The sequence below is a fragment of the Enteractinococcus coprophilus genome (genome assembly GCF_006716305.1).
Lineage (GTDB): Bacteria > Actinomycetota > Actinomycetes > Actinomycetales > Micrococcaceae > Yaniella > Yaniella coprophila.
In genome coordinates, this window is sequence record NZ_VFOU01000003.1 from 230687 (window position 1) to 288357 (window position 57671).

General features: G+C 55.7%; 50 protein-coding genes, 2 tRNA genes and 3 rRNA genes (2 of these 55 running past the window's edge). 18 read left to right on the top strand and 37 right to left on the bottom strand.

Going from position 1 to position 57671, the window contains the following annotated elements; genetic code table 11:
* A protein-coding gene (sucC, locus tag FB556_RS09085) for an ADP-forming succinate--CoA ligase subunit beta (RefSeq protein ID WP_141866963.1) crosses the window boundary here: on the bottom strand, positions 1–128 show its 5' portion. Its footprint begins 1036 nt before the window's first position; 128 of the gene's 1164 nt are visible here — the first part of the coding sequence; the start codon lies at positions 126–128; the stop codon falls past the left edge of the window.
* Between the two features lie 164 nt (positions 129–292).
* Positions 293–2779: a DNA helicase PcrA gene (pcrA, locus tag FB556_RS09090; protein ID WP_141866964.1), complete on the bottom strand. Its 2487-nt coding sequence runs from the start codon at positions 2777–2779 to the stop codon at positions 293–295.
* A 168-nt stretch (positions 2780–2947) separates the two neighbouring features.
* Here pcrA and FB556_RS09095 point away from each other — a divergent pair, with 168 nt between their 5' ends.
* The 3 genes from FB556_RS09095 to FB556_RS09105 all read left to right on the top strand — a co-directional run bounded on the left by FB556_RS09095 (position 2948) and on the right by FB556_RS09105 (position 4520).
* Positions 2948–3637, top strand: a complete 690-nt coding sequence (locus FB556_RS09095; RefSeq protein WP_141866966.1) for a hypothetical protein — start codon at positions 2948–2950, stop codon at positions 3635–3637.
* Between the two features lie 73 nt (positions 3638–3710).
* Positions 3711–3787 (top strand) — tRNA-Arg (locus FB556_RS09100).
* 214 nt (positions 3788–4001) lie between these two features.
* Positions 4002–4520: a Dps family protein gene (locus FB556_RS09105; RefSeq protein ID WP_141866968.1), complete on the top strand. Its 519-nt coding sequence runs from the start codon at positions 4002–4004 to the stop codon at positions 4518–4520.
* Positions 4521–4664: 144 nt separating this feature from the next.
* On the opposite strand, the gene FB556_RS09110 is transcribed toward FB556_RS09105, so the two are convergent.
* From FB556_RS09110 to FB556_RS09130, 5 genes are all read right to left on the bottom strand, one after another.
* Positions 4665–5312 carry a class I SAM-dependent methyltransferase gene (locus tag FB556_RS09110; RefSeq protein WP_141866970.1) on the bottom strand — a complete coding sequence of 216 codons (648 nt, stop codon included), beginning with the start codon at positions 5310–5312 and terminating at the stop codon, positions 4665–4667.
* Positions 5312–7195, bottom strand: coding sequence for an ABC transporter ATP-binding protein (locus tag FB556_RS09115; RefSeq protein WP_379985341.1), 1884 nt, complete (start codon positions 7193–7195; stop codon positions 5312–5314). The genes FB556_RS09110 and FB556_RS09115 overlap by 1 nt, the downstream gene beginning before the upstream one ends.
* A 53-nt stretch (positions 7196–7248) precedes the next feature.
* Positions 7249–7500, bottom strand: coding sequence for a hypothetical protein (locus tag FB556_RS09120; RefSeq protein ID WP_141866972.1), 252 nt, complete (start codon positions 7498–7500; stop codon positions 7249–7251).
* Positions 7501–7581: 81 nt separating this feature from the next.
* Positions 7582–8385 carry a C40 family peptidase gene (locus FB556_RS09125; protein WP_141866974.1) on the bottom strand — a complete coding sequence of 268 codons (804 nt, stop codon included), beginning with the start codon at positions 8383–8385 and terminating at the stop codon, positions 7582–7584.
* A gap of 341 nt (positions 8386–8726) precedes the next feature.
* Complete coding sequence (locus tag FB556_RS09130; protein WP_141866977.1) at positions 8727–9458, bottom strand: metal-dependent transcriptional regulator; 732 nt, start codon at positions 9456–9458, stop codon at positions 8727–8729.
* A gap of 230 nt (positions 9459–9688) precedes the next feature.
* Between FB556_RS09130 and serC the strand changes: the two genes are divergently transcribed.
* Positions 9689–10813 (top strand): phosphoserine transaminase, encoded by a 1125-nt coding sequence (gene serC / locus FB556_RS09135; protein WP_141866980.1) that lies wholly within the window; start codon positions 9689–9691, stop codon positions 10811–10813.
* A gap of 164 nt (positions 10814–10977) precedes the next feature.
* On the opposite strand, the gene FB556_RS09140 is transcribed toward serC, so the two are convergent.
* Positions 10978–11616, bottom strand: coding sequence for a DUF3027 domain-containing protein (locus FB556_RS09140; RefSeq protein ID WP_246057339.1), 639 nt, complete (start codon positions 11614–11616; stop codon positions 10978–10980).
* On the bottom strand, positions 11600–11983 hold the full coding sequence (locus tag FB556_RS09145; RefSeq protein WP_141866982.1) for a cold-shock protein: 384 nt from the start codon (positions 11981–11983) through the stop codon (positions 11600–11602). The genes FB556_RS09140 and FB556_RS09145 overlap by 17 nt, the downstream gene beginning before the upstream one ends.
* A 171-nt stretch (positions 11984–12154) precedes the next feature.
* On the opposite strand from FB556_RS09145, the gene FB556_RS09150 reads away from it, so the two are divergent.
* From FB556_RS09150 to FB556_RS09170, 5 genes are all read left to right on the top strand, one after another.
* Positions 12155–12421: a cytochrome c-type biogenesis protein CcmH gene (locus tag FB556_RS09150; RefSeq protein WP_141866984.1), complete on the top strand. Its 267-nt coding sequence runs from the start codon at positions 12155–12157 to the stop codon at positions 12419–12421.
* Between the two features lie 42 nt (positions 12422–12463).
* Positions 12464–13171: a response regulator transcription factor gene (locus tag FB556_RS09155; RefSeq protein ID WP_141866986.1), complete on the top strand. Its 708-nt coding sequence runs from the start codon at positions 12464–12466 to the stop codon at positions 13169–13171.
* Positions 13172–14710, top strand: a complete 1539-nt coding sequence (locus FB556_RS09160) for a sensor histidine kinase (RefSeq protein WP_141866988.1) — start codon at positions 13172–13174, stop codon at positions 14708–14710.
* A 115-nt stretch (positions 14711–14825) separates the two neighbouring features.
* Entirely contained in the window at positions 14826–15116 is a 291-nt protein-coding gene (locus FB556_RS09165; protein ID WP_141866989.1) for a WXG100 family type VII secretion target, read from the top strand.
* 74 nt (positions 15117–15190) lie between these two features.
* Positions 15191–16123, top strand: coding sequence for a DUF4031 domain-containing protein (locus FB556_RS09170; RefSeq protein WP_141866991.1), 933 nt, complete (start codon positions 15191–15193; stop codon positions 16121–16123).
* Here FB556_RS09170 and FB556_RS09175 read toward each other — a convergent pair.
* From FB556_RS09175 to FB556_RS09190, 4 genes are all read right to left on the bottom strand, one after another.
* The gene (locus tag FB556_RS09175; protein WP_246057340.1) at positions 16114–17037 is read right to left on the bottom strand and encodes an SDR family oxidoreductase; all 924 of its coding nucleotides are present in this window, start codon (positions 17035–17037) and stop codon (positions 16114–16116) included. The two genes, FB556_RS09170 and FB556_RS09175, sit on opposite strands and share 10 nt — an antisense overlap.
* 143 nt (positions 17038–17180) lie before the next feature.
* Positions 17181–18818, bottom strand: coding sequence for a chaperonin GroEL (gene groL, locus FB556_RS09180; protein WP_141866993.1), 1638 nt, complete (start codon positions 18816–18818; stop codon positions 17181–17183).
* Positions 18819–19031: 213 nt separating this feature from the next.
* Entirely contained in the window at positions 19032–19697 is a 666-nt protein-coding gene (locus tag FB556_RS09185) for a LytR C-terminal domain-containing protein (protein WP_141866995.1), read from the bottom strand.
* Positions 19694–19933, bottom strand: a complete 240-nt coding sequence (locus tag FB556_RS09190) for a DUF3263 domain-containing protein (protein ID WP_141866998.1) — start codon at positions 19931–19933, stop codon at positions 19694–19696. Before FB556_RS09190 ends, FB556_RS09185 begins: the two co-directional genes overlap by 4 nt.
* 73 nt (positions 19934–20006) lie before the next feature.
* On the opposite strand from FB556_RS09190, the gene FB556_RS09195 reads away from it, so the two are divergent.
* Positions 20007–20720: a uracil-DNA glycosylase gene (locus tag FB556_RS09195; RefSeq protein WP_141867000.1), complete on the top strand. Its 714-nt coding sequence runs from the start codon at positions 20007–20009 to the stop codon at positions 20718–20720.
* 19 nt (positions 20721–20739) lie between these two features.
* Here the strand turns inward: FB556_RS09195 and FB556_RS09200 are convergent, their stop codons facing one another.
* Both FB556_RS09200 and FB556_RS09205 read right to left on the bottom strand, forming a co-directional pair.
* A complete protein-coding gene (locus FB556_RS09200; RefSeq protein ID WP_141867002.1) occupies positions 20740–22563 on the bottom strand; it encodes a threonine/serine exporter family protein in 1824 nt (607 codons plus the stop codon).
* Positions 22564–22736: 173 nt separating this feature from the next.
* On the bottom strand, positions 22737–23609 hold the full coding sequence (locus FB556_RS09205; protein ID WP_170200431.1) for a RecX family transcriptional regulator: 873 nt from the start codon (positions 23607–23609) through the stop codon (positions 22737–22739).
* 354 nt (positions 23610–23963) lie between these two features.
* Here FB556_RS09205 and FB556_RS09210 point away from each other — a divergent pair, with 354 nt between their 5' ends.
* Positions 23964–25586: an AlbA family DNA-binding domain-containing protein gene (locus FB556_RS09210; RefSeq protein ID WP_141867006.1), complete on the top strand. Its 1623-nt coding sequence runs from the start codon at positions 23964–23966 to the stop codon at positions 25584–25586.
* 68 nt (positions 25587–25654) lie between these two features.
* On the opposite strand, the gene FB556_RS09215 is transcribed toward FB556_RS09210, so the two are convergent.
* The 6 genes from FB556_RS09215 to FB556_RS09240 all read right to left on the bottom strand — a co-directional run bounded on the left by FB556_RS09215 (position 25655) and on the right by FB556_RS09240 (position 31675).
* The gene (locus FB556_RS09215; RefSeq protein ID WP_141867009.1) at positions 25655–26959 is read right to left on the bottom strand and encodes a glycine cleavage T C-terminal barrel domain-containing protein; all 1305 of its coding nucleotides are present in this window, start codon (positions 26957–26959) and stop codon (positions 25655–25657) included.
* A gap of 167 nt (positions 26960–27126) precedes the next feature.
* On the bottom strand, positions 27127–27924 hold the full coding sequence (locus FB556_RS09220) for an IclR family transcriptional regulator (protein WP_141867011.1): 798 nt from the start codon (positions 27922–27924) through the stop codon (positions 27127–27129).
* A gap of 344 nt (positions 27925–28268) precedes the next feature.
* Positions 28269–29789: an alanine/glycine:cation symporter family protein gene (locus FB556_RS09225; protein ID WP_141867013.1), complete on the bottom strand. Its 1521-nt coding sequence runs from the start codon at positions 29787–29789 to the stop codon at positions 28269–28271.
* 346 nt (positions 29790–30135) lie between these two features.
* A tRNA-Thr gene (locus FB556_RS09230) sits at positions 30136–30209 on the bottom strand.
* A 67-nt stretch (positions 30210–30276) separates the two neighbouring features.
* Positions 30277–31113, bottom strand: a complete 837-nt coding sequence (locus tag FB556_RS09235) for a DsbA family protein (RefSeq protein ID WP_141867015.1) — start codon at positions 31111–31113, stop codon at positions 30277–30279.
* Between the two features lie 82 nt (positions 31114–31195).
* Positions 31196–31675 carry a hypothetical protein gene (locus FB556_RS09240; RefSeq protein ID WP_141867017.1) on the bottom strand — a complete coding sequence of 160 codons (480 nt, stop codon included), beginning with the start codon at positions 31673–31675 and terminating at the stop codon, positions 31196–31198.
* A gap of 132 nt (positions 31676–31807) precedes the next feature.
* Between FB556_RS09240 and FB556_RS09245 the strand changes: the two genes are divergently transcribed.
* Together FB556_RS09245 and FB556_RS09250 are read left to right on the top strand one after the other, a co-directional pair.
* Entirely contained in the window at positions 31808–32716 is a 909-nt protein-coding gene (locus tag FB556_RS09245; RefSeq protein ID WP_141867019.1) for a fumarylacetoacetate hydrolase family protein, read from the top strand.
* On the top strand, positions 32703–33329 hold the full coding sequence (locus FB556_RS09250; RefSeq protein WP_141867021.1) for an NADPH-dependent F420 reductase: 627 nt from the start codon (positions 32703–32705) through the stop codon (positions 33327–33329). Before FB556_RS09245 ends, FB556_RS09250 begins: the two co-directional genes overlap by 14 nt.
* A gap of 60 nt (positions 33330–33389) precedes the next feature.
* On the opposite strand, the gene FB556_RS09255 is transcribed toward FB556_RS09250, so the two are convergent.
* The 10 genes from FB556_RS09255 to cysS form a co-directional block, all read right to left on the bottom strand.
* Entirely contained in the window at positions 33390–34523 is a 1134-nt protein-coding gene (locus FB556_RS09255) for a tyramine oxidase subunit B (protein ID WP_246057342.1), read from the bottom strand.
* 247 nt (positions 34524–34770) lie between these two features.
* Positions 34771–35376, bottom strand: a complete 606-nt coding sequence (locus FB556_RS09260; protein WP_170200432.1) for a GNAT family N-acetyltransferase — start codon at positions 35374–35376, stop codon at positions 34771–34773.
* A gap of 167 nt (positions 35377–35543) precedes the next feature.
* Positions 35544–35660 (bottom strand): 5S ribosomal RNA (gene rrf, locus FB556_RS09265).
* Between the two features lie 292 nt (positions 35661–35952).
* Positions 35953–39046, bottom strand: a 23S ribosomal RNA gene (locus FB556_RS09270).
* 552 nt (positions 39047–39598) lie between these two features.
* Positions 39599–41133 (bottom strand): 16S ribosomal RNA (locus tag FB556_RS09275).
* Together the 16S, 23S and 5S rRNA genes form the textbook arrangement of a ribosomal RNA operon.
* Before the next feature lie 921 nt (positions 41134–42054).
* Positions 42055–42846, bottom strand: coding sequence for an ABC transporter ATP-binding protein (locus FB556_RS09280; RefSeq protein ID WP_141867025.1), 792 nt, complete (start codon positions 42844–42846; stop codon positions 42055–42057).
* The gene (locus FB556_RS09285; RefSeq protein WP_141867027.1) at positions 42833–43810 is read right to left on the bottom strand and encodes an ABC transporter permease; all 978 of its coding nucleotides are present in this window, start codon (positions 43808–43810) and stop codon (positions 42833–42835) included. The genes FB556_RS09280 and FB556_RS09285 overlap by 14 nt, the downstream gene beginning before the upstream one ends.
* A gap of 105 nt (positions 43811–43915) precedes the next feature.
* Positions 43916–44983 (bottom strand): ABC transporter substrate-binding protein, encoded by a 1068-nt coding sequence (locus tag FB556_RS09290; RefSeq protein ID WP_141867029.1) that lies wholly within the window; start codon positions 44981–44983, stop codon positions 43916–43918.
* 62 nt (positions 44984–45045) lie between these two features.
* On the bottom strand, positions 45046–45975 hold the full coding sequence (gene rlmB, locus FB556_RS09295; RefSeq protein WP_141867031.1) for a 23S rRNA (guanosine(2251)-2'-O)-methyltransferase RlmB: 930 nt from the start codon (positions 45973–45975) through the stop codon (positions 45046–45048).
* Between the two features lie 26 nt (positions 45976–46001).
* The gene (gene cysS / locus FB556_RS09300) at positions 46002–47450 is read right to left on the bottom strand and encodes a cysteine--tRNA ligase (protein ID WP_141867033.1); all 1449 of its coding nucleotides are present in this window, start codon (positions 47448–47450) and stop codon (positions 46002–46004) included.
* A 243-nt stretch (positions 47451–47693) separates the two neighbouring features.
* Between cysS and FB556_RS09305 the strand changes: the two genes are divergently transcribed.
* Positions 47694–48245 carry a hypothetical protein gene (locus FB556_RS09305; RefSeq protein ID WP_141867035.1) on the top strand — a complete coding sequence of 184 codons (552 nt, stop codon included), beginning with the start codon at positions 47694–47696 and terminating at the stop codon, positions 48243–48245.
* Between the two features lie 70 nt (positions 48246–48315).
* Here FB556_RS09305 and FB556_RS09310 read toward each other — a convergent pair whose 3' ends face one another.
* Both FB556_RS09310 and FB556_RS09315 read right to left on the bottom strand, forming a co-directional pair.
* On the bottom strand, positions 48316–48996 hold the full coding sequence (locus FB556_RS09310; RefSeq protein ID WP_141867037.1) for a response regulator transcription factor: 681 nt from the start codon (positions 48994–48996) through the stop codon (positions 48316–48318).
* Positions 48996–50204: a sensor histidine kinase gene (locus tag FB556_RS09315; protein WP_246057343.1), complete on the bottom strand. Its 1209-nt coding sequence runs from the start codon at positions 50202–50204 to the stop codon at positions 48996–48998. The genes FB556_RS09310 and FB556_RS09315 overlap by 1 nt, the downstream gene beginning before the upstream one ends.
* A 196-nt stretch (positions 50205–50400) precedes the next feature.
* Here FB556_RS09315 and phoU point away from each other — a divergent pair, with 196 nt between their 5' ends.
* A complete protein-coding gene (gene phoU, locus FB556_RS09320; protein ID WP_141867041.1) occupies positions 50401–51057 on the top strand; it encodes a phosphate signaling complex protein PhoU in 657 nt (218 codons plus the stop codon).
* Here phoU and FB556_RS09325 read toward each other — a convergent pair.
* Genes FB556_RS09325 through FB556_RS09340 form a run of 4 tightly spaced genes read right to left on the bottom strand, consistent with a single transcriptional unit; the run spans position 51054 to position 54960 of the window.
* Positions 51054–51884, bottom strand: a complete 831-nt coding sequence (locus FB556_RS09325) for an aminotransferase class IV (RefSeq protein WP_141867043.1) — start codon at positions 51882–51884, stop codon at positions 51054–51056. The genes phoU and FB556_RS09325 overlap by 4 nt on opposite strands.
* On the bottom strand, positions 51881–53854 hold the full coding sequence (locus tag FB556_RS09330; protein WP_141867045.1) for a chorismate-binding protein: 1974 nt from the start codon (positions 53852–53854) through the stop codon (positions 51881–51883). Before FB556_RS09330 ends, FB556_RS09325 begins: the two co-directional genes overlap by 4 nt.
* A 25-nt stretch (positions 53855–53879) precedes the next feature.
* On the bottom strand, positions 53880–54626 hold the full coding sequence (locus tag FB556_RS09335; protein WP_141867047.1) for a phosphoglyceromutase: 747 nt from the start codon (positions 54624–54626) through the stop codon (positions 53880–53882).
* Between the two features lie 19 nt (positions 54627–54645).
* Positions 54646–54960 carry a DUF2516 family protein gene (locus tag FB556_RS09340; RefSeq protein ID WP_141867049.1) on the bottom strand — a complete coding sequence of 105 codons (315 nt, stop codon included), beginning with the start codon at positions 54958–54960 and terminating at the stop codon, positions 54646–54648.
* Positions 54961–55028: 68 nt separating this feature from the next.
* On the opposite strand from FB556_RS09340, the gene tmk reads away from it, so the two are divergent.
* The 3 genes in view from tmk to FB556_RS09355 are tightly spaced (at most 18 nt apart) and all read left to right on the top strand, a layout consistent with a single transcriptional unit that may run on beyond the window.
* Positions 55029–55661 (top strand): dTMP kinase, encoded by a 633-nt coding sequence (gene tmk, locus FB556_RS09345; RefSeq protein ID WP_246057345.1) that lies wholly within the window; start codon positions 55029–55031, stop codon positions 55659–55661.
* The gene (locus FB556_RS09350) at positions 55658–56830 is read left to right on the top strand and encodes a DNA polymerase III subunit delta' (RefSeq protein WP_141867053.1); all 1173 of its coding nucleotides are present in this window, start codon (positions 55658–55660) and stop codon (positions 56828–56830) included. Before tmk ends, FB556_RS09350 begins: the two co-directional genes overlap by 4 nt.
* 18 nt (positions 56831–56848) lie before the next feature.
* Positions 56849–57671, top strand: the 5' portion of a protein-coding gene (locus FB556_RS09355; RefSeq protein WP_141867055.1) for an alpha/beta hydrolase. 710 nt of this gene lie beyond the right edge of the window; 823 of the gene's 1533 nt are visible here — the first part of the coding sequence; the start codon lies at positions 56849–56851; its stop codon lies beyond the right edge, outside the window.

Genomic DNA, 57671 nt, shown 5'->3' on the forward strand with positions numbered 1-57671 from the left:
ACGGTGACGCCACCGAGTTTTTCAGCGGCGGCTTTTGCTTCTTCCGGGGTTTCGGCAACGATCCCAGCCAACACGGGTACCCCGTGTGCTTCGAAGAGATCGCGTGCCTGGTACTCATACAGGTCCACGAGTTTGCAGTCCTTTTTACCTCGACAACGTTTGGATCAGATGCCCACAACAGAATGCAGCACGGCATCTGTGAGTCCGGCTTTGAAAGCCTCAGAACTCCTAAGCCATTACCTTAGTGCACCCGAGACCGTGTTGAGGAACCATGACCTTATATTGGTGATCTTCAGACCTTCTTGAGCGGCGCATAGCGCAACAGGAGCCGCTTTTCGGACTCGGCAAATTGGACGACGGCGACCGCTTTATCCCCCGCCCCTTGCACGGCAGTCACCACGCCGGTCCCAAAGGTTTTATGTTCAACAGTGTCGCCGGTCGAGACCGCGACAACTTCCTTCTGGGGATTGACTTTCGTACGCGGTTGCGGCTTGGTTACCTGGGCGCGCTCTTGTGCCTCGGTGATCCCGTCGGTGCCAGCGCGGCCGTAATTTTTCGACGACGTCGAAGCACCCCAGTGTGACCCACTAAACCGTTGGGCATCCCGGTAGCGGAAGCCTCGCGCTCCTGCATCTTGGCCAAATCCACCAAAGCCTGCCCCGAACTTGGCGGTGGCCGGGGTGCCTTTGCCCTCGCGTTCCCATTCAATGAGCTCGGCTGGGATCTCAGCCAGGAACTGGCTGGCGGGATTGAACTGATGTTGACCCCACATGCTGCGTGCCTCAGCCCGGGACACAAACAGCCGTTCGCGAGCCCGAGTCAGGCCAACATAGGCCAGACGACGTTCTTCGGCGAGTTCTTTCTCATCGGCCATGGACCGGGCATGTGGGAAGACGCCGTGTTCCATCCCGGTCAAGAACACGACCGGAAATTCTAGACCTTTGGCGGTGTGCAGCGTCATGAGCGTGACTTCGCCCATGTGATCGGCGAGCGCTTGGCCCTCAGCATCGGTGACATCAGGGAGTTGGTCCGCATCAGCAACCAGTGCCACCTGCTCTAAGAAGTCTCCAAGCGTGCCCTGTGGGTTGGCTTTATCAAATTCTCGCACCACGCCGACAAGCTCGCCCAGGTTATCGGCACGCGATTCATCTTGGAGGTCTTTAGAGTTCCGTAGCGCTTCGAGCATGCCGGTCTGTTCCAGTACGGCCTCCAGAATGGTTGCCACGGATTCGGTCTGGGCCAACTGCTGTAAGTCGTCTAACAGTTGGACGAATTTGTTAATGGCGTTGAGTGACCTGGTCGCAATCCCACCGGGAGCGTTCTTGGCATCGCGCAGTGCGGTCATAAACGTCGACTGCTGACGCGTTTGATGTGCTGCAACAAAACCTTCGGCACGCTCCCCGATCCCTCGCTTGGGTTCATTGAGAATCCGGCGCAGGTTCACGTCGTCGTCAGGGTTATCCAGCACCCGCAAATATGCCAGGGCGTCTTTGATCTCTTTGCGATCATAAAACCGTGTGCCACCAACCACCCGGTACGGGATCCCGGAGGCGATGAGCCGTTCCTCAATGGATCGGGATTGGGCGTTAGTGCGATAAAAGATGGCCATATCAGCCGGGCGGTAGTCATGGTTATCCATCAGATCATCAATCATGTCGGTGATCCACTGGGCCTCACGCGATTCTGACTCGGCCGCATAGCCGATGATCTTGTCACCGTTACCTTCCGCGGTCCACAGGCGTTTAATTTCCCGGGATGGGTTTTGAGCGATCACCGCATTGGCGGCGTCCAAAATATTCTGGGTGGACCGGTAATTTTGTTCTAGCCGGATGACGGTGGCATCCGGGTAGTCGTGTTCGAAATCGATGATATTTCGGATATCGGCCCCGCGGAAAGCATAAATCGACTGGTCAGAGTCACCCACCACGGTCAGTTGGCCGCCTTCGGTTTCCACGCCGGGCGGCTCGCCCGGGGCGCCGGTCAACTGGCGCACCAGGCGGTATTGTGCGTGGTTGGTGTCCTGGTACTCATCGACCAGCACGAACCGGAACCGGCGGCGGTAGTTATCTAAAATCGCCGGGAAGGCATCAAACATGTGGACGACATTGGCGATGAGATCATCGAAATCCATCGCGTTTGCGGTCAGCAACCGGTTTTCGTATTCCTTATACACCTCAGCGACGGCCTGGTGCCACGGGTCACCAGCGGCGGTGCCAGCAAAGGTATCGGCGTCGATCAGTTCATTTTTTAGCGACGAAATTTTGTTACGGATCGCGCGCGGTGCAAACCGGCGGGGATCCAGGTCGGCGTCTTTAGCAATCTGGGTGACCAATCGTAGTGAGTCGGTGGCATCGTAAATCGAAAAATTCGACTTCAACCCGATATGGGTTGCCTCGCGTCGCAGAATACGCACACACGAAGAGTGGAAAGTGGAGATCCACATGCGTTGTGCTGCCTGGCCGACCAGGTCCCCGATGCGCTCGCGCATCTCGGCTGCTGCCTTATTAGTAAAGGTAATGGCCAGAAATTCGTGGGGCCGGGCGTCACCAGTGGCGAGTAAATGGCCAATGCGGTGGGTCAAGACACGAGTTTTGCCCGAGCCGGCGCCAGCCACAATAAGTAGTGGTCCCCCGCGGTGGACGACAGCCTCAGCTTGTGCATCATTGAGTCCCGCGACCAACTGGTCCGCCGTGGTCTTGGCCGCCACAAGCGGGTTCTCAACGGTTGGTTCAAGGGCAAATGCGGGCGAAAAACTGGGCAAAGAAGTCTGGTGGGCCATGATGCACAAGTCTAACCGCAAGCGCCGATATTACCCCGGCGTGTTCGCGGGCTGTGGAGCGCTGGTCTTAAATTGCTCTTCAGGACTCCACTAAGATGAGGATCAGTGATCGTTCAAGACGTGGGCTACTCGACTGTATGCGGGGGCCTTGGGAATCCCGGAGGATGAGTGGCAAGAAAACGCCGTGCCAAAGACTATGCCAGTGCTGAGCCTGCACCGAAAACAAAGCAGACTCGGGCTAAGCGACCGCATCTGACGATGGCACAAGCTAAGTCAGATATCCAGCACGCCGGCCATCAAGAAGGTAGTCCCGGCATCTTGGTGTTTGCGATCCTCGCTGTCACCGTGTTTATCGGGTTCTATTATCACATCGTGGCACTTCAGGGCATGGAGCAGCTCACCGGTGGCATGGCCATGCTTGATCACCGCATGTCGGGCTTCGAGGTCGCTGATGTCGAGCGGCTGGCCGAACGCATGGACGACGACGCGATGGGACAATACAACGGGGTGCATATCACTGCCGGTCGATTATTTCCTGCCCTCATGGCCTTGGGTCTGATCGCCGTGGCCTTATGGACATTGAAAACCACCTGGGCACGATGGGGTGCAATCATCGTTGCGGTGGGCTATGCCGGACTCGAGATCTGGGCGACCATTGCTCGTGAGCAGGCTTTGCGCGACGTCACCCAAGCAAAAGTCGCGCTTGCGTCTTCCCTAACGATTGCCCAATGGCTCTTGCTGATCTTAATTATCATTTGGATCGTCGTGATGCTGGTATTGAAATTCGTAGCACGCAACAGCACCGGCTTGGCGACCTCTCTGGATGCTGAACGCGAGATCGGTGGCACCTACCGGTAAGAATGATTTCAGTGGCACAATCGTCTGGTAATCTGGCAACTTGTACCACCGCAAATGGCAGGTTAATGCCCACGCCCTCGTAGCTCAGTTGGATAGAGCATCCCTCTCCTAAAGGGAAGGTCGCTGGTTCGAATCCAGTCGAGGGCACCATCTCTATAACCTCTTGAACAGACCACAACCATACGTTTTCTCACGGGTTGCCACAACCTTATAAGTTGCTGAGTATCGACTCAGGTTAGCCTCACATACCTTGCGATGACTACGAAAAACATATTGAGTAGAGATTAGGAATCAGGGCAGACCCCGGCCCTATTCAGTTTTGCACCACATTGCAAAACTTAGGTCTGTAACAGGAAGGTTATTCATGACTGAAAATTATGCAGAATTTACGGCTCCTGGCGTTGAGATGGAAGACGCACATCGTGTAACTGAAACACTTCAGGTTCGTCTTCACGCCCTCAATGATTTGCACCTGACGCTGAAGCACGCTCACTGGAACGTTGTTGGACCAGAGTTCATCTCTGTCCATGAGATGCTGGATCCGCAGGTGGACGAAGTTCGAGGCTGGGCTGACCTTGTTGCAGAGCGCATTGCTACCATGGGGGTCGCTCCAAAAGGCACCCCTGGTGCGATCGTGACCGGTCGCGACTGGGATGACTACCCGTTAAATCGCGCCTCTAGCCTTGCGCATATCTCGGCTCTCGATGTGGTGTACACCGACCTCATCAAAGACTTCCGCACCGCCATCGCTGAAGTCGGAAAAGTCGATCCCATCTCGGAAGATATCTTGGTTGAGGTAACCCGCGGCCTGGAACTCTTCCAGTGGTTCCTGCGCTCGTTCATCACCAAGGCTGACGGTTCGCTGCAGCACGTCACCGACTAAATTACCCGGCCGCTAGAGTACAGCCATAACCGATCGCTCCCCGAGACATAGCATTACGTCTCGGGGAGTTTTTCTGCCTACATTGTTTGGGACGTGATGCGTGCCCCCGAGGCCCTCTGACTGGATCAGCCGTCACCACGTGCATCATGATGGTGTTTTGCGCGCTAACACCACAGTATCTTGGAGGGTCGCAACTTCCCCCGCCGGCCCGGTTGCTTCCCGGGAACGAAACACCGCGATCTCAACATTCCACGACGATGGATCTAACTGTAAAAGCTCAAGTTCAGACTCGGGGGTGGTGGCATCGTGATGGTGCTCTGCTGTCTCAGGATCACGGTGAGCCTGTGACCACGGTGGGAACGTAGCGTGCGAAACAACGAGCAAGTGACCCCCGTCTGCCACGTAGTTTATGGCGGCACGCAGAATACCGGGCCGGTCGAAGTCACCTTGAGAGTGTAGAAACGAACTCACCACGAGGTCATATGTTTGTTCGTTATTCCACTGGGCTAAATCTGCCACGGTAAAGCGTGCCAGCTCGGCTGGGATGTTCATAGAGCGTGCCGCTTGGACGGCCCTGGAGACGGCCACGGACGAGATGTCCACACCGGTAACGTGCCAGCCATGTTCGGCTAACCAGATGACGTCGGCGCCTTCGCCAGAACCCAAATCCAAGGCAGTGCCCGGCGTCAGCCTGGAGCCGACATCTGCAAGGACAGCGTTGACTTTCCCGGACCAGATCTGTTGGGCTTCACGATATCTGTCGTCCCAGCTGGGCTGTGCGGTCTCATGCATTATGCACGTTCACCTCGGGTGTGTGGCGCTTGCTGAAATTGGGTGGTGTATAGCTCAGCATAACGGCCATCGGCTGCCAAGAGTTCAGCGTGCGTACCACGTTCGTAGATGCGGCCATCTTCGATCACCAAAATCTCATCCGCGTTCACCACGGTTGACAACCGGTGCGCGATCACCAGGGCTGTTCGTTCTTCCAATGCCTGGTCAAGAGCTTGTTGAACGGCTGCTTCATTGGTGGAGTCCAGAGAAGCGGTAGCCTCGTCTAAAATCACGGCCTCGGGTGCTGCGATCAGCAAGCGGGCAATCGCCAAGCGTTGGCGTTCACCACCCGAAAGGCGGTATCCACGCTCGCCGACGACGGTATCAAGACCGTCGGGCATCTGCCGGACGACCTCAGCTAGGCGAGCATGTTCTAGGATCTGCCAGATCTGTTCGTCTTCGACGTTTCGGTGTCCCAGCGTCAGGTTATCCCGGATGGAGGTATGGAAGAGGTGGGAGTCTTGGGTTACCATGCCAACGCGATTGTGGATATCTTCGGCCGCAGCGTCGCGAAGATCAACACCGTTGAGGGTGATAGCACCACCCGTGACATCATAGAGACGGGTCACCAGGTTGGCGATGGTCGACTTGCCAGCACCCGAAGAGCCCACCAGAGCAACCGTCTGCCCGGGTTCCACGGTGAAATTCAGGTCGTGTAACACCTGCTCGGTTTCCCGACTATCCAAGACCGCGACCTCTTCCAAACTGGCCAATGACACTTCGGAGGCCGCAGGGTATCGGAAATCGACGTCGTGAAATTGGATGCGCACTCCCCCGGCGGGAATCGTTTTCGGGTTCTGCGGGTCTTTGATCATCGGTTGTAGGTCGAGCACTTCAAAGATCCGTTCAAACGACACCAATGCGCTCATCAGTTCAACGCGTGCGGTGGCCAATCCGGTCAGCGGCGCATACAGCCGAGTCAGGAGCAACGCCAGGGTGACGACGTCGCCTGCGTTCAGGCTACCGGTGATTGCTTGGTAACCACCGATGCCATAGACAGCGGCTAATGCAAGCGAAGATACCAGCGTCAACATGGTCATAAATACCGAGGTCCATACACTAATGCGGACCCCAGATTCACGAACGCCATCCGCACGATCTGCAAACACCTGGGACTCGTGGCGTTGTTCGCCAAAGAGCTTTACCAACGTCGCCCCGGGTGCTGAGAACCGTTCGGTCATCTGATCTCCCATGGCGGCGTTACGTGTGGCGCGTTCACGGGTCTGTACGGCAATGCGGTGACCAATCGAACGGGCAGGTAAAAGAAATACTGGCAGCAGCAGAAGCGCCACCAGGGTGATCTGCCAGGACGTGGTAAACATAACCACCAGCGTCACCCCGAGGGTCACGACATTCATAACCACCGTAGGTAACGTCCTGGCGATCGCGGTTTGGGCACCGATGACGTCGTTATTGAGACGAGAGACCAGCGCCCCGGTCCGAGCGCGGGTAAAGAACGCTACCGGCATTTTCTGCACGTGGTCGAACACGCTGGTACGTAAGTCGAATATGGTCCGCTCTCCCAGCGAGGCGGATTGCCACCGCGAGATGACATTAAGTAGCGCTTCGAGCAGTGCAGCACCGGCAATAAGGAGTGCCAAGTTGATCACGATACGGATGTCGGCTCCATCAACGATCGCGTTGACGACATCACCGGCAAGAATGGGCGACACCACGGTGAGTACCGCGCCCAGTGCCGACACGATGAGATAGAGGGTCAGTCGGGTCCGATATCGCGCAATGAATGACCATGAGCGTCCGATGGTACCGGGTTTAAGCGATTGTTGGTCTTTACTTTGACGCAGTTTCCCCAGGGCTGCCCAGCCCGCATGATTCATGCTCACGTAAGTATTTCCTCCTGCTCTTCTCCCACAGCTTCAGCACGTATCGTGCGATATTATTCCGTGCCTAGGCTCTTGGCCATAAAGCTCACGGAGGCAGCGTGGGCCTTGTCGAACCCAGCCATACCGGTGCCTTGTGCAATGCCAGCCGCGTAACCTGCAATGAATCCAACCACGAGCTTATCGGTTTGCTCATCGTGATCAATTGCATCTGCGATGTGCCGAAGTGTCGCAATATCGACTTGGACCGATTCGATTTCAAGTGCGCTGAGCAAATTGCTAGCCCAATCGGGTAGAGGTTGTGTCATGTGTCGATGCTTTCTGTTAAACACAGCAAGGTCCCTCCTGATTATCAGGAGGGACCTTGTTGTGCAGTTGTAAGGAAAAACCTAACCTACGTAGGTGTAGTAGCCCATCAGTGGGTTGCGGTTGACGCTGTGCAAGATAGTGCCGACCGAAGGGTTCTGAGCGCCGATCATCTGACCGTTTCCAACGTAGATTCCAACGTGGGAACCACCGTTTTGGAAGACGAGGTCACCTGGTTTCGGGCTGGCAGTGCGAACGAACTGGCCGGAACCCAAGATAGCCGAGGTGGAAGATGGAATATTGATGCCTGCTTGAGCGTACGCCCATGCGGTGAATCCGGAGCAGTCCCAGCCGCCTGGGCCTTTACCACCCCATACGTATGGGGTTCCGACGCCGGAGTATGCAGCAGAGACGACCGCACCGAGCGAACCAGATGCGGTGGACTCTGGAGCGCTTGGAGCTTCCTGAGTGCTAGCAGACTGGGTCTGAGCGTCGTTGTCGGTTTCGCTGGTGCTGTTGTTAGCAGCTGTTTCGTTAGTTACTGGAGCGAGGTCTTCTTCGACTTCCTCAACGACAGGCTCTGGAGCACGTGTTGATTGAAGCTCCGCGCGACCAAGATCAAGACGTACCGAGTCAGCGGTAATAACGTCGGCTTTGCCCGACGTGCGTTCCAGTTTGAAGTTTGTGGCTGGCAGAGTCGATGTTTCACGATCGGTCTGCACAGGTGCAGCATTAGCTGCTGGTGCTACGGTCAACACCATTCCCGAGGCTGCCGCAATCACAGCAGCTTGGCGACCCGAGCGGCCAATGGCCTGAGTGACGGCTTCTAGCGTGGCGCCCTTCTCAGGAGTTGCACGGTGACGTGCAGTTGAAATGCGCTTCGACACTTAGTTTACCTCTCTCATGTGCTTAGTGGCTTCCGCCCCACTCCGCCACGAACAATGTTTTACAACTGCTGTGTTTTGCCCACCCAGCCGCGGAGTGTAAAAGCAAGCTGGTGGCCGGTGCTGAATCACATTCTGTTATCAACACCGAGAGCTAGCTTAGTAGAACCATAACGAATTGTCACATTCAGATAACAATTCGTGGATTCAATCTCTGAAATTATTCTTTAGATCCGCACCAGCATGCGGTGAGGACTAAAATAACAAGTTGTTATTTTTCTTTGTCGAATCGTTATTTTCGATCCGAACGGGGGCTGTTTGGAGCCTTAAAGATCACGATTAAGTCACCGGACTCGGACTACGCGCACATGCACAGCGGTATCTTCAGAAATCTCGAGACCTAGTTCCGAAATATCTTCAATTTCTCCGGGAAGCTCAGGACCGCGCTCTACTGTGCGAACGGCGACGTAGCCGTCAGCGGGTTCTGCGACCAGGGTTGCGCCTGGCTGGATGCCAGCGGCAGCAAACTGCGTCAGGAGTTCGGGGTCAGTCTGGATGGCTTCCGTGAGAACTTTTACCTCGAACGTTCCAGCTTGTTCTAAGGCGACGGTGAGAGGCTCGCCTTGATAGGGTTGCGGATCCAGGCCTGTGGCAGGCCCACCCAGTTCTTCAAGCAGCGGAATCTGGTTGCCAAACGGAGAGTTCGACGGTGAATCCAGTAAGACCATCAGCCGCGCCTCAACCTGGTCGCTCATGACGTGTTCCCATCGACAGGCTTCCTCATGAACAAAGGGCCAATCCAACCCAATCACGTCCGACAATAGACGTTCGGCCAAACGATGTTTCCGCATGACGGTGGCGGCTGCTTTCAACCCCTCTTCCGTGAGCTCAAGCCTCCGATCCGGTGCAACATGCAAGAGTCCATCGCGTTCCATACGCGCTACAGTTTGCGAAACGGTTGGGCCGGAATGATCGAGTCGTTCGGCAATCCGCGCTCGCAACGGTGCAATGCCTTCTTCCATCAGTTCATAGATGGTGCGTAAGTACATTTCCGTTGTATCAATCAGATCGGCCACTGCCACATTCCCTTATCCCGATATGCGTCTTCAGTATTCTGTAATCACCAATCATCATACGGTTGCTGCGAATTCTCGGCCAGAATTTATCCACAGGCACTCGTATTCAGTGTTTTGTTAACCACATTTTGGATCAAACCGTAGTCATATGTTGGCTTATTCTGATGTTTCAGGCTTGCCGGAGCCCACAATAGAAACGTATTCTGCCACCTTGCTCTAAGGAGTAGCCCATGTCCACACCGACCATCGAAATCCCCGAGAACCTCAAACCAGCGGATGGTCGCTTTGGTGCTGGACCATCGAAGGTCAGCACTCAACTGTCTCAAGCGGTTGCTGCAGCAGGCGCGAGCCTACTAGGAACCTCGCACCGTCAGCCACCAGTGCGCAACTTGGTTGCATCCGTCCAAGAAGGAATTACCCAGCTGTTTAGCGCACCAGAAGATTATCGGGTGGTCTTAGGCGTGGGCGGTGCTACAGCGTTTTGGGATATCGCTACTTTTGGGCTCATTCGCAATAAGGCCCAACACCTGTCCTTTGGCGAGTTCGGCTCGAAGTTTGCCAAAGCAACAAATAATGCCCCCTTTCTTGAAGACTCTGTGATTTTGCAGGCGGATCCTGGCTCTCGTCCTACGCCGCGCGCTGAGCACAACGTTGACGTCTATGCTTGGCCACATAACGAGACCTCGACGGGTGTCGCAGCACCGGTCCACCGCGTCGATGGTGCTCATGACGACGCGCTCGTCCTTATTGACGCGACGTCCGGCGCTGGTGGACTACCGGTTGATGTCAGCCAATCGGATGTGTACTACTTCTCGCCACAGAAAAACTTCGCATCGGACGGCGGGCTGTGGTTGGGCTTGTTTTCCCCTGCAGCCATTGAGCGTGCAGAAGAAATTGCTGCATCCGATCGCTGGGTTCCCGACTTCTTGAACCTCAAGACCGCAATCGATAACTCGGCAAAGAACCAGACCTACAACACTCCGGCCCTAGCCACGTTGATCATGCTGGACGAACAACTCAAATGGATGAACACCAAGGGTGGCTTAGATTTCGCGACCACCCGGACCAAGGATTCTTCCGACCGGTTGTATAACTGGGCCGACGCTTCCAGCTACGCTACGCCGTTTGTGACTCGCCCGGAGGACCGTTCGCAAGTCATTGTCACCATCGATTTCGATGAGACCGTAGACGCGGCAGCCGTCGCTTCGATACTGCGCGCTAATGGCATTGTGGACACTGAACCGTATCGCAAACTCGGCCGCAACCAGCTACGTATAGCAACCTTTGCAGCCATCGACCCGGAAGACATCTCCGCGCTGACCGCCTGCATCGACTACGTTGTAGATCGCCTCTAAGCACGAATAACAACCAGTTCTGGCCGGTAGCGACAAACAATATTCTCTGTCGCTACCGGCCAAGGTCGTTTAGGTAGAACATTAAAACCACAATGCGATAACCTGAGAAGCATCACAGTCAAGATAAATAAAAAGCACTGCCGCAGCAGTGCTTTTTATCAGGTTTAGCTCTCAGTGTCAGGCTTCGTATTCGAGCCCGCAGACTTTTTCTTCTGCTTCCTGCGAGCCGCTTGCTGCCGCGCCCTGCGACGCTTGGCTTCCCGGCGGGCCTGTTTTGCTTTGTCGGTATGGTCTTTAGTTACCGGTCTCTCAGTCGAGGCGACCGACACTTCTTCAACGGCCTTCGGTCCAAAGCCTGCGGCCTCCAGTGCTTTAGCTGGATCCTCGCCAGCAGCGATCGCATCGAGACGGATGCGCTCTTCTGCTGAGGCACGATCACGCCACGGCACCCATGCTGGAGCAAGTAACGCACCCTCGCCGGGCAACATGCCAGTTTCGCTAATCGTCACCATCTTGGAACGTGGGGCACGTGCTAGCGTGACAAAAAAGTGCCAGCCGCGATAGCCCGGGACATGGGCGGCAAACCGGTGCGTGACGACGCGTTCATCATCGGCGGTCGTCCCCAGGTGTTCGCCAATGTCGCCGTCATAGCCTTCCAACGCCTCTCGGGCGATATCAACAGCGTCTGCCAAGACGGTATCAACCCGTGGCTTACGGCTCATGCTGCGGGGCGGCCCAAACGTCGGATAGACAGGTTCAGTATTGGTAACGGTATCTTCAGCGACATCAGGCATCAAATGCATCAGCCACCCTTCGCATAATGGTGGCCATTTGCTCGGCCTGTTTAGTTGCTGGATAGCGCCCTCTGCGTAGCCCAGTCGAGGCGTTGTCGAGCATGCGGATCAGATCGTCCACGATGCCGGCCATATCTTGTGCTTTGGGCCTGGTGGCCCGGACGACCGAGGGTAATTTTTCAAGAACTTCGACGGACAGTGCTTGTGGGCCGCGTCGTGAGTCGACAATGCCAAATTCCACCCGGGTTCCCGGGCGCAGTTGGGTTACCCCGGATGGCAAGGCTGACGACGGCAGATGGATATCATCGCCGTCATCGGTGGTAATAAAACCAAAGCCCTTTGTATGGTCGTAAAATTTCACTCTGCCGGTTGGCATGGATCTACTATTCCTTCGTCACGTGCATCATTCACAAAGGGTCCCCGTCACACATCCCTTGCAGGTGCGGTTACAGGAACCCTCAAAGCCTATCGGAGGCCAGTATAGTGCCTTTGCTCCCGAATCTTCGCAATGATCGGCCACCTGTGCTGCAAGCGTAGAATAACGCCCATGACCACCCAAAAATCTCGAAACTTAGACGCGACACCCGCCTGGATTGCAGCCGTGTTGTGGATCGGGGTAGCCATTGTTGTTGTCTCATTCCTCGCGCTGATTGGCGTGTTAGTGTACTACTTCGCCGGCGTCACCCCTGCCACTTGGCTGTTTTGGCTGGCCCTGTTGGCCTTTCCAACAGGTTTCATCTTGATGCTCGTGGCTCTGGTGGGGAATGTATTCGTGCGCAGAAAACGGCAGCACGCACCGCACTCCATCCAGTAAACACACAGCAACCTCACAGGTTAGTTTTTTTAGAATAGGCGTATGACGTCGCAATCTTATGAAGCAAAACTCCTAGTCGTCGATGATGAACCGAACATCCGCGAACTACTGTCCACCTCTTTACGGTTCGCCGGATTCGAAGTTGTTGCCGCTGCTAACGGCCGTGAAGCGCTCGAAGCCGCTGAGGCCCATAATCCTGATCTGGCGGTGCTTGATGTCATGCTGCCGGACATGGACGGCTTCACTGTCACCCGGAAACTGCGCGCCTCAGGCCGCTTTTTCCCAGTCGTGTTTTTGACCGCACGAGATGAAACCGAAGACAAAGTCACCGGACTGACCGTTGGCGGTGACGACTATGTGACCAAACCGTTTAGCCTCGATGAAGTGGTGGCTCGAATCCGTGCCGTGTTACGCCGCACGGCTCCTGCAGAAGACGACGATGCGATGTTGATCGTGGATGATCTGGAACTCGATGACGACGCTCACGAAGTTCGACGCGGTGGCGAAATCATTGATCTGTCCCCCACCGAGTTCAAACTGCTGCGCTATTTGATGATGAATCCCAACCGGGTGCTCTCCAAAGCTCAGATCCTGGATCACGTCTGGGAATACGACTTCAATGGTGACGCCTCAATCGTGGAATCCTACATTTCCTATTTGCGACGGAAAATCGACGTCGAAGATCGGCCCAAGATGATTCAAACCAAACGCGGGGTCGGATATCTCCTAAGGACACAAGACAAACGCTAGATGGCCACGCCCCAACCGCTGCAATGGATAGCCCGCCGATGGCAGGCTACTTCGTTGCGCACCCAGCTCACGCTGATCACCGGGCTCCTAATGGCCCTCACGGTGGCCCTGACCGCAATCTTGACGGCGTCGTTATATCGCCAGGAACTGATCCGACAGATCGATGAGGACATCTTCACCAACCGTCACAACGTGTCGATGTATTTGACTTCAATGGGCTCCGCCGGACCATATGAGACCGGAAGTTTCGAACAAACGATTGTTCGATTTTACGGTGAATCCTGGAACAACGACGGCGAATTCGTGACCCGAATTTACGCTGAAGGATCAGACGTCCCCGATATTGAACCGCTGACTGCCCGCCAGGCGGCCGCCCACGGTTCGACCCCGTTCAACGTGCCGGGGTTGGCGATGCCTCAGCATCAGTGGCGGGTACAGATTTATCGCCTCGAGTCTGACAGCGGCACCGTGGCCATTGCCTTACCTCTAGACCCCGTAGAACGTTCGGTCGAACGGGTGACCACCCTGGTCATTACCATCGGGTTTTTGGCAACACTAGTCGTCACCATGATCGCCTACGGGCTGGTAACCACGGCGTTTCGCCCACTGAACAGGGTGGAGCGAACCGCCGCCGGTATTGCGGCTGGTGATCTATCCAAACGTGTCCCCAGCGGGGCACCGGACACCGAGGTCGGGCGCCTGTCGCGGTCCCTGAACGCGATGCTGGCGCACATCGAAATTGCCTTCCGTGCGAATGAACAATCCGAAGAGCGCATGCGACGTTTCGTCCAGGACGCCTCTCACGAGCTCCGCACCCCGCTGGTCACAATCCGGGGCTTTTCGGAATTGTATCGCCATGGCGCGCTGTCTTCTGAGGAGGATGTATCCACCGCGATGGGTCGAATCGAGTCTGAAGCCAAACGCATGACCCAGCTGGTCGAAGACCTCCTGACACTGGCCCGACTTGATGAGCAACGCACGATGGATATTGATCCTATTGATCTGTTGCAACTGGCATCCGATCTGGTGCTCGATACGAGAGCAACCGCACCGGATCGCCACATCACTCTAACCGGCCTCACCCCGGGATCCTCGCCGCAGTCAGCACCCACCCTGGGTGATGCCAACAGACTACGACAGGTCATTTCGAACCTGATGACCAACGTGTTGCGATACACCCCGGGTGGCACCGCCATTGAAATCGCAGTGGGCACTGCACCATCCGAAAACGGTGCGGCCACCGAGTCCATCATCAAAATTTGTGACCACGGGCCAGGTATCTCTGATAGTGATGCCGAAAAAATTTTCCAACGCTTCTACCGTGCCGATACCTCACGAGATCGAGACACCGGCGGCAGTGGCCTGGGGCTAGCCATCGTGGCTGGTATCGTCAGCCAACACAACGGCACCGTGAGACACGAAGAGACACCGGGCGGAGGTGCCACCATGGTTGTCCGACTCCCCTATCACCCCATGGATCATGACGACGATGATGACTGGGGTTCCGAAGACGAGACTGACTTCTCCACAGCCGAATAAAGCGGCCGCGGATTGTCCACAGTACTAAGCACAGCTCGCCCACCCCAGCTGGCACCTTTCTAGGCTGGCGGCACCGCATCACATCCGTGATGAACCGTCGATAGAGGAGGCCCTGATGGCTCGTATTCAGATTGATGTCCAAGAACTTTTTGCCAAAGCCAGCAATGTCCAATCCACCGCTGATCGTATCCAAGCCGAAGTCAACACGATGGATGCTGCCTTACGTCAGCTCCAAGAGTCTTGGGTCGGGCAAGCCTCTTCCAATTTTCAAGGGGTAGTCACCGAATGGCGAGCCACCCAGCAGCGTGTTGAAGAGTCGCTACGTTCTATCCGAGAAGCGATGCAACACGCAGGTCAGCAATACGAAGCCACGGAGCAAGCAAACGCTGCAATGTTCCGCGGGTAAAAAGATCCACGCAAACCTTCGCCCGGTCCCCTGACATGGCACCGGGCGAAGGGTTTGGTGGGTAGGCTAGGGGCATGGCCATACTGATCGACCCCGCACGGTGGCCAGCCCATGGCACCGTGTTTTCTCATCTCGTCTCAGATGAGTCCCTTGAGGAACTGCATGCTTTTGCTCGTGCAAACGGGGTCCCACCAAATGCCTTCGACGGCGACCACTACGATATCCCGGTGAGTCAGTATGAAGCGCTTGTCTCAGCTGGAGCCCTGGAAGTCTCAGGTTCCGAGCTGGTCCGCCGTTTAGTGAAATCCGGGTTACGCATTACTGCCGCCGAGCGGGCTTCAAAGCTGGAGAAGATTCTGCATCAACGCTTTGATCGGCTTTTACCCAATACTTCTGAACTCGATCGCGGACCAATCTGTGATGCCCTGATTGAGCGCTGGGGTGAAGAGCACCGTCATTATCATGACCTGACGCACCTGATGTCTGTGCTCAAAAATATCGATTACTTAGAGCGTCAGGGTGAACCGATGGGACCTTTTCCTCGAGCTGTCAAGCTCGCTGGCTGGTTTCACGATGCGGTCTATCGTGCCGACCCGGTTCTGCCTCCTGGCCAAGATGAAGAAGACTCCGCCCGTCTCGCTGAACGCGTCTTACCCGAACTCGGCGTTCCTGGTCCGGAAATTTTAGAAACTGCTCGACTGATTCGGCTCACGTTCACGCATGACCCTCATAAGGAAGATTACGGCGGCAAAGTGTTATGTGATGCTGATCTTGAGGTGCTGTCCCGCAACTCGGGGGCTTATCAGCGCTATCAGGAAGGCATTCGTAAAGACTTTATTCGAGTCAGCGACGAAGTTTTTGCCACCGGTCGAGAAAAATTCTTGCGCCGCATGTTGGCACGCAACCCGATTTTCAATACGCCTACTGCACGACGACGCTGGGAACGATCTGCGCGTCGGAATCTTATGTCAGAGTTATATCCACGACGAGGTAAATCTCAGGATTGAGTCTCACCAGGCGTGGTACGTCCGGTGAAATGATCCATCGTCGTATTAATCCCCAGCAGGTCACTTACCTGATCCGCTACTGGGACCGGCAAGAGCTGAAGCCACTTGGCCAGCGCAGCTGTCGAGGGTAAAATTAGCTGGCGCTTGCCGGATTCTATGGCGCGGAAGATTTTGTGCACCACGGTTTCAGATTCGAGGATAGGGAGCAACACATTCGGCGAGCTGGCACCATCGAACATCCCGGTATCAACATAAAAGGGATGGACCGATAGCGTATGAATGGCATGACCGTAGTGGCGCATCTCGGCGCGCAACGACTCCATGAAACCGTGTGCCGCCCACTTAGAGGCAGCATAATCAGTCTGACGGGCAACTCCGATAAGCGATGCTGCTGAAGCGACCACTGTGATAGACCCGAAGTTATTAGCGACCATATTTGGTAGGAACTGTCGGGTCACCCGATATAGCGCCAGGGTGTTGATTTGGTAGGTGCGCTCTACGTCGTGGTGGTTTTGTTCTAGAAACGTTTTCCCGGTCACGATACCGGCGTTATTGATGAGAAAATCAATTCCGCCGATACGTTGGCGCACCGCTGCACCCGCAGCATCAACGGATTCGTCATCGGCGAGGTCGACCACATCATAAGAAGCATCGACACCGTAGGCTAAAATCTCGTCGACCGTATCGCGAGCCGACTGTTCATTGATGTCCCATACCACGATATGAGCTGCGTTGCGCTGTGCTGCACCACGTGCTAGGAGCCGCCCCAGTCCGGATCCTGCACCGGTTACCAGTACCGTTTGGGCACGCATGGACAGATGCCGTTCTGCACGTTTGCGATACCAAACACCAGCGGCGCCAATAGCACCTGCCGTGACGCTCAGGTTGCGAACGGCTCGTAAAAGTTTACCCACGACTCTTTCCTTTCTTGCCTACTCTCGCTATATTCTACAAACCTGCACAGTACCCGGTGGGTTAAACACCGATGTCCCGGTCGTGTGACCGGGACATCGAGAAGATGGGTGTATCTTCGTGTGTTGCTTGCCAGCAAGCAGTCTTACATCATGCCACCCATGCCACCCATACCGTCCATGCCAGCGGCTGCAGCCGCTGGATCGACTGGTTCTGGTTTGTCAGCGATGACAGCTTCAGTGGTCAGGAATAGGCCTGCAATTGAAGCGGCGTTCTCCAGCGCGGAACGAGTTACCTTGACCGGGTCGTTGATGCCAGCTTCTAGCAGATTGATGTATTCGCCGGTTGCGGCGTTGAGGCCGTGTTCTGCTGGCAGATTCTTCACCTTGTCGACGACCACACCTGGTTCAAGACCAGCGTTTTGGGCGATCTGCTTCAGCGGAGCTTCAACACCAATCTGGACGATGCGAGCACCGGTGGCTTCGTCATCAGCCAGCTTCAGGTCAGCAAAGGCGGTCTGAGCAGCTTCGATCAGTGCCACGCCACCGCCGGCTACGATCCCTTCTTCAACAGCGGCTTTCGCGTTACGAATCGCGTCTTCGATGCGTGCTTTGCGTTCTTTGAGTTCGACTTCGGTGGCAGCACCGGCGCGAATTACAGCTACACCGCCGGCCAGTTTGGCCAAACGTTCTTGCAGTTTTTCACGGTCGTAATCGGAATCGGTGTTTTCGATTTCGCTACGGATCTGGCTAACACGACCAGCGATCTGGTCGGAGTCGCCAGCACCTTCAACGATGGTGGTCTCATCCTTGGAAACGACAACCTTGCGGGCAGTGCCCAACATGTCCAGGGTCGCGTTTTCCAGGGTCAGGCCAACCTCTTCGGAGATGACTTGGCCGCCGGTCAGGATGGCGATGTCGTTGAGCATAGCCTTACGACGGTCACCGAAGCCTGGGGCTTTGACAGCAACAGACTTGAAGGTGCCACGAATCTTGTTGACAACCAAGGTTGCCAGGGCTTCGCCTTCGACATCTTCAGCGATGATCAGCAGTGGTTTGCCCGACTGCATGACTTTTTCCAAGATGCCAACCATGTCACGAGCGTTGGAGATCTTGGAGTTGACGATCAAGATGTAGGGGTCTTCCAGGACTGCTTCCTGGCGTTCGCCGTCGGTGGCGAAGTAGCCAGAGATGTAACCCTTGTCGAAGCGCATCCCTTCGGTAAGTTCCAGATCCAGGCCAAAGGTGTTGGACTCTTCAACGGTCACAACGCCTTCTTTACCAACCTTATCCAGAGATTCAGCGATAATACGACCGATTTCGTCGTCGCCGGCCGAGATGGAGGCGGTGTTTGCGATCTGTTCTTTGGTTTCGACTTCGCGAGCCTGTTCCTGCAGCGCTGCAGTAACAGCCGTAACAGCTTTGTCGATTCCGCGGCGCAGGGCGATTGGGTCGGCGCCGGCGGCAACGTTGCGCAGGCCTTCAGAAACCAGAGCCTGGGCCAAAACGGTTGCGGTGGTGGTACCGTCACCGGCTACGTCATCGGTGCGCTTGGCAACCTCTTTGACGAGCTCGGCACCAATTTTTTCGTAGGGATCTTCGAGTTCGATTTCTTTAGCGATCGACACGCCATCGTTGGTGATGGTGGGAGCGCCCCACTGCTTCTCAAGTACGACGTTGCGCCCGCGTGGGCCCAAGGTAACCTTGACAGCCTCAGCTAGGGTGTTCAGACCCGTTTCGAGGCCGCGGCGAGCTTCTTCGTCAAATGCAATGGTCTTAGCCATGTATTGCACGGTCCTTTCGGGACGATTAGGTGTTCCACACCTGCACCACAGTGCCCGCGACGGCAAACCCTGACACCTAACCGGGTGGCGGTGCACAGGGCTTCAGCTGATGGTGAGGTAATCCCTCCGGGTTGACTTTGGCAGTCACACCAGGAGAGTGCTAAATCTATTTTTAGCACTCGGAGCACTCGAGTGCAAGTATCGGCTGAAGTGTTAGTTTGCCGTTAAGACCACGAGCACACCGTCTACCGAGGGTTCATACACCGCAACGGCGCCGATCTCTTCGGCAACAGCTCGCGCTGTGGCTTCGTCAGACGAGAAATACACGGTGGTTTGTGACGGGACATTTCCGCTCCAGTTATCCGCGATCGGAACGTTAAACCCTGCCCCGCCGAGTTCTTGTGCAACCGAAGAAGCATAACCTTGGATATTCGAAGCGTTATAGACCCCGATCGGTAACGAATAATCGACTTCTTCCGGTTCGTCGGTCTCTTCCTCAGTGGGTTCAGGTGTCGGCGAGGGCTCTTCAGGCTCTTCAGACTCTGACTCTTCAACCGGCTCCGGCTCGATGAGCTCTTCGGTCTCGTCAGGATCTTCCGTCGGCTCCGGTTCGGCAGACTCTTCCTCAACCGGATCGGTCGCCGTCTCGGTGGGCTCCGATGCCGCAAGATTCAGCGGATCGCTCGGTGCCAGCCACAAATATGATCCGATCCCGATAGCTAAGGCTGCGCCGCCGGTCAGAATAATTGCGTTGAGCTGTCCGGCGCCCTTAGGGGTCGAAAACTCTTTGCGGTGGGCCCCTTGCTGGGTGGTATACGGTTCGACGTCGTCGAAGCGGTCACGAGGATACTTGGAAGTAGTCTGGACGTCCTGGCTCAAGATGCCATACCTTCTGCACGGTGCATTGTGGAACGGGAATTCAACAGGCGCTCGACCAGCATCGGATCATAGGCATATGCTTGCTCCGTGGTGATCAGTCGCGCCAGTTTTTGATAGTACCTGGTCGGCGTCATGCCAAAAGTATCGGAAATATCCCGATCCTTGGCACCTGCATAATGCCAGGAGCGTTTTTCAAACTCCAGCATCTGCTGGTCGATCTCGCTCAACCCAGCCATGCTTCCCCTCTCAGATCATTCATCGCCACCAGTCTAAACTACCGTATGTCGTTCGATTCGTTAGGCTAACCGCATGACCATTTCTGCTTGGCCCGAAATCCATCCGTCGTGGTATCCGATCCTAGAACCTGTGTCCGATCAGCTGCAGGGGCTCATGGAGCACATCGCTGCGCGTCGTGACGACGGCGAGCACATCGAACCTGCGCCCGACAATGTGCTGCGTGTTTTCCACATGCCCTTCGACGCCGTCAAAGTCGTCATTGTCGGTCAAGATCCCTACCCGACTCCGGGGCATGCGGTAGGCCTAAGCTTTGCTCTGCACCCGGATGTGCGACCGCTAGCCCGTTCACTGGTCAATATTTACAAAGAGCTCGAAGACGATCTGGGTATCGCCCCGGCTGCCACGGGCGACCTCTCGGGGTGGGAAGCTCAGGGCGTATTTCTACTCAACCGGGTGCTCACGGTCACCGCGCATGCTGCCGGCTCGCACAAGGGCTTGGGGTGGGAAGCCATCACTGACGCGGTCGTGGATGGTCTGGCCGCCCGCGGCACTGCCCTGGTGGTGATCCTATGGGGCGGACAAGCCAAAACCTTGGCCACGCGCTTCCACGACGACGACACCCTGGTCCTCACTTCGGCTCACCCATCCCCGTTGTCTGCACGCCGGGGTTTCTTTGGCTCAAAACCGTTTTCCAAAACCAATCAGTTCCTGGCTGACCACGGTGTCGAGCCCATCGATTGGGCCGCCAATTCGTTAGAGCAGCCTACACAGTCCGAACTGTTCTAACGTCACTGCGAGCGCTCGCCTAGCGGTGGCCTGCTCGCCGTCGTTCATTGGATTTCAGCCCGGTGGTCAATGGCCGTGCCAGGGAGTCACCTAACACCAGTCCCGTTGCCATGGCCATGATGATCACCGAGGCTTGTAAAAGAACCATCACCCCGCCTGACATCATCTCCACGTTCGTGCCGATCTCATACATCGCCCGAAAGATCATCAGCCCTGGCAGCAAGAAAATGCCGGCCGGGACCGCGACCACCAGCTGGGGAGCACCCAGGCTCAACGCCACAATGCGAGCGCAGAACCCGACGACGACGGCTGCTGCCGCCGGGGCGATGCTGGGACCGAATCCTAGGTCCACGGCGCCCGCGTAGACGAGGTAGCCCACCGCTGAGACGAGACCGGTGGGCAGTATCAGGCGCATGCGTGTTTGTTCGGCAATCGACATCCCCATCGCTGCGATGGCAACGATAAGAGTAATCAACCAGTGCGGGTACTGGCGCGAGGGCATTGCGGTGATGTCAATTTCGGGTGCGCCCAGCATACTGACCGCTACAATGCCGATGGCAATACCGGCCACGAGCCCCACATAGACCAGGGCTGAGGAGACTATACGCCCAGCCGAGGTGACAGGGAACCCGTTAATACCGTCCTGGAGGGCAGACACGATGCGTAATGCTGGGACGAGGGTCAATAAGGAGGCGGCAATCATCAGTGCCGGGTCTCGGAACACCTCGGACCAATACAGGCCAAAGGCGATCAGCGTTGCCATGAGCCCACCGGCCATGGTGGCAAAAACATCCGGAGCCCGCAATCGACCCATCACGTGCACGGTGGCCATGATCAGCGATGTGACGCCCATGGTCAGCAGGGCCGAAAACCAGGAACCGCCGATGAAGATCACAAACGCCGAAGCCCACACACCATTGGCAAAGAACGACATCCAGGTGGGGAACGTTTTCTTGCGCTGTCGAATTGCGGCCAACCGCGCATGCGCGTCGTCACGCTCGACCTCACCGGCCGCGATCTCGGTGACCAACTGGTGTAGGTCAGCCAAACCTGCATAATCGGATCCCCACGTGCGGACTACGCGCTGGTAGGTCGCGGGGGGTTCACCGATCGGCGCGAAGTTCAGCGAAATAGACTGGTTGGTGATATCGACCTCAGCATCGAATACCCCGTAGGCCTGGGTCACCACGATGATCGAGGTTTCCACCTCCAGAGCGCCGGCACCAAACCGAAACATGGTTTCGCCTAGCTTGAGCGCCAACAGCATCGTGTTGTGCGCTTCTTTAGCTTCGGCGACCGCTTTATAGCGTGCTCCGGTCAGCTGATAGGGAGAGTCTTGGAGCCGATCTACCAGCCGCAGCGCTTGAGTCGGCAACGATTCGGTGTAGGGGGCATATTCCTCGGTAAAACTGGCCCGGCCGCCATCGTGGTCACCGCTTTTGTCTTTGGTACGATCCGTGAAACCTTGGAAGGCTTGGCGCCAGGTCGTCAGTGCCGGGAATTTCCGTGTGTCCGGGGCTGGTTTTTCCTGAACGTAGGCGGCTTCTTGTTCGGGCTTGGGAAGTTCGCGTAACGGTGCGACTGTCTCGGGCTCGTCCCCGGCGGCTAAGACCGACGTCGGAACCAGATCTTCTGGAACCGTCTCGGGTTCAGTCACCTGTGGGGCCATCTGGCGGGCATCCACATCTGGGTTCGGCAGGGTCACCGCCGGGCGTATCACCGGGAGAATACTCACCTCGGCGGGTGGCTCCTGCGGGTTGTGGAGATTATCCACCGACTCTTGACCGTTTTGTGGTTCCATCTGCTCTTCAGTTTCAGATACACCGCGTTGCTCGTTGGCCACAGCCGCCCTCCCTCCAAGGAAAAGTCCCGGGGTTTTCCACCCGGGACTCCGGGATCGTGGTTCGTTGCACAGCAGCTGAACCAAGGATCCCAACACGCAATTACAGTATTAGAATCCCATACTTTTGGCAGTGCTCCAAACCGCGAAACGGCGAAGAAAAACCGAGGATCTGACTAGTCAATATTGTCGAATGCGTAGTCGATTTCGGAGTCCTGAAACCCCGCGTATTCCATATATTCGCGCAGTTGCTCGCTGGAGTGGTCATCAAAGGTTTCTTGGTATGACTCTAGCGCTTGGACTGCTTGTTGGTTGTAGTCAATGTCGAGGTTCTCCAGCGCATACTGAACTTCGTCGTCGATGAAGCCCGCCCGGTTGAGATATTCTTGTATTTCTTGTGCCGAGTATCCGCTGTATTCACTATCACTCATCTGCTGAGCAGTACCCAGAGCTTGTTCGTTCCAATCAACGCTCAGATTATTTAGCGCATATTCGATGGCCTCATTTTGGTAGCCGTCGTAGCGTAGAACATCAATAAGATCCGTGGGCCCATAGTGTGAATAGTCGGCGTCGATACGTTCCTGGACTTTTGCAAGTGCTTGTTCCTGACTGCCGCCGTCCTGGAGCACAAATCTGCCATCGTCAGAACGCTCGAGCTTCGTGTCCTCCAGGCTCAAGGAATCTTCGGGAGCCAGGGGTGCTGCAGGTGTATCGGTGCCCGGCTGTTGAGCGAGGTCGTCATGCGAGCGCTCATTGGTGACTACTGCCAGACTAATGGCGGCCACGCCCAAAATAAGGACCACAAGAATCGTGATGAACCACCACTGCTTGTAGAAGGGTCGGGTGGGTGGCCGACCGTTAGAAAACTGGGTCGCCTGGTGCCAGGCGGTCGGGTTATTTGGGTCGTAGTAATGCTGGGCCGGATCATAGTATTGGCCAGCTTGGTGTTGACCAGTTTGCCCCTGCCAGTGCTGCGATTGATTCGAGTCGTGACCCGCAGGAGGTGCCCATGGTTGAGCATTGTCTGAGGTGGTGTGATGATGCGTCATATTCATTCCTTATATTTTGCTTTTCACCGTATCACCGCCGCCTCCGCGCAGGGGTTATTCTGACGTGCCAAGACGACAATGGTAGCGAGCCTGCAAAGGCCCGAGGAAACCTGGGTTCCAGACGGGTCAGTCGGTTTTGCACAGTGGTTTAGTCGGCTGTAGGTCAATTCAGCATGAACGGTAATCGACCGAGAGATTTCCACGGGTATAAAAGCTTGCAAAGTCGCCAAAGACTCTGTCGTTTTTGCCCACCTCTGCGCTACCGTAGTGTCAGAAGGCTCCACCGGGTTTATCCGATCCTGCCCATGGATCGCTCGGCTGGGTCTGCATGGATGCACACGATTGGGATCACCTATGGCAGTGGTATGGGACGGTAGAACGGACGAAGAAAAGCTTCAAGAACTCCTACGACTCGGTGAGCAAACCCAGCTCGAATTCAAAGTTGAACTCGACCTGCGCGATCGCAAACACGAACTAGATTTTGTCAAAGACGCCGTCGCTATGGCCAACCGGCCACCGGGCGGTTATATTTTGATCGGTATCACCGATGAGGGCACCCTGCCGGACACTCCCTGGCGCATCAAGAATCCGCAGATGTTTGATGGTGCAACTCTGCGCGACAAAATTGGTAAATATATAGAAGCCGATATCGAGGTCGTGTCGCAGGTGCATACGGTCAATGGTAGTGACGTCGTCGTCATCGCGATTTTCTCTACTCGGTCCGGGCTGCCGGTTCCCATGTTGCGTGTTGGCCAGTACAACACCCCCAACGGTAAAGGTCGGATGAAAACCAAAACTGTGTTTCGTCCTGGTGAGATTTTCATTCGTGACGGTGCCGGAAATGTGCCGGTGCGATACCGCGATTGGCCGTCGGTACTTGCTAAATACGATCATCAGGTGAAAGAGGCCGCCACTAGTGACGTTAACTCGTTGATGTCGAAATTAGCTGATGCCATCGGACCTGGCAGCAGAGTCAATGTGCCGTTGGAACCGTTTCTGGCCGATGGGACCGTCGCAAGTGCCATCCGCGCCAATATTCAACAGGGCAACCGGGCTGAGTTAAAGATCTTTTTGCAAAATACCCGGGAAGAAATCGTGTTGGCCGAAGACAAAGTTAAACCGCTGGTTCGCCTCGTCGGCGTCGGTTGTGAGGCGATGCTTGCCGACGACAATGATTTGGCCATCAAAACCATTGGCACGATGTACGATGCCTTTACGTCGATCGCAAAGTCCCCCAGAGCGGTAGCGGCCACGATCGTGGCCGCGTATTTATTTGGGGCCGCTGCCGTCCGGCTGGGGTGTTGGGAACTGATTCCAGCGTTGGTGTTGCGGCCGTTTCAGCGCACACCTACTCACCCGCGGTATAGTTCGTGGATTCGTTACGGTCAGATCGAAGCGTCAGCTCACGATCAGTACCCGTTTGCTTCTCGCCCGGCCGATGCTAGTGATGAAGACGCCGATGACAATGGCGCAATGATCTCAGAAGGGTTATCTTGGGCGCGCACCTATCCCCTGGTTCGCCCCGATGTGCTGCATGATTTCGGGTTGCATAACAACAAAACGCGTAAGACAGACGCGCTGCTGAACTCGTTATGTCAGTTTGATTTTCTATACGCTTGGCTCGTGAACGCTTCGGCTCGTGAACACGGTGGTGGTGGCGCCTATGCCGCGTCGTCGGCGTTCAAGCACTGGCGCACCTTGCCTATCATTGAACGAACCATCACCAACGGTGAGATGCGAGCCAGACTCTTTCCTGACGCTCGGGAAAAAGAGATCGCCCAAGCGTTACGTAGTACCTACAGCCATGCAGAAAAAGTATCGAACCGGGAGAAGTACTTCACCGGCTGGCAGCCGCTGCCGCCGTGGATCTCGGAATTTATTGATCACATCGTAGAAGGCAGTAATGCAGCCCAGCATTACCCTGCACGTTATCGACACAACGTGGTAGACCTCACGGCGCAACGGCAGCACGGGTAACCCTTGGAGCCCAGACGGTCGTGGGACTCCGCTCATACGGTAGAGTCCCCCGGCCGTCTTAGGGTTTCTTAGATCGCGGCATCCATACCTTTGCCACGCAGAATTTCACGCTGATTGGGGTTTACTGATTCCCTAAATGGCATTTCTACGATTTCAGCAGCAACCGGGCTGCCCGGAACATCTGCATACTGCTCGGGGAGGTGAACCCATAGCTCAGTACCAAGTTCAGCATGCTCCACGGGAACATAGCCCATCGCGATGTTCTGGCCGATTTCAGGTGAATACCACGGTGAGGTGACGTACCCGACCGGTTCACCATCTGAGCTCGTGGAGATCAGCCAAAAGTCTGGCGCATAATCATCAATGGGTGCTCCACCCATGATCATGCCAACCAATTGATGTGTAAAGGGGTAGCTGCCGGCTTCGATTTGGGCCCGTGCTGATTCCAGCGCAGATTTACCAATATAGTCGGCCTCCTTCTGGCGAGGCACCTGATATGACAGATTTACTTGGAAGGGTAAGACTTCCTGGTCCATGTCTTGACCCCAGGAAAGGATGCCGGCTGCGATGCGTCGGTGGTGAGCTGGGGCGACGACTGCCAACTGGTGTTTTTCGCCGGCCTCTAGGACTGCATTCCATAACACCTCGGCGTGCTGTGAAGCATCATAGAGATAGATCTCATAGCCCTTCTCACCCGAGAATCCAGTTTGCGAGATTACGACCTCGCGCCCGGAAATGTCACTTGCCATAAGGCCGTAGGGCGGTAGCTCGGCGACCTCATCGCCAAATAGGTCGACCATCAGACCGACCGATTTGGGTCCTTGGATCTGGACTGGTGCCACGTCAATCTCTTGGATTTCGACGTCGAAACGGCCACCAACGTTGACGCCTTGTAACCATAGTTCGAGGTCAGAGTCTGACAGTGAAAACCAGAATTCGTCTTCAGCCACGCGCAGCAGCACAGGATCGTTGAGTATACCGCCACTCTCATTGCAGAGGATGACATAGCGTGCGCGCATGACGGGTATCTTGGAGGCGTCTCGGGTGATCACAAAATTGACGAAAGCTTCGGCCTCTGGGCCTTTGACCTGGATTTGTCGTTCGACTGCTACGTTCCATAGGGTCACGTGATTGACCAGCGCATCGTATTCCACCATCATTCCGCCATCTTCGGGACGGACGTACCCGCGCGGGTGGTACATGCGGTTATAGATGGAGGCACGCCAGCAGCCCGCCTCCATGGACAAGTGCCAATAGGGTGATTTTCTGACCCTGGTATCAATGAGCATCTCAACCGGGGTGGGGCCAGACTGTCGTAAGTTAATCGGGACGGTGCGATCAGATTGGTTGATGGAAGGGAAATTAGCGTTCATGGTAGTCCTCCCTAGAAAAAGCGGGCAGCTGTATTGCTCAACCCACCCTCGATGTTGCATTATGCGCTACATAGCTCGCAGTATGCAGCACTACGCCCATCCTACTGTGACGAGCTTCACTCGTAAAGGGAGTTGTCCGCACGCAGCAGCAAGATTTCTTATAATGCTCAGGGTGCGGTGGGGACGACTCGCGAGAACCCCAACCGCGCCTCGAAGTCTTTCGCTGCGCTTTGAACGTGTGTCAAGAACTCATCAAATCTCGTCTCGGGCATGCGAAAAGCCGGCGCTGTCACAGACACTGCCGCAACCAAATGCCCAGTGGCATCCCACACTGGGACGGCGAGCGCGTTGATCCCTTCTTCCCATTCACCAATTGCACTGGACCAGCCCTGCTGACGAATGGTTCGTAGTTCATCGGCTAATTGTGACAACTCCTGCTGGGTGGCATCAGTGTATCGCTCGAGTGGCTGGGAAATAACCTGTTCCCATACCTCGTTGGTAGCGTGCGCCAAGAGTAACTTGCCGGTAGATGTCGCATGCAATGGCACCCGCTGTCCCACGTATTGTCCCGCTACCCCAACCATCTGTTGACCTGTGCTCTGCGTAATTGTGACCGCGTGGCCTTGATCAAGAATGGCGATATTGGTGGTCTCTTGGGTTGTCTCGGCTAGTGCATCACAAACCGCTTGACCATCCCGTGCAAGGTCGAAGCGGGTCGAGACTGGATAGGCCATACGTAAGATACCCAGGCCTAACCGAAATGCTCCGCGTTCAGCCACTTGTTCGACGACGTCACGGTTTTCAAGTGTTGCAAGTATTCGCGAGGCTGTAGATCGGTGCACGCCGAGCCGTCTGGCAATCTCGGATGTGCTCAATTCGGGTGCGTCGGTGAGGAACTGCAGAATTTGGATAGCACGATCTACCGACTGTATGGGAGCTACGGGTTCTGAAGTCTTGCCTGCCATTGCCACGGTGTTCCTCGCTCAGGGTTATGTCGGTGTCTTTGTCTAGACTACCCAACCTCAAGCGATAGCACACAGCACCGCACTCTTGGCTTATGCATGCGAAAGTCCTGGCCCGAATCTACCGCCGGAGCAAGGCGCCCCAAACAGCACCGAACTGATTATCCATGCTGGCAGAGAGCATGGAGCTCTTCTGGTCATTTACTTTTACAACACAACTGTTTGCAACGTCGCTACAGTCCCGTCTAAGTACCTGCGGTAATTGCAGCGAAGCTGCGAGACGTCTCCGGCGGCGCAGTTCAAGAGAACTACGCCGCCGGAGACGTTTGCGATCCTGAAATCAGGCCCTAGAGCATACGCCGAGCGTCAGTGGTATCTTCCCGATGGACACCATAGTTCCGGGAGGAACCGACGACGTCACCGGATTTCCATTCGGCCCACCCCGGCCGGCCGGCCATGAAGGTCTCGATTTGATCCTTATTGGCTTCCAGTTTGGGATCATGTTGAAGGTAAAACTTCGTTTCTCGAGCGATGAGACCGGATAGCACGAGCAGTCCGATGAGATTTGGTAATGCCATCAGTCCGTTGAAGATATCGGAGAACAACCATACAACTTCGAGTTCTGCCGTGGCGCCCACGAAGACGACCAGCGAGAACAGAATGCGGAACGGCATCACCAGACCGCGGCCAAATAGACGCTCGATGTTGCGTTCTCCGTAATACGACCACGCCAAGATCGTTGAAAAAGCGAAAAGCACCAACCCAAGCGTGACCACCCAGTGACCCCATTCGCCGGGCAGACCGTGGCTGAAGGCCTCGCCGGTCATCAGTGAGGCGGAAATCTGTTCACCCGTCGCGGGATCTTGTTGTTGCCAAGTACCAGTAGTAATGATGACCAGGCCGGTAATGCTGACGACGATGATGGTATCGATGAAAGTTTGCGTCATGGATACCAATCCTTGACGTACCGGGTGAGTGGTTTGTGCAGCCGCCGCAGCGATTGCTGCTGAGCCAAGACCCGACTCGTTAGAGAACATGCCGCGGGCAACGCCATACTGAATAACGATGATGATGGCTGCTCCGGCGAAGCCACCAACAGCTTGCTCTGAGCCGGCGAATGCCATGGTGAAGATCTCAGCGAAGGCACCGGGCAGGGCAGTAATGTTCACGAGCAAAATGTACAGCCCACCGAGCACATAGAACACGACCATAAACGGCACCAGACCTGAGGTGACGCGTCCGATGGATTTAATGCCCCCGACCAAGACGACCATGGTCAATACGGTGAGGATTAAACCTGTAACCCAAATGGGGACACTCCAGCTGGACTCAACATTTGAGGCGATTGCGTTGGCCTGGGTCATATTGCCGATACCAAAGCACGCGATGACTGCGAAGATCGCAAATGAGAGACCTAAGATCTTTCCGACTGGGCCCTTAATGCCACGTTCCAAGTAGTACTGCGGTCCTCCAGATTTTTCGCCGGCGGTATCGGTTCCGCGGAACCGTACGCCGAGGAAGGCTTCAGAGTACTTGGACGCCATGCCAACCAAGCCTGTCATCCACATCCAGAACAGGGCTCCGGGGCCGCCGATAGCTAGCGCAGTCGCAACCCCCACGATGTTGCCGGTGCCGATGGTGGCGGCCAGCGCGGTCGTGAGCGCTTGGAACTGCGAAATATCACCTTCAGAGCCCGGGTCTTTCCGTTTGATGATGCCCAGTGTCAACGCTGGAATGAGTTTGGTAAATTGTATCCCACCCAACCGAATGGTTAGGTACAGCCCTGCTCCCAATAGCAACGGGATTAGAAGGAATGGGCCCCAAACAAAGCCACTAATCTCATCAAGAATTGTCGTTAAATCTGTCATTGTGCTAGATCCTCTTCAGATGGTCCCTGAGGACGGCAGGCGTGAGTAAAGGTGATGAGCACCACCGTGTATGACTTAGATTACCTGACAAGCCCCATCCTGGGATAGATCTTGGCTGGCTCCCCTCGTCAAATCTCAACACCTCAGAGAAATTATCTACCCGGGATTCCAACGTGACATCACACAACGCCTAATTCTCCGATAGGGCGTCATTCGACAAGGCGAGACTCCTTATCCTTGTTGCGCGTGACTGCACAGCAACCGACCACGGCCACAGTGACGGCCATACTGGTAGGCTCGCCGATGAAAAACCCCGGAACTTTTAAGCAAAGTCCCGGGGTGATAGAGCCCCCTATCGGATTCGAACCGATGACCCCCTGTTTACAAGACAGGTGCTCTGGCCAGCTGAGCTAAGGAGGCGTGGCTAGGTTAGCCGCGATCACTGCGACCTTGGCTAGTCTAGCTCAAAGGATGCTGAAACAAAAACCTAGCCGTCGAGCTGAGATTCAGCCCAGTCCTGGAATGGTTCACCGCTTGCGGTGTTTTCGTATTGCACACCATTGACCCACACCGATGGGGTGCCGGCGATCCCAGCTTCAACTGCTTTCGCGGTGGTGAAGTTCACGAATGGGCGGAAGGTGTTGTCAGAGATACAGCCGTCGATATCAGCGCCCGCGTCGGAAGCGAGACTGGTCAGTTCATCGTTCGAAAGTCCTGCACCTTGGTGTGAGTCGTAGCTCTGAAAGACTGCATGGACGAAGTCCATAGCGTGTTCTGGCGATTCTTCAGCAACGCATGCCATGGCGTTTGCAGCGCGTGAAGAGTAGTTTTCGGTACCTGGATTATCCAGGTAGTTGACGATGCGGTATTCGAGGGAATGCCCGTCGTTGACCAGCTCATTGAGCGCCTCGGCGTTCTCCGTCTCAAATTGAGCACAGTAGACGCAGTTGGCGTCAGCGTAAATAATAATGTCGGCCTGGTCGGTCCCGGGCACTTCGGTCGGCATCTGTCCAGCAGTATCAGGATCAGGTTCTTCCACAGTTGTGGCATCCACCTCGGCAGGGCCATCACCCTGTGCAGGCACACCGTCCTCTAACAAGAGCCCACCAGAAGCGGTCGCCGAGGTCGGGGCCGGGCCTGCATCCGGGATCGAACGAGATGAGTTCATGAGTGTCACCGCGACAATGATGGCAACGATTGCAGCAATGACACCGACGATGGTCCACGTAATGATCCGCGACCGACGCTTTTCTGCTGCCAATTGGTTGGCATGGGCCTGTCGTACGGTGTCTCGAGAACTCCCGGCTGACGTGTTTCTAGCCATTATCCTTACCTAAACCTAGATATTAGTTAAATTTTGAACGAGTCAGAGTTTACGTTTCGGAACTGAACGTACCCTGAAATGATTACTGTTGACTTCCAAGCTCAGGGTGGTCCCCTTGAACGGTAGGCTCACCAGTGTCGGGGTCAAATAGAATGCGCACTTGAAAGTGTTGTCCATCCGCTGTGGTTACTTCAGCCTCCAAGAGATTGCCATGCCACTCTTGTGGTTCGACTTCTTGCACTTGCGGGTATTTGGCGATGGTGTTGGACTCCAGCAGGCTGTTTTGTTGTTCTTGGCCGATCATGCCATAGAGAATGCCTGCGGTCCCCAAGAACAAGGCCGCAAAACCGGCAATAATCTCGACTCGGACATCCCGCGGCGCATCTGGACGTTCCCCGCGGGAGTCCGTTCCCTCGAAACGCCTCGACTCGCCGGCCGCCCAAGCTTGCAGTCGACGTCGCCGCCACGTGGCGTGAGCTAATATCGCCGCACCAGCGATGGCGAAGACGAAACCCAAGCCAACGGCCAGTTGCGGAGTCTGTAGGTCTAGGGGCTCAAACATAGTTCTATTGTCTACGATTCTTTGTGTGAGTGGCGCTATTTGCCGAAGTTTTGACTCAGCGCGTAGTTATTTCTATTGCTTCTCGTAGTCAAAGCGTACCCTGCTGGCTCAGAGTGTGATGAACTTGAAGTTATGAAACTAGCTACGTTCCGAATCCCCGAGCAACGCATGGATGAGCCGGGCGCTACCTTTGCGGCTGCCATTACTGAAACCGCTACAGACGAGTCAGGCCTCGAATATGCAACACAAGCCGTGCTCTTGGAAGGCATTACCGATGTTGGCGCTTACCTCACCACGCCGCACAACGACCGACAGGGACTTGTGCACACCACAATTGATGCTGCGCAGCACGATCCCAGCAAAGTGTTAGATGTGTCCGAATTCAGCTATGACACGCTTATCCCCTACCCGTCGAAGGTATTCTGCATAGGATTGAATTACCGGAATCACATTGTGGAGACTGGTCTGGAGTTACCGGAATATCCCACTGTCTTCGCAAAATATGGCCAAACTCTGACCGGACCGTATAGTGAGATCGAGATCCCGGCACTAGATCACCGATTGGATTATGAGGGTGAATTAGCCGTCGTCATTGGCACGCCGGGAAAGAATATCCCTGCCACGAACGCGCATAATTACGTTGGAGGATACGCAGTGAGTAATGATTTCTCCTTACGCGGGATGCAGGGTCGCACCGATGAGTGGACTCAGGGAAAAATCTTTGAGGCCACAACTCCGATCGGCCCATGGTTGGTCACCCCGGACGAGTTCAAAGAAGACGCCCGACTCACCACCCTGGTGAACGGCGAGGTGCGCCAAGACGATGCAGTCAATGACTTGGTGTTCCAGGTCGATGAACTCATCGAGTATCTTTCCAGCATCATCACCCTGCTGCCAGGCGATATTATTTTGACCGGAACCCCCGGGGGTGTCGCCTTGGCGATGCGGGACGAGGACGGCCGTCGTCCCTGGTTGAAGGCAGGCGACGTCGTTGAGACACGCATCGAAGGACTAGGTGCCCAACGCAATGTCATCGTTTGACCGGATTGGGATTCTCGGGGCAGGGCGCGCTGGGACCGCGATTGCTCGGGCAGCAACTCGCGCCGGCCTCGAGGTCCACATCGCCTCGACGCGCACACCATCGCAGATGCGTTACCACTTAATGCAATACGCACCGCAGGCCCGGGCTGTTCATGCCGAAGAGATCGCCGACGGCGTCGATCTGGTTATCCTTGCTGTGCCTCAAGAAGACCTGGACGACGTCGACCCGGTGTGGGTTGCCCAGCGTATTCTGGTAGATGCCACGAACCGATGGGAAAATGAACCGTTGCCAGCGTGGTTTGAGCAGGGTTTGGCTTCGGGGTTGAGTTCTTCAGAAGTGATCGCCCAGCGTTTTCCTGAGGCTCGGGTAGTGAAGGCTCTGAATCATATTTCGCACTGGGCAATGGACGCTCCTCAAACCGCTGAAGCGCGGGCCGCGATGGTGGCAGCTGATGATCCTGCTGCGGCTCAACTCGTGGCCCAGTTTGTGACAGCCCTAGGGTTTGAAGCCGTTGTGGCTGAATCATTAGCCGCGGGACGGCACGCTGAACCAGGTACACCTTACTTTAATGTTGCAGCGACCGCAGCACAGTTGAAACAAGCGCTGCTATGAAGCCGCCAATAAAAAAGTGGATCCGAGAGCTTCTCGGATCCACTTTCCTATTTCGCAGAATTAGTACGCTGCTGGGGTTTCCCAGAGGTTCAACGACGTCCCAATGTTATGTTCTTTGGCGTAGTCGTAGATGTCGTGAGCCCATGCGACGTCCTCCACTGGCATGCCGCCAACGGAGTAGATGATAATTTCGTCGTCCGACTTACGGCCTTCTACGCGTCCTGCTGCAATATCACCCATTTGCTGCAAGTCTTCGCGAGGGAAGTGGCCGTCGTGCTGGAGTTTCAGCATGCGTGAGCCGATGATGCCGATCTGGTCGTAGGCAACTTGAGTCGTGTACTCGTGATGCCATTCGTCGTAGAGCCCCATGTAGTCAACGACTTTGCGAGTATTAATGAGGAAGTCGTCATCAAAGTGAGTTGCTCCCGGTGCAATGACGAGAGTACCTGGCGAGAGCCATTCACCTTTGACCTGGGGGAATTCCTTATGACCATTTGGTGAAGCATTGGCACCGGTGATGAGGATCTCTACGTTCTCAACAGCTTCTTTTTCACTATCGACAATGGTGACGGATTCTAGCTGAGGGTGCGCTGCTCGAATCTCTGCAGCTGAACGTTCGGTCGAATCTTTAGAACGACCCTTGATCTTGACGTGCTTGACACCTTCGCGCTGGGTGAGCAAGCCTTTGAGCGTCTTCTGAGACATAACACCAGGACCAATGATGCCAACGGTCTCTACGTTGTCTACCGCAAGGTGTTTTACGCCGACGTTTGGCACGGAAGCGGTACGGTAGGCCGACAGCAGGTTAGCAGACATGATAGCCAGCGGGGCTCCAGTATCCGTGTCGTTGAGGACGAACACGTGAATGGATCGTGGCATATCAGATTTACGGTTCTCGATGTTCGACCCGTACCACTTCACTCCGGTAGAGCGGAAGCGGCCGCCGAGATAGGCAGGCATCGCCATGAATCGGCGATCGATGTCGTCTTTTGGCATTCCTTCATGCTTAGGTTCTTTCGGGAAGGAAATCATAGCACCGTGGGAGTCGCCGCGGTCACCGGCCATCATGTAGTCGCCGTCAGCAAGCAGAACGAGTGCTTCTTCCATTACCTCAATGCATTGTGCAATATCAGTGACGCCGGCTTCAATCATGTCCGGTTCGTTGAGGTAGAGGAAATCTATACGTTTATCCAATTCGGGTCCTTCCCTAGATACTTCAAAGCTCAGATGGATGAGTCCACAGTGAAGTATGACATAAGCGGAAGACCATGTCAGCACCCTACAGTCCTTTAAGAGAGTAACCTTTCTTACATCCGGAAGGTAAGGTTTCAGTTTCGGAATAATCAGAAAATATGCTTATCAGTTGGCCAGCGATGAAAAAACGTTCGGAGACACATCAGCCAGGCTGTGATGTAGCATCTGTCTGCGAGCAGGGAGGGACCTATGATTTCCGACTGCGCCGCATCCTGTAGCGTCGCTGCAGATCGTCAAAGTACTGAGGTGTGCCGGGTTCTGGTGTCCCGTGATCCACTTCTGAAGGCGCGTCCTCATCAGGGCTTGGCCAATTGTCGGGATGGATGTCATCGCGCAACTCCTTATCGGACTGCAGCATAGGTTCACGAATCATAGTTACATGTTCGATACCTGCTTCATAGAATGGTTCGCCATTGGCCTCCAAACCAAAAGTACGGTACCAATCCTGCAGGTGTGTCTGGGCATGCATGGTGAGGCGTTGATCCGGATAGTATGCCATGACAGCCCGGATCAGTGCGCTGGCTAGGCCATGACCACGAAAAGGCAGATCCGTGGCAACACGTCCTATAGATAGGGTGTGTGGAGCCTCCCGCAGCACGCGGAGGGTAGAGACTGGTACACCCTCGACCTGAATCCACCAGATTTGGGTAGTAGGTTCAAGGTCGCGCCCGTCGAGCTCTTCGACTGAAGTAATGCCTTGTTCCATAACGTAAACGCGGTTTCGCAGTCTCGCGATGTTATAGGCAGTTTCATGACGCATGTGGGTCCAGTGGGCATTTTGGATTTCAACCATGCACATATTCTAAAGCACAGAGTTGTCCGCACATGTGTGAACCTACAGGAGAGCCAATAATCGTTCCACTATGGACTGGACTGACGTTTCTGCTAGATCGGACTAGAAGGTCCCTTAAATGCATCAACCCCGCTCATCTGAGATGAACGGGGTCGATGTGAAATGTTGTCCGGCGGTGTCCTACTCTCCCACACCCTCCCGGGTGCAGTACCATCGGCGCTGTGGGTCTTTGCTTCCGGGTTCGGAATGGGACCGGGCGTTTCCCCCACGCTATGACCACCGTAACCCGTGCTCCCGACACCACCCCTAGCAGGGGGTGGGGGGAAATCTGTGGGGTACCGTCCCAACAGGCGGGCTGTTGGGGGTGGACCTGACACTATGCTGTTCTCGTATTGGACGCGGCCCCGACCCCCGCCATGCGGGGGTGGGGTGATGTTGCTGTAACCGTATAGTCGACGCGAGACCTATAACCTGTGTGGACGTGCTGCGTGTACCCGGTGCTGCCCATCGTGTGGGTCTGGTGGGCCTTTTGCTGCCCACCGCACACACCCGACCATGTTGCCATGGCTAACGGGTGTAGGTAAGTATTTGGTCTATTAGTACCGGTCAGCTTCACACATCTTGAGTCTGTGCTTCCACATCCGGCCTATCAACCCAGTCATCTGCTGGGGACCTCATAAGGAGAATTCATCTTGAAGCCGGCTTCCCGCTTAGATGCTTTCAGCGGTTATCCATCCCGAACGTAGCGAATCAGCCATGCACCTGGCGGTACAACTGACATACCAGAGGTTCGTCCGTCCCGGTCCTCTCGTACTAAGGACAGACCTTCGCAATTCTCCAACGCGCGCAGAGGATAGGGACCGAACTGTCTCACGACGTTCTGAACCCAGCTCGCGTACCGCTTTAATGGGCGAACAGCCCAACCCTTGGGACCTACTCCAGCCCCAGGATGCGACGAGCCGACATCGAGGTGCCAAACCATGCCGTCGATATGAACTCTTGGGCAAGATCAGCCTGTTATCCCCGGAGTACCTTTTATCCGTTGAGCGACGACCGTTCCACAACGAGTCGCCGGATCACTAGTCCCAACTTTCGTTCCTGCTCGACATGCCTGTCTCACAGTCAAGCTCCCTTGTGCACTTACACTCAACACCTGATGACCAACCAGGTTGAGGGAACCTTTGGGCGCCTCCGTTACCATTTAGGAGGCAACCGCCCCAGTTAAACTACCCATCAGGCACTGTCCCTGGACCAGATCATGGCCCGAAGTTAGATATTCACTGCTACCAGAGTGGTATTTCACTGTTCGACTCCACCACCACTAGCGTGGCGGCTTCGTAGTCTCCCACCTATGCTACACAAATACCAGTCAATACCAATACCAAACTATAGTAAAGGTTCCGGGGTCTTTCCGTCCTTCTGCGCGTAACGAGCATCTTTACTCGTAGTGCAATTTCGCCGAGTTCATAGTAGAGACAGCGGAGAGGTCGTTGCTCCATTCGTGCAGGTCGGAACTTACCCGACAAGGAATTTCGCTACCTTAGGATGGTTATAGTTACCACCGCCGTTTACTGGGGCTTAACTTTTCCGCTTCGCCCACAAGTGGGCTAACAGATCCGCTTAACCTTCCAGCACCGGGCAGGAGTCAGTGCATATACCTCGTCTTACGACTTCGCATGCACCTGTGTTTTTGATAAACAGTCGCCTCTCCCTGGTCTCTGCGGCCCTTATCCCCTCACCACCGCAAGGATGGGTCAGGGTCCGGGCCCCCCTTCTTCCGAAGTTACGGGGGCATTTTGCCGAGTTCCTTAACTATGATTATCTCGATCGCCTTAGTATTCTCTACCTGACTACCTGTGTCGGTTTCGGGTACGGGCAAGATGTCACCTCGCGCCGATGCTTTTCTAGGCAGCATAGGATCACCGAATCACCCCCCACGGGGGCGCCCATCACGTCTCAGGCTGCATGTCTGGCGGATTTACCTACCAGACGCCCTACACGCTTAGACCAGGACAATTCCACTGCCTGGCTCGGCTACCTTCCTGCGTCACACCTGTTAATGCGCTTGACTCATTGGATCAGGTCCCACGCGCCCCACCAACACCAGCCCGAAGGCTGACCTGGTGGTTTGGGTGGTTAGTCTCACCAACTCGTCAGGGACGGTGACCTCCTGGTACGGGAATATCAACCCGTTGTCCATCGACTACGCCTGTCGGCCTCGCCTTAGGTCCCGACTAACCCAGGGCAGATTAGCTTGACCCTGGAACCCTTAGTCATCCGGCGGACGGGTTTCTCACCCGTCATTCGCTACTCATGCCTGCATTCTCACTCGCGTCCAATCCACCAGCCGTTCACACGCTGACTTCACCTCGAACACGACGCTCCCCTACCCAACACCACACTGTGGTGCTGTCACGGTTTCGGCGGTGTGCTTGAGCCCCGCTACATTGTCGGCGCAGAATCACTTGACCAGTGGGCTGTTACGCACTCTTTCAAGGGTGGCTGCTTCTAAGCCAACCTCCTGGTTGTCTCAGCAACTCCACATCCTTTCCCACTTAGCACACGCTTAGGGGCCTTAACCGATGATCTGGGCTGTTTCCCTTTCGACGATGAAGCTTATCCCCCACCGTCTCACTGCTACGCTCAACGTGACCGGCATTCGGAGTTTGGCAGACGTCAGTAACCTTGTAGGGCCCATCAGCCAACCAGTAGCTCTACCACCAGCACGCACACGTAACGCTGCACCTAAATGCATTTCGGGGAGAACCAGCTATCACGAAGTTTGATTAGCCTTTCACCCCTACCCACAACTCATCCCCTCCATTTTCAACTGAAGTGGGTTCGGTCCTCCACGCGCTCTTACACGCGCTTCAACCTGGTCATGGGTAGATCACTTCGTTTCGGGTCCAGAACACGCGACTCAACGCCCTCTTCAGACTCGCTTTCGCTACGACTACCCCACACGGGTTAACCTCGCCACGCATCACTGACTCGCAGGCTCATTTTGCAAAAGGCACGCCCTCACCCACCCACAGGCAGGCTCGGACGGATTGTAAGCACACGGTTTCAGGTACTATTTCACTCCCCTCCCGGGGTACTTTTCACCATTCCCTCACGGTACTGATTCACTATCGGTCACAAGGAAGTATTTAGGCTTACCAGGTGGTCCTGGCAGATTCACACGGGGCTCCACGAACTCCGTGCTACTCGGGCAACACGTTACAGCACACATCATGGTTTCAACTACGGGACTGTCACCCTCTACGGTCTGGCATCCACACCAGTTCGTCTACCATCACATGCCACTGCGGTGCACGGCAGCACACCACAACACGCCCCCAACAACCCCGACCATGCAACCCCTGCCGGGTATCACACATGACCGGTTTAGCCTCATCCGCGTTCGCTCGCCACTACTAACAGAATCACTATTGTTTTCTCTTCCTGTAGGTACTGAGATGTTTCACTTCCCCACGTTCCCTCCAACTGGCCTATACATTCAACCAGCGGTCACACGCCTACCCGAAAGCAGACCTGCGGGGTTTCCCCATTCGGAGATCCTGGTATCAAACGCTTGGTTATCAACTCCACCAGGCTTATCGCAGATTCCCACGTCCTTCATCGGCTCCTTGTACCAAGGCATCCACCGTGCGCTCTTAGCAACTTACCCCACCACCACCCCAACCGGGGCAGTGATCGTAAATCACCACAAAATAAGCAAACACATCCCACCACAAGGCAGGATGTCGCACAGATACACAAACAATCACGATCACATCAACCAACCGGCTGATGCAACAAAATCACAAGAAATAAGATGCTCGCGTCCACTATACAGTTACAATCAACAACACCCCAACGAACACACGCACCACGAACCAACCAGTCCGCAGCCGTCATGCTCAGGGCACAACCACCACCAACCACCCCACACAGGGGGCAATCAGCACATTTCGTGGTTGCTCCAAAACCCAACAGTGTACCAAAATCTTTTCGACCCACCCGACACCCGGATCCATGCCTCCACCTACCCGCAACACCATCAGATGCTACCGGCCAGTACTACATGCACCCGAGCCCGACCTGGGCCCAGACCACCAGCCAAGGCTGATGTATTTGTTTGATGTTCCACCCACGTGACCACTGCCCGCACCCACCAGACTGGTGAGCACAACCAATGACAGCGCCACTAGATAACTATGAGAATAGTAATTCTCCTTAGAAAGGAGGTGATCCAGCCGCACCTTCCGGTACGGCTACCTTGTTACGACTTAGTCCCAATCACCGGTCCCACCTTCGACGGCTCCCCCCACACAAGGTGGTTGGGCCACCGGCTTCGGGTGTTACCAACTTTCGTGACTTGACGGGCGGTGTGTACAAGGCCCGGGAACGTATTCACCGCAGCGTTGCTGATCTGCGATTACTAGCGACTCCGACTTCATGGGGTCGAGTTGCAGACCCCAATCCGAACTGAGACCGGTTTTATGGGATTAGCTCAACCTCACGATCTCGCAACCCATTGTGCCGGCCATTGTAGCATGCGTGAAGCCCAAGACATAAGGGGCATGATGATTTGACGTCGTCCCCACCTTCCTCCGAGTTGACCCCGGCAGTCTCCCATGAGTCCCCACCATTACGTGCTGGCAACATAGCATAGGGGTTCCGCTCGTTGCGGGACTTAACCCAACATCTCACGACACGAGCTGACGACAACCATGCACCACCTGTACACCAGCCCCGAAGGGAAACCCTATCTCTAGGGCGATCCGGTGTATGTCAAGCCTTGGTAAGGTTCTTCGCGTTGCATCGAATTAATCCGCATGCTCCGCCGCTTGTGCGGGCCCCCGTCAATTCCTTTGAGTTTTAGCCTTGCGGCCGTACTCCCCAGGCGGGGCACTTAATGCGTTAGCTACGGCGCGGAAACCGTGGAAATGGTCCCCACACCTAGTGCCCATCGTTTACGGCATGGACTACCAGGGTATCTAATCCTGTTCGCTCCCCATGCTTTCGCTCCTCAGCGTCAGTAACAGCCCAGAGACCTGCCTTCGCCATCGGTGTTCCTCCTGATATCTGCGCATTTCACCGCTACACCAGGAATTCCAGTCTCCCCTACTGCACTCCAGCCTGCCCGTACCCACTGCAAACTGAAGGTTAAGCCTTCAGCTTTCACAGCAGACGTGACAAACCGCCTACGAGCTCTTTACGCCCAATAATTCCGGATAACGCTCGCACCCTACGTATTACCGCGGCTGCTGGCACGTAGTTAGCCGGTGCTTCTTCTGAAGGTACCGTCACCCCAAAGGGCTTCTTCCCAACTGAAAGAGGTTTACAACCCGAAGGCCGTCATCCCTCACGCGGCGTCGCTGCATCAGGGTTTCCCCCATTGTGCAATATCCCCCACTGCTGCCTCCCGTAGGAGTCTGGGCCGTGTCTCAGTCCCAGTGTGGCCGGTCACCCTCTCAGGCCGGCTACCCGTCATCGCCTTGGTAGGCCATTACCCCACCAACAAGCTGATAGGCCGCGAGACCATCCCAAACCGTTAAAACTTTCCACACCCCACCATGCGGTAGAATGTCCTATCCGGTATTAGACCCAGTTTCCCAGGCTTATCCCGAAGTTCAGGGCAGGTTCCTCACGTGATACTCACCCGTTCGCCACTCATCCACCCCCAGCAAGCTGGGAGCTTCAGCGTTCGACTTGCATGTGTTAAGCACGCCGCCAGCGTTCATCCTGAGCCAGGATCAAACTCTCCAAACAAAACCTGTTCAGATCGCATCGATCAAACCAGGACCAGACGGAAAATCCGGTCCCCTGGCATCGCTGTGATCACTACCCACGGAGGTAGGAGCGCCACAGCAACCATTTACAACAAATGGCATCAAACAAACTTGGCACACTATTGAGTTCTCAAACAACCACACCCATCCAGCCAACACACCCCCACACGGGACACGCCAACCAAACAGGCCAACCAACGATCCACAACCAAACCATCATGAACCACACCAAACCGGCGCAGAACACAACACTAAAGAAGATTGAACTTCATGTCAAATCGACTTATCTTGGAAGTAAACCCTCCGCCACCAGGAGCTAAGCGCTCTGGGCAACAGAAGAACACTCTATCAGACTCACTGACTTGAATGTCAATTCCAAGCGAGGCGATCTCCGTCACACTCGCCGTTAGGCAACCTCGTGCCGATCAGGCTTTAGCATTCACTCGAAAATGAACGCAACGTGTCGAGGAGGCTTCGCTGATCTGAACTTGAAGCAACTTCATGTTCGATTTCGAACCGGATCAACAGCTTATCACATTGTGATTCGAGCTTGTCAACTCGCTTCGACTTGCGGAATCGTCGTATAAATTTTTCTAAAAGAACTTCTGTGTCTCAGCGCTTCCCGTCTCCGGCCTGCCCTGGGCACGAGAGATAACTATACACAGATAAATTCCGAACGCAAAACCGGTTGAACCCCTCGCTCCAGAGTCGTTTTGGGCAAGCCTGTTTCTGGTAAATGCCGTTTAGTCTATGTTTATTGGACAACTGGACAGAGTTATGTGATCGAGGTCTCCGCTGAGACTCAAATTATCCAATAATTCGCCTGGATCCATTGTTCACTCGTTAACCAGCGCGCGGGTGAGATCTTGTGAGATCTCACCCGCGCTATGGAATGTTCTGATTACTGCAGCAGTGTTCTATCAGAAACTGCTGCATCCTTGATATTGGAGAATTGCGCAAGAAGGTCTTCTACGGACATCGACGCTTTGGCTTCACCCGAGACATCGAGGATGATGTCGCCTTCGTGCATCATGATCAGTCGGTTGCCTACCTCAAGCGCCTGGCTCATATTGTGCGTCACCATGAGCGTGGTTAGATTCTTTTCGGCAACCACCTTTTCTGTCAGGTGGGTGACCAGACGAGCGCGTTCTGGGTCAAGTGCCGCTGTATGTTCGTCAAGCAGTAGGATTTTTGGTTCAGAGAATGTTGCCATAAGCAGCGACAGTGCCTGGCGCTGCCCCCCGGATAACAATCCGACTTTTGCGCTCAAGCGTTTTTCTAATCCAAGTTCCAGGACTTCAAGCGCTGCTGCAAAACGCTGGCGCTTCGCTTTCGTAATACCGAAACTCAGTCCGCGAGAGAGTCCACGGCGTTCTGCCAATGCCATGTTTTGTTCGATTGTGAGATCTGGCGAGGTGCCGGCCATTGGATCTTGGAATACTCGTCCCACGTATTTAGCACGTTTGAAGTCTTTCATACGGGTGACATTTCGACCGGCAATCTCGACGATTCCAGTATCAGGAGAGACCTTCCCGGCAATGGTGTTGAGTACCGTGGATTTGCCTGCCCCGTTCGATCCGATAACAGTCACGAAATCGCCGTCATCTAGGTCGAGGTTAATGTCCGATAGCGCCACACGCTCGTTAATCGAGTTCGGAAAGAACGTTTTGTTAATATTCCTAAGCTTGAGCATTGGTGGCCTCCTGAAGCGCTGGTTGGGTCTCGGGCGTTTGTTTCGATTTTGCCCTTGTCCTCACACGCCATTTCGGTATGAGCAGTGCCAAAACCACGATAATGGCCGAGATTAGGCGCATATCGTTCGGGTGGAAACCAATGGCTAGTGCACCTTGGACCGCCGCACGGTAGATAATAGAACCAAAAATAACCGCCGTAGTCGCTAGGAGCACTTCTCGGTTACGCGTACCGAAGATCAGGCGTCCGGCCGCGGTGTCAGCAAAACGTGTCACGTAGCGGTTTTGGAATATGGCTTGCCCCAAGATGACCGAGGCTAAGCCAACCAGAATCAAGCCGATACCCATCGAGATATCGGCAGAACCCTGCTTCTGGGCAATGAAGGCCCCAGCCAACCCGACCAGCCCGTTCGACACGGCTAGTCCTACGATTTTCATGGCGTCAGTGGAGACCCCAAAAGAGCGGACCATCTCTTCGTTGTCACCGGTGGCCTGCAGACCGAGACCCATATCGGTTCCCAGGAACCAGTCCAACAGGAATTTGAAGGCCAAAATGATCACGGCGAGAACCAGGATCAACACCCAACCAGTAATACCGTTGGAGTTGAACCATGAATAGATCGTGTCATGTCCAAGCAATGGGACGTTTGCGCGGTTGCCCATAATGCGCAAGTTGATCGAATACAGCGCCAGCATCGTTAAGATGCCCGCAAGAAGGGGATTGATTCCGCCTTTTGCGTGTAAGAGGCCGGTGACGATACCTGCCAGAGCGCCGGCGATGAAAGCTGCCACGAGCGCCAATACGGGATTCAAGTCGTAGTTGACCATCAAGATAGCCGCCGTCGCCGCACCCGTAGTGAATGACTGGTCAACCGTCAGGTCGGGAAAATTCAGAATGCGGAAGGTCAAATACACGCCAAGGGCCATGATGGCATATATAAGACCGAGTTCTAATGTCACGGTCATAGCAGTCTGAGACTACCTTTCATCAAGGGTGATAAACGGGCCCGGGCAGTCAAGTAGTCGCCCAGGCCCGTTTATATTTTTGCAGGTTATTGGATGCAGTGCGAGTTATTCGGCAGATTCCTCTGTCTCAGATTCTTGATCTGCGGGACTCGCGCTGTCGTTAGCACCGTCTTCACCTGTCAAGTTCGCCCCCTCGAGGAGATCCTGTGGGATCTCTACGCCCATTTGTTCTGCGGCTTCCAGGTTGAAGGTGTATTCCAAAGCGGCCTCGTCAGCACGTTCAGGCGGCGTGTCAGCCAGTTCCTTCTCACCAGTAACCAAAGCCAAGATCATCTCACCGGCTTGACGGCCATGTTCGTAGTAATTCAGGCCGTAAGTCCCCACGGTGCCACGTTCTACCGAATCTGATTCGGCCGCAAAAACGGGAACCTGATTGTCGATACCGTAGGAGATCACGGTTTCTAATCCGGAGACCACAGTGTTATCAGTCGGTACGTAGATAGCGTCGACGTTGCTGAAGGATTCGACGCCCTGTGCAACCTCAGACGTATTCGTGACAGCCACTTCCTGAATCTCAACTCCAAGATCCTCTGCTGCAGCTTTGGCTGCATCGACCTGTACTACGGAGTTGGATTCGGCCGAAGAGTAGGGAATCCCGATAACTTCGACGTCACCCACGACATCAAGGATCAATTGAAGCTGCTGGTCAACCGGGTTCATATCTGAAACGCCGGTGATATTGTCGCCCGGAGTCTCCCAATCGGGTACCAGTTGGGCATCCACGGGGTCGGTCACCGCGGAAAAGACGATCGGAGTGTCGCTGATGGTGGTTGCTGCGGCAATGGCAACTGGGGTTGCTATGGGAGCTACCGCATCCAGATTGGTGTCCCCCGCGAAGCCGCCCACGATGTTGTTCATGGTGGCTTGGTCCGCCTGAGCATTTTGCTCTTCGATTTCGAAGTTGTGTTCAGATTCCTCCAGGACATCTTTGATGCCCTGAGCGGTCGCGTCTAGCGATGGGTGGGAGACATACTGGGCGATACCGATTTGGTAAGTTTCGCCTTCTGCTCCTCCCTCGTCGTTACCTCCGCCATTATCGGACCCGCACGCGGTGAGCAGCAGGCCCATGGTCGCAGCGGTTGCTGCTGTTTTCAATAGGGTAGATTTTTTCATTCCTACTCCAGCTCTGTACTGATGTGAGTGATGGATTGTGTCGCACGCCACATGGGCGTATCTCAGTCAATCTTAGCCCGAAGTCGGGCAATTTCGTACAGGGTAATTCCTGCTGCTAATGATGCGTTGAGTGATTCCAGTTCAGAAGCAATAGGAATTGACACGATCTGGTCGACGTTTTCGGAAACTAATCGGGATAATCCGGTGCCTTCGGAACCGACGACAACACACAGTGGTTCGGTCGCCAACGGCAGACCGGGTAAGGACTGATCGCCGTCACCATCTAAACCAATGGTAAACATGCCGGCTTTTTTATATTCGACCAGGGCGTTATTGAGATTACTCACTTGCCCCACCGGAACGCGAGCTGCGGCTCCGGCCGAGGTTTTCCATACGGTGGAGGTGACCCCAACCGAACGGCGCGAAGGAATAATGACCGCATCTGCCTTGAATGCTGACGCAGAACGCAAGATCGCACCCAGGTTATGGGGGTCGGTGATCGAGTCCAGGGCAACTACCAGCGGTGGGTTGTGCCGGTACCCCTTATCCCAGTCGTCCATCAGTTCGACGACGAGATCAATACCGTTTTCGTATTCATACGGTGGCACTTGCAGTGCAATGCCTTGGTGGCGGGCGTTATCGGTGATGCGGGCCAGCTGCGCTTCGGTGGCTTCAAGTACCGGGATGCCACGGTCAGCTGCCAGGCGGACAGATTTGCGAATCCGGTCATCCATTTCGACCCCGGCGGCAACATAAAGCGTGCTGGCTGGTACCTCGGCTTCCAGTGCCTCGACCACCGGATTGCGGCCAGCGACCGCATCGGTGGTGCGCTCTGATTTTTTCTTCGGTGCCGGGGGACGGTAGCTTTTATGCCACGTCCGATCGGAGGCTTTGGGCATTGGCCCGCGACCTTCCAATTTGCGGCGTCCTTGACCGCCTGAACCTTTGGTTGGGCCCTTCTTGCGTGAAGAGCCACCGCGACGAGTACTCATCTGCTCGTCCTTTCTGCTGTGAAAACTTATGCTTTGGGTTCTGTAATCGACCAGGTGACGCCGTCGGCCGCATCTTCGACGACGACGCCCGCTGCCGCGAGCTGATCTCTGATGGCATCAGCGGTGGCCCAATCGCGTCGTTGTCGAGCTTGGGCTCGCGCTGCGATCTGGGCGTCGACCAGAGCTTCAAGCGCCCGGTGGGCTGCTGAGCCGGTGTCGTCTCCCTCTGCGGCTGAGTTCAATCCCAGAACTTCGACCATGGTGTTGACCTGACTGAGGTAGGTCATGACGGCTTCGCTATCGCCGGCATCAAGCGCTGAATTCCCCGCCCGCACGGTTGCGTGGAGCACGGCCAATGCTTCTGGCACATTGAGGTCATCTTCCATGGCACGAGAAAACTGTTCTGGCACAGTGTCCAAGCCGACCGGGGTGGAAGACAGTGCGGCGGCACGGGCCTGAAACATTTCAATCCGCTCTAACGCACTTTGGGCTTCTTCAAGCGCTGCGGGATGGTAGTCAAGTTGCGAACGGTAATGCGCTTGGCCCAAGAAATACCGGACGGCACCGGCCCGGGCCATAGACAACATCTCTTCCGGGGACACCGTGTTGCCGACTGATTTGGACATCTTTTCGCCCTGTGCGGTGACCAGTCCGTTATGCATCCAGAAGTTCGCGAAGCGATCGCCGGCCGCACTGGATTGGGCGAGCTCATTTTCGTGGTGTGGGAATCGCAGGTCCAGTCCCCCGCCGTGGATATCGAAATGTCGACCCAAATACTTGGTGGCCATTGCTGAGCATTCAATATGCCAGCCGGGTCGTCCAGCTCCCCAGGGGGCTTGCCAGGAGGCGCCCGCCGGATCTGACTCCTGGGTGGATTTCCATAGGGTAAAGTCGCGCGGGTCTTTTTTACCGCGAGTCGGCGCATCTTCGGCGTCTTGCATATTGTCTGCCGACTGGTGGGTCAAAGCCCCGTAGGCTGGCCAGGATTTCACATCGAAATACACATCAGCCGAACCATCTAGCGCCTGGTAGGCGTGTCCGGCGTCGATGAGTCGTTGGATCAGCTGGATCATTTCGGGGATGTGTCCAGTTGCGCGTGGCTCATACGTGGGACGACGTACCCCGAGGGCCGCATACGCCGCGGCGAATGCGTTTTCAAAGCGATAGGCCAACGCCCACCACGGCTCAGACGCCGGATAGTCATCGGTAGGCGTGAATTCTGGGTCGAAGGATTCGGCAGAGCGGGTCAAAATTTTGTCGTCGATATCCGTCACATTGCGCACCAAAGTGACGCGGTATCCGGCGTATTCTAGCCAGCGCGTCAGGATATCGAAGACGACCGCTGAGCGAATATGTCCCACGTGCGGTTTACCTTGCACGGTTGCGCCACAGTAGTAAATAGAGACCTCACCATCAACAATTGGAGTGAAGTCCCGGATTGCACCGGTGGCGGTATCATAAAATCGTTGTCCCACGCTGCCCGATTTTAGCTCAGACCGCTGTCTACAAGGTAATCTGCATCGCGCGCTACTATATGAAAGGTCACTGCGGAACAATTGTGGGCAACCTGGCTGCGAGATATGTTGTCGCAAAGTGGCCTATATTTAGTCCGATACGATAACCTCAGAACGAAAGCTTCTTGCTGTGCGGGCGAATTCAACCCGGGGCAAGGTAGAACATCACCTCTAGCGCACCTTATTTTTACGAGGAGAACCATCGTGAAGGTCAACAAAACTCGCCGGAACGTATTTGCCGGCTTGGCATTGGCTGCCATTCTGGGCACTACCGGTTGCTCGGCCATTAACCCGCAGGCAACAACGTTCGAGTATGCACCCTCCGACGGGACCCAGACGACTGTCTCTGCCGATGACACCGCCAACAGCGACACCGTGGATTTCTTGAACATCGGCGTCATCACTAATGATGCAAACGATTCCGGCCGCGTGATGGGCACCATTCACAACAAATCCAGCAAGCGGCAGTCTGTTGAACTCAAGATCAACAACAATAAAGCCTTCGAGTTCTCGTTGGATGCTAATGAGCAGCTGATGTTGGAAGAAGAAGACCTCATCCTCGAGTCGGTCGGTACCGAACCGGGCGGTCTGGCAGACGGTGTAGCCACTGCATTTGGCAACTCTATTGAGTTCAACGTCTCGGTATTGCCACCAACCCTGGAGGAATATCGTGAGCTCTACCCTGGCGACCTCGATGAACGCGAACAAAGCGAACACCTGTACGACTTTCAAGGTCAGTACCACCGTGATGAATAATCCTGAGACTTAAAACGTTTGGGGCCGGTCGTGTGACCGGCCCCAAACGTTTAACTACACCCAGGGTGCCTTAAGCTTCGAATTTATAACCGAGACCGCGTACAGTCAGCAGATAGCGAGGCGCCGATGGATCAGGTTCGATCTTCGAGCGCAGACGCTTAATGTGCACATCGAGGGTTTTCGTGTCGCCCACGTAGCCGGGCCCCCAAACCCGGTCAATCAACTGACCGCGGGTCATCACCCGACCGGCATTGCGCAACAGCATTTCCAGCAGATCAAACTCTTTGAGTGGCATGGTAATTTCGGCGCCATCAACGGACACGACGTGACGCTCGACGTCCATCCGTACCGGGCCGGCAGATACCGTATCCGGGATGAGCTCATCAGATTCGGCATTGCGCCGCATGACCGCCCGGATCCGAGCAATAAGCTCGCGCGAAGAATACGGCTTGGTCACGTAATCATCAGCGCCCAGTTCTAAACCGACGACCTTATCTACCTCGCTATCCTTAGCGGTGAGCATGATGACCGGTACCTGGGATTCCTGGCGAATCTGGCGGATCACATCCGTACCAGGTTGACCGGGCAACATAAGGTCTAGCAGCACCAGGTCGGCACCATTGCGTTCAAACTCGTCCACGGCTTCCACGCCGTCTTCAACGACGGTAACCTCGTATCCTTCCCGTTGTAACAAGTACGACAGCGGATCAGAGATGGACGGTTCGTCTTCAACGACAAGAATCCGAGTCATCAGTGTTTTCCTTTTCCTTGAGCAGGGTGTTGTGTTTGAGGACCGTTATTCACAGTCTGGGTATCCGGTTCGGTTCCTTCGGTGGCGGCTTCATGCGCTTCGGGATCCAATGCAGGAAGACGGATGAGGAAGGTGGAACCCTCATCAACCACCGATTCGACCATGACTTCACCACCGTGATTCGACACGGTGTGTTTGACGATGCTCAGCCCGAGTCCCGTGCCACCCGTGGAACGGGATCGGGCTGAGTCAACTCGATAAAATCTTTCAAATATGCGTTCGCGATCTTCCTCGGCAATACCGCTGCCCTGATCAGATACCGCAATATGGACGACGTCGTCGTGCTTGGTCACTTCGACCCAGACCGTAGAACCATCGGGTGAATAGGTGACGGCGTTATCAATGAGGTTTCGGATTGCTGCCATGAGCTGGTCGTGGTCACCGTAAACCGACAGCGGTTCTGGATGGCGGCTGTGAATCGAGATATCGCGAGCAGATGCTTCAGTGCGAACCCGGTCGATGGCTTCAGAAACCAGCCGGGTAATGTCGAGCGGCTCGGCGGTTTCGACGATGTCGCGTCCCTGGAGTCGAGACAGCGAAATGACGTCTTGCACCAGCGCAGCGAGGCGCATCGATTCGATCGTCAGGCGGCTGGCAAAGTGGCGTACTGCTTCAGGATCGTCTGCGGCATCCTCGATTGCCTCGGCTAGCAGACTCATCGCGCCCACCGGGGTTTTTAATTCATGAGAAACGTTGGCCACAAAATCATGGCGGATGGCTTCGGTGCGGTGCTGTTGGGAACGGTCTTCGGCCATGATCACAACGTATTGATCACCAATCGACGCCGCCCTTAGGTGTACCAGCCAGTGGCCTTCTGGTGATGACCCGGCAGGAATTTCAAAACGATAATCATAGAGTTGTCCTGCGGTACGCACGCGCGTTGTCAGTTCGGCAAGTTGCTTGTGCCCGAGTTGATTGCCCCGAACCAAACCAAAAGCATAAGCAGACGGATTGGCCCGGACCACGGTGTCGGCGGCGTCGACAATCACATACGCTTGTCCCACAACAGCCAACACATCAAGGGCGCCTTCTGGGATGGACTGTTCGTGATCCGCCAGTCGTTCAATTCGGGAACGCGACGAAATTCGGAAGGCGACCATGGCACCTACCGTCACAATCACACCGGCCAATCCGAAAAGAACGGCCACAGAAACTAGACTATCCACAGTTGTAACAGTACCCATACTTTTCATAGCCCAGTGCCCCAATTTCGTCATTGGGGCCCTAATACACGTATTTGTCTGGCAGAATTCACCGCTCGTTTACCTTGTTTAGAGACAGTGGACAGCGTTGGGCAGGTATATTGGCTTGCAATCACTGAACGTATCTACAAGGACTCATCACATGCGCAAACTCTTTATGGCCGAAATGGAGGCCGTCGGCGACGATCTCGTCGAAATGGCCACCTTAGTGAATCGGGCTATGAAGCAAGCACGGGTTGCTCTGGAAGCCCAAGACGTCGGCCTCGCCGAAACAGTTATCGCTCAAGACGCTCGTATTGATTATCTCCAAAACACCTTGGATGAGCGCACCATTGAGCTGTTGCTTTTGCAAAACCCGGTGGCCACGGATCTTCGCCTGCTGGTTGCTGCGCTTCGGGTGTCGTCGTCGATGGAACGCATGGGCGATCTTGCGCGTCACGTTGCGGCCCTGGTTCGGCTGCGAGACCCAATTTCTGTCATCCCGGAACCCAGCCGCCCAGAGGTGGCCGAGATGGCAGAGCTGGCCGTTACCGTAGGTGAACACTTACAGCGATTGATGACCAATTACGACCTGGCCGAAGGCCGTGAAATCGTCAAGCTCAACAACGACGTCGACATTTTGCACTCGCAGATTATGAATAACGTCACCGACAACGTGTGGAATCTTTCCGCTCCACAGGCTCAAGACCTCACCCTGTTGACCATGCGGCTGGAGCGCTTCGGCGATCACGCGGTGTCGATTAGTCGCAAGATTGCCTACCTGGTGACCGGCGAATGGGAACCACCGGTCATCCCCTAGGCGTGCTCGTCTGGCGAGACGCCACGAAATTGCGACCACCACGCGGCTTGCCAACGCGCAGTGTGCGGGTGGGCGGTGAGAAGTTTTTCTCCGGATGAGCACCCGATGGTGGTCACCGGAGAGATCCCGTGCAACGTATTGGCAAACCACACCGGGTACTCCCCGGAGGCTATCTGTTGGATAGTCACCGGTCGGTGAGTCACGTGTAGACTTTGTGACTTCGCAAATTTGGCGATGCGTTGAGCGGATATCGAAGCGAGCTGCTGGCTAGCTTGGCAGATCACCAGTTCATCTGGGGTCTGCCAGACCAGTAGCGTCCCGGTGGTCGTTTCAATGACGTTGGTGCCGTCATGTAGGACCACATCATCAGTGGGCGCTTCGGACACCAACTCGCGCATCAGGTCGATGTCTGGTCCTTTGACCGTCGGCTTGATGCGCGGGTCGGTGTAGTGCGGAATCCATAAGCTCGTTGTGGTCCGCGGCATTGGTGCCATGCGCGCCAGCAGGACAAGTCGTCGTGTCGTGCCATGAGTTTCCAGGCTGATCCGCGGGAACAGGTCGACTTCTGGATGCTGCTGAGCAACGAGCGTCAGGCATCGACGCACGGCGGTTGCGAAAATCTTTTCGTCAATGGGTGGGAAAGTGCCCAGGGAATCGGCCTGGACTGTCATGCCGGTAAAGAAGCGACGGAGATGATCCGCCAACCCCCAGATATGACCCCGGTGGACCCGCCACGAATCAGCAACAAGGATGTCACCACCGATGGTCGGTTCGGTGGGTTCAAAATCGTGTCCGGTCCAAATGAAGTACTGCGGGAGTCCGATCATGATTGTTCTGCGATGCTGTCCAGAAGGGCTTGGGCCTTGAGATGTTTTTCGAGTTCTTCGGCCACCGGATCAGAGCCTACAACGACCGCACCCCCGGCGCCGATGCTCAGGTGCCCGGAGTCAATCACCATGCTGCGAATGACGACATTGAGCTCGGCGGTATTGTCATCGCCCAACCATCCCATGGCCCCAGAGTAAATGCCTCGCGGTCCAGCTTCCAATGTCTCTAAAGCTTGGACACTGAAGAGTTTTGGTGCCCCGGTCATCGAGCCGCCGGGAAACACCGCTTTGACTACCTCAGCTACCGGGGTGTTCGGTTGCAGGTGGCCGGTCACCGTGGTGACTAATTGGTGAACCGTGGCAAAACTCTCGACGGCCATCAGATTGGGGACTCGGACGGAGCCTGGTTCGGTGATTTTGGCGAGGTCGTCTCTGAGGAGGTCGGTGATCATCAGGTTTTCCGACTGGATTTTGGGGTCATTGGCCATCTGCTGGGCGAGCTGTGCGTCCAGGTCGGAATCGTTACTGCGCGCTACCGTGCCCTTGATGGGTTTGGATTCCACCAGACCATTGCCATCGACTTTCAAAAATTTTTCCGGTGAGGCACATAAAACTTCCAGTTCATCACCGAACGTGTTAAAGCGTAAATACCCGGCATATGGTGCCGAATTTTTTGTGCGCAAGCGGTTATATAGATCGAGGGTGTCGCCGTCGTAGTCATCCAGACAATAGGTATCCGTCAAACAAATGCCTGCAGCCTCACCACGATGCAACATCGATTGAATACTGGTGGCGCGGTGTTGATACTCTTCGGCCGTTAACCGCCAGTGTCCCGCCACTTTGCCAGGTCGCTGCGGGGACGGTTGTTCACCTGACCCAAAGACCAGGGTGGCGTGGAGTGTTTCCAGCAGGTCGACGTCGGCATATGCCACCAGCGTGGTGACCTGCGTGGGGTGGTCATAGCGGATAAAGGCTTGGGGTCTGATCCAATATGCATCGGGCGTGGTGGCCTGCTGCGTATTCGTGTGTCCAGCCAGACTGGACTGTTGGGCTTCGTAACCTAAGTATCCGACCCAGCCACCGGTGAAGCCTTCAAGATCAAGCGGCTGTTCGGGTTGCCAAGCGTGGTGTTGGAGGTAATCAAACACACTCTGGGTCGTCGTGGTGTGCTCACCGGCATGATCAATGTCCAAAAGATTTGTGGCCACATCCCAGCGTATAGTTTGGGCCAGCTCACCGACATTGGTCCCCATGATGGTGGTCTCACCTTGTCCGAGATGCGCCGCGGCCGAATCCAACCAGAATGCTGCAGGGGTACCATGCTGCAGCGTCCGGAAGGTGGCTGCAGTATCGAGTTGGCCCAAGACAGTTCGGGTAAATACCGGAAGCCGGCGTGCTGCTGGCGCCGATGCGGCCTGTGACGGTACAAGTGTTGAGGTGACGGGCGCAAGTGCGAGGAAATTTTCCAGTATCTGCGGACCGGTGGTGGATTGCAATGCGGCTGGATCGCAATGCATGCCCCAGTGGTTGGTTTCCTTGACGCGATACACCAGCGCGGCGTCAGCGTCGTCGACGGCTTGGACGTCAAAGATTGTGGGAGCCATGCCCGTTACTCGCCAGGCGTGATAGCTGATGAGTTCGACCGGGCTCTCGACGTTCGTGAGGATTCCGGCGGCGTGGTGACGATGGGTTACCGCATCCCCATAGACCGGTTGTGGCGGGGCTACTGTGTCATGGCCATAGGCTGCGGCAAGATGTTGATACCCGGAGCCAATGGCTAATACCGGCAACGCTGGGTGTTCGAGTATCGCGGATAGATCCGGGGTTTCGGTGCCGTGCGAGATGACGACGTGGGTATAATCCGTGAGATTTAACGCCACCAGCTCGGCAGCGGGCACAATATGTACCGCCCCGAGCTGGTGGGCCAAAATATTCGTGGTGAACCCGCCGGTGTCGACGACAAGTATCATGCGGGTGTCTCCACACTTCGGTGCATTATTTTCCTTGGGCAGCAACGGCTGCGGCACCTGCAGCAGCGGCTTCTGGATCCAGGAAGCGGGCCTCACCCTCGGGCTTCAACGCGTCATCCAGTTCGTACATGAACGGCACACCGGTGGGCAGGTTCAACTGGGCGATATCGTCATCTGAAATACCCTCGAGGTGTTTGACCAGTGCACGCAGCGAGTTGCCGTGGGCCACAATGAGTACCGTTTTGCCCTGGGCCAGTTGCGGCACAATGTTGTCATACCAGTATGGGACCAGGCGGGTCACGACGTCTTTGAGACATTCCGTGCGGGGCAGGTCCTCGCCCAACAGTGCATAGCGTTCGTCGCCGACCTGGGAGTATTCGTGATCGTCCGCGAGCGCTGGCGGTGGGGTGTCAAAGGAGCGACGCCACTCCATGAACTTTTCTTCACCGTGAGCGTCACGCACCTCGGCTTTGTTCATCCCCTGCAGCGCACCGTAGTGACGCTCGTTGAGACGCCAGCTGCGCTGGGTTGGGATCCACTGACGATCAGCGGCTTCCAGCGCCAAGTTTGCGGTAGTAATGGCACGACGCAGCAGCGAGGTGTAGACGACGTCGGGCAAAATATTTTGTTCTTTTAACAGCTCACCGGCGCGAGCTGCTTCTGTGCGGCCTCGATCGGTCAGCGGAACATCGACCCAACCGGTGAATTGGTTGAGTTCGTTCCAGGTGGACTGTCCGTGACGCAGTAAGACCAGTTTTGATGTTGTAGCCATAACGATGAGTTTACCTGGTTTAGTAAGACCACATTTGGAATTCGCGCTTGGGACCGGCTAGGTAGACGCCGGCAGCCACAATCGAGGCGAGGCCGAACAGTCCCATCCGTCCGCCGTAGAGAATAGTCAGCGATGCTGAGCCCAGGCCGAAGATCAGAGCCACACCCAGGATGAGCAGCCAGGTGGTTTTGGTTTGTTTGGAATGATTTTCAAACGACGACGCCGGACGACGGATCGCATCGAACATTGCCCAGATCACCATGCCAGCGCCCACAAGAGCTAATCCGGCTTGCAGCCCATATTCGATCATCAACACCATGCGCAATAAGTCCATGGAGCTAGTCTAGCGACTGTGCGCCGGGGTATTAGGCTAGAGAGGGTCAGAATTTGAAAGGTTGTGTCGTGACGGGTTTATTTGTGGTGTTTGAAGGCGCCGACGGGACGGGAAAGTCCACTCAGGTAGTCGGTGTGTCCACCCGGTTGCGCACCGCCGGCAACGACGTCGTCGTCACCCGAGAACCCGGGGGTTCTATCGTCGCAGAGAAACTGCGCGAGCTGGTATTAGATCCGGAGCACGATATTACTCCCACCACCGAAGCCCTCATCTTTGCGGCTGCGCGTGCCGATCACATCGACAAAACCATCGCTCCGGCCTTGGCAGCCGGACAGATTGTCATCTCGGATCGTTTTGTTGGGTCTTCCATTGCGTATCAGAGCGCCGGGCGGGGTTTGAGCAGGCAGGCTATTGTCGATATCAATGCGTATGCCACCGGAGGTCTGGCCCCCGATGTGACCGTCGTATTGGACCTGCCAGAGACCATGGCGTGTCGTCGTCGGGTTGCTCGTGGCGAGATAGCCGATCGCATGGAGTCAGCCCCCGATGGGTTCCAGGATGCAGTGCGAGCTTCCTTCTTAGACCAGGCCAAGGCCGCCCCTGAGCGTCACCTGATCGTCGACGCCTCGCAAACGCCGGAAGCGATTACCGATGAAATCCTCAGCCACCTGTCGATCAAGTTCGGAGTGACCATTTCATGAGCAATTCGGTATGGCAATCTCTCGCCGGTCAGCACGCAGTCATCGACCAACTCACCGGCCAGCAAACAATGACAGCCCCTACGCATGCGTGGTTATTTACCGGACCGCCGGGTTCGGGGCGCTCGCTGGCTGCTCGAGCCTTCGCGCAAACTCTGCAGTGTGAACAACCAGAACCCGCCGATCGTGGTTGCGGCTCCTGTCAGGCGTGCGTCACGATTGCCGCCGGCACCCACGCGGATGTGAACATCGTGACCACCGAGAAGGTGTCCTATGCGATCGAAGACGTGCGCGATCTGGTTGCCACCGCGCATGACCGGCCCTCGACTGGGCGCTGGCGCATCATTATCATCGAAGACGCCGACCGCATGACCGAGCGGGCCACCAACGTTTTACTCAAGGCAATTGAAGAACCACCCGAGCGCACCATCTGGATGCTCTCCGCACCCTCCCCCGCCGACGTGCTGGTGACCATCCGATCCCGTACCCGGCACGTCAACCTTGTGATCCCCTCGGTTGAAGATGTCGCTAGACTACTCACCGAGCGCGATAACATTGACCCGCAACTGGCCGAGGTCTGTGCCCGAGCCTCGCAATCTCACGTGGGAGTAGCCCGCTGGTTGGCCCGCTCCCCCGAGGCTCGCGAACGCCGGGATATGATTGCTCACCTGCCGCTGACTATCCGCTCGGCCTCGGCAGCGGTCCAGGCCGCCGAAGATTTACACAAACTCGTCCAGGATGAGGCTGAGGCGTCGTCGTCGGATCGTAACGCGGCAGAACGCGCCCGCTTGCTGCGCTCGTTGGGGCTGACCGAAGACGAAACCATCCCGCCGAAGCTGCGCATCCACGTTCGTCGGATGGAAGACAACCAGACCGCACGCAACCGGCGGGCCATCCACGATGCGCTTGACCGTGCAATGATCGATCTGTCCAGCATCTACCGCGATGTACTCCTGTTACATGTATCCCCGGATACCGCGCTCATTAATGAACACCTGCGTGCCAAGCTGACCGAGTATTCTCAAACGGTCAGCGCCGAACATTGTCTCAGCGCGCTCGAGGCGATCACCCAAGCGCGGCGCCGCCTGGCCGGCAACGTCCCGCCTCTGTTGGCCTTGGAGGCCATGTTGTTAGCCTTCATTCCACGCACCCGCCGTCATGCCCCGTTATAACCACGCAAAGGAAACCTCGTGTTCAAATCCTCTCGAACCCTAGCCGCACTGGGCGCCATTATCGCGTTGGTGGCCACCGGTTGTGCCAGTGACGACGCCGAGCCCGCAGTCAGCATTCCTGACTCCGTTTCGGACGAGATGGCAACTTTCTATGATCAGACGGTGGCATGGGATGACTGTGACGGCGTTGATGATTTTGAGTGCGGCACGGTGGATGTACCCCTGGACTATGCCCATCCCGAAGCCGAGACGATTCAGATTCACCTGACGCGGGCTGCCGACAACGCAGACCGACAGCCGGTGCTGTTCAACCCGGGCGGTCCCGGGGCCTCTGGTATTTCTTTTGTCCAAGACCAGGTCGATCTGATGTTATCGGACCGGCTGGCGGAAAATATTTCGGCGATTGGTTTTGATCCTCGCGGGGTGGGCGCTTCAGAACCTGTCGTATGTCTAACGGGTGAGGAGTTCGATGAGTCACGAGAAACGTCACATGATTCCTCGACATCAGAAGGTTGGGAAGCCTCAATCGAACTGACCCGTGAACTCGGCGAAAACTGTCTGGAGCGCTCCGGCGATATCGTCAAATTCGCAGATACGGTCTCGGCTGCCAAAGATATGGACATTATCCGCGCGGCTCTTGAGCTGCCGAAACTGGATTACTTTGGCATTTCTTACGGCACGAAACTTGGGGCGACATATGCTGAGCAGTTCCCCGAGCAAGTCGGCAAGTTTGTGTTGGACTCGGTGTTAGCGCCCAGTGCGCAGACGTTTGAAGTCACAAAGGCCCAGTCGGCCGGTTTCGAACAATCCCTGCACGAGTGGGCGCAGTGGTGTGCAGATA

What these genes read in the sequence shown, in the direction of transcription:
- FB556_RS09240 (WP_141867017.1), bottom strand. Translation starts at nt 31,675, where the DNA reads ATGTTTGAGCCCCTAGACCTACAGACTCCGCAACTGGCCGTTGGCTTG.
- FB556_RS09290 (WP_141867029.1), bottom strand. Translation starts at nt 44,983, where the DNA reads ATGAAAAAATCTACCCTATTGAAAACAGCAGCAACCGCTGCGACCATG.
- FB556_RS09340 (WP_141867049.1), bottom strand. Translation starts at nt 54,960, where the DNA reads ATGGACTTATTGCGCATGGTGTTGATGATCGAATATGGGCTGCAAGCC.
- FB556_RS09190 (WP_141866998.1), bottom strand. Translation starts at nt 19,933, where the DNA reads ATGGCTGGGTTGAGCGAGATCGACCAGCAGATGCTGGAGTTTGAAAAA.
- rlmB (WP_141867031.1), bottom strand. Translation starts at nt 45,975, where the DNA reads ATGAGTACTCGTCGCGGTGGCTCTTCACGCAAGAAGGGCCCAACCAAA.
- FB556_RS09160 (WP_141866988.1), top strand. Translation starts at nt 13,172, where the DNA reads ATGGCCACGCCCCAACCGCTGCAATGGATAGCCCGCCGATGGCAGGCT.
- FB556_RS09165 (WP_141866989.1), top strand. Translation starts at nt 14,826, where the DNA reads ATGGCTCGTATTCAGATTGATGTCCAAGAACTTTTTGCCAAAGCCAGC.
- FB556_RS09170 (WP_141866991.1), top strand. Translation starts at nt 15,191, where the DNA reads ATGGCCATACTGATCGACCCCGCACGGTGGCCAGCCCATGGCACCGTG.
- FB556_RS09280 (WP_141867025.1), bottom strand. Translation starts at nt 42,846, where the DNA reads ATGCTCAAGCTTAGGAATATTAACAAAACGTTCTTTCCGAACTCGATT.
- FB556_RS09150 (WP_141866984.1), top strand. Translation starts at nt 12,155, where the DNA reads ATGACCACCCAAAAATCTCGAAACTTAGACGCGACACCCGCCTGGATT.
- FB556_RS09310 (WP_141867037.1), bottom strand. Translation starts at nt 48,996, where the DNA reads ATGACTCGGATTCTTGTCGTTGAAGACGAACCGTCCATCTCTGATCCG.
- FB556_RS09145 (WP_141866982.1), bottom strand. Translation starts at nt 11,983, where the DNA reads ATGCCAACCGGCAGAGTGAAATTTTACGACCATACAAAGGGCTTTGGT.
- pcrA (WP_141866964.1), bottom strand. Translation starts at nt 2,779, where the DNA reads ATGGCCCACCAGACTTCTTTGCCCAGTTTTTCGCCCGCATTTGCCCTT.
- FB556_RS09325 (WP_141867043.1), bottom strand. Translation starts at nt 51,884, where the DNA reads ATGATCGGACTCCCGCAGTACTTCATTTGGACCGGACACGATTTTGAA.
- FB556_RS09285 (WP_141867027.1), bottom strand. Translation starts at nt 43,810, where the DNA reads ATGACCGTGACATTAGAACTCGGTCTTATATATGCCATCATGGCCCTT.
- FB556_RS09220 (WP_141867011.1), bottom strand. Translation starts at nt 27,924, where the DNA reads ATGGCAGGCAAGACTTCAGAACCCGTAGCTCCCATACAGTCGGTAGAT.
- FB556_RS09205 (WP_170200431.1), bottom strand. Translation starts at nt 23,609, where the DNA reads ATGACGCATCATCACACCACCTCAGACAATGCTCAACCATGGGCACCT.
- FB556_RS09250 (WP_141867021.1), top strand. Translation starts at nt 32,703, where the DNA reads ATGTCATCGTTTGACCGGATTGGGATTCTCGGGGCAGGGCGCGCTGGG.
- FB556_RS09140 (WP_246057339.1), bottom strand. Translation starts at nt 11,616, where the DNA reads ATGCATTTGATGCCTGATGTCGCTGAAGATACCGTTACCAATACTGAA.
- FB556_RS09155 (WP_141866986.1), top strand. Translation starts at nt 12,464, where the DNA reads ATGACGTCGCAATCTTATGAAGCAAAACTCCTAGTCGTCGATGATGAA.
- FB556_RS09120 (WP_141866972.1), bottom strand. Translation starts at nt 7,500, where the DNA reads ATGACACAACCTCTACCCGATTGGGCTAGCAATTTGCTCAGCGCACTT.
- FB556_RS09225 (WP_141867013.1), bottom strand. Translation starts at nt 29,789, where the DNA reads ATGACAGATTTAACGACAATTCTTGATGAGATTAGTGGCTTTGTTTGG.
- FB556_RS09335 (WP_141867047.1), bottom strand. Translation starts at nt 54,626, where the DNA reads ATGGCTACAACATCAAAACTGGTCTTACTGCGTCACGGACAGTCCACC.
- FB556_RS09105 (WP_141866968.1), top strand. Translation starts at nt 4,002, where the DNA reads ATGACTGAAAATTATGCAGAATTTACGGCTCCTGGCGTTGAGATGGAA.
- FB556_RS09235 (WP_141867015.1), bottom strand. Translation starts at nt 31,113, where the DNA reads ATGGCTAGAAACACGTCAGCCGGGAGTTCTCGAGACACCGTACGACAG.
- FB556_RS09245 (WP_141867019.1), top strand. Translation starts at nt 31,808, where the DNA reads ATGAAACTAGCTACGTTCCGAATCCCCGAGCAACGCATGGATGAGCCG.
- FB556_RS09260 (WP_170200432.1), bottom strand. Translation starts at nt 35,376, where the DNA reads ATGGTTGAAATCCAAAATGCCCACTGGACCCACATGCGTCATGAAACT.
- FB556_RS09330 (WP_141867045.1), bottom strand. Translation starts at nt 53,854, where the DNA reads ATGATACTTGTCGTCGACACCGGCGGGTTCACCACGAATATTTTGGCC.
- groL (WP_141866993.1), bottom strand. Translation starts at nt 18,818, where the DNA reads ATGGCTAAGACCATTGCATTTGACGAAGAAGCTCGCCGCGGCCTCGAA.
- FB556_RS09210 (WP_141867006.1), top strand. Translation starts at nt 23,964, where the DNA reads ATGGCAGTGGTATGGGACGGTAGAACGGACGAAGAAAAGCTTCAAGAA.
- serC (WP_141866980.1), top strand. Translation starts at nt 9,689, where the DNA reads ATGTCCACACCGACCATCGAAATCCCCGAGAACCTCAAACCAGCGGAT.
- FB556_RS09195 (WP_141867000.1), top strand. Translation starts at nt 20,007, where the DNA reads ATGACCATTTCTGCTTGGCCCGAAATCCATCCGTCGTGGTATCCGATC.
- FB556_RS09350 (WP_141867053.1), top strand. Translation starts at nt 55,658, where the DNA reads ATGAGCAATTCGGTATGGCAATCTCTCGCCGGTCAGCACGCAGTCATC.
- FB556_RS09215 (WP_141867009.1), bottom strand. Translation starts at nt 26,959, where the DNA reads ATGAACGCTAATTTCCCTTCCATCAACCAATCTGATCGCACCGTCCCG.
- phoU (WP_141867041.1), top strand. Translation starts at nt 50,401, where the DNA reads ATGCGCAAACTCTTTATGGCCGAAATGGAGGCCGTCGGCGACGATCTC.
- FB556_RS09110 (WP_141866970.1), bottom strand. Translation starts at nt 5,312, where the DNA reads ATGCATGAGACCGCACAGCCCAGCTGGGACGACAGATATCGTGAAGCC.